General features: G+C 62.6%; 32 protein-coding genes and 1 pseudogene. 14 read left to right on the forward strand and 19 right to left on the reverse strand.

All coding sequences use genetic code 11. The features are described 5' to 3' along the window. Positions 1-149 precede the first annotated feature (149 nt). Positions 150-815: a LysR substrate-binding domain-containing protein gene (locus tag AVMA1855_RS22975; protein ID WP_284427455.1), complete on the forward strand. Its 666-nt coding sequence runs from the start codon at positions 150-152 to the stop codon at positions 813-815. A 331-nt stretch (positions 816-1,146) separates the two neighbouring features. Here AVMA1855_RS22975 and AVMA1855_RS22980 read toward each other — a convergent pair whose 3' ends face one another. Continuing rightward, positions 1,147-3,849: an excinuclease ABC subunit UvrA gene (locus tag AVMA1855_RS22980; protein ID WP_284427456.1), complete on the reverse strand. Its 2,703-nt coding sequence runs from the start codon at positions 3,847-3,849 to the stop codon at positions 1,147-1,149. A 119-nt stretch (positions 3,850-3,968) separates the two neighbouring features. Between AVMA1855_RS22980 and AVMA1855_RS22985 the strand changes: the two genes are divergently transcribed. From AVMA1855_RS22985 to AVMA1855_RS22995, 3 genes are all read left to right on the forward strand, one after another. After that, a complete protein-coding gene (locus AVMA1855_RS22985; protein WP_284402989.1) occupies positions 3,969-5,159 on the forward strand; it encodes an amylo-alpha-1,6-glucosidase in 1,191 nt (396 codons plus the stop codon). A 171-nt stretch (positions 5,160-5,330) separates the two neighbouring features. After that, positions 5,331-9,785 carry a LysM peptidoglycan-binding domain-containing protein gene (locus tag AVMA1855_RS22990; protein WP_284427457.1) on the forward strand — a complete coding sequence of 1,485 codons (4,455 nt, stop codon included), beginning with the start codon at positions 5,331-5,333 and terminating at the stop codon, positions 9,783-9,785. Positions 9,786-9,887: 102 nt separating this feature from the next. Then, entirely contained in the window at positions 9,888-10,499 is a 612-nt protein-coding gene (locus tag AVMA1855_RS22995; protein ID WP_284402987.1) for a DMP19 family protein, read from the forward strand. Positions 10,500-10,612: 113 nt separating this feature from the next. On the opposite strand, the gene AVMA1855_RS23000 is transcribed toward AVMA1855_RS22995, so the two are convergent. From AVMA1855_RS23000 to dsdA, 4 genes are all read right to left on the reverse strand, one after another. Beyond that, complete coding sequence (locus AVMA1855_RS23000) at positions 10,613-11,788, reverse strand: NAD(P)/FAD-dependent oxidoreductase (protein ID WP_284427458.1); 1,176 nt, start codon at positions 11,786-11,788, stop codon at positions 10,613-10,615. Between the two features lie 17 nt (positions 11,789-11,805). Next, entirely contained in the window at positions 11,806-13,362 is a 1,557-nt protein-coding gene (locus AVMA1855_RS23005; protein ID WP_284427459.1) for an amidase, read from the reverse strand. Positions 13,363-13,557: 195 nt separating this feature from the next. After that, positions 13,558-14,541 carry a Bug family tripartite tricarboxylate transporter substrate binding protein gene (locus AVMA1855_RS23010; protein ID WP_284427460.1) on the reverse strand — a complete coding sequence of 328 codons (984 nt, stop codon included), beginning with the start codon at positions 14,539-14,541 and terminating at the stop codon, positions 13,558-13,560. Positions 14,542-14,619: 78 nt separating this feature from the next. Continuing rightward, positions 14,620-16,005 (reverse strand): D-serine ammonia-lyase, encoded by a 1,386-nt coding sequence (dsdA, locus tag AVMA1855_RS23015; protein ID WP_284427461.1) that lies wholly within the window; start codon positions 16,003-16,005, stop codon positions 14,620-14,622. A gap of 126 nt (positions 16,006-16,131) precedes the next feature. Here dsdA and AVMA1855_RS23020 point away from each other — a divergent pair, with 126 nt between their 5' ends. Next, a complete protein-coding gene (locus tag AVMA1855_RS23020) occupies positions 16,132-17,088 on the forward strand; it encodes a LysR substrate-binding domain-containing protein (RefSeq protein ID WP_284427462.1) in 957 nt (318 codons plus the stop codon). 214 nt (positions 17,089-17,302) lie between these two features. On the opposite strand, the gene AVMA1855_RS23025 is transcribed toward AVMA1855_RS23020, so the two are convergent. Further along, positions 17,303-18,205: a LysR family transcriptional regulator gene (locus AVMA1855_RS23025; RefSeq protein ID WP_284427463.1), complete on the reverse strand. Its 903-nt coding sequence runs from the start codon at positions 18,203-18,205 to the stop codon at positions 17,303-17,305. A gap of 84 nt (positions 18,206-18,289) precedes the next feature. On the opposite strand from AVMA1855_RS23025, the gene AVMA1855_RS23030 reads away from it, so the two are divergent. The 5 genes from AVMA1855_RS23030 to AVMA1855_RS23050 all read left to right on the forward strand — a co-directional run bounded on the left by AVMA1855_RS23030 (position 18,290) and on the right by AVMA1855_RS23050 (position 23,336). Further along, entirely contained in the window at positions 18,290-19,507 is a 1,218-nt protein-coding gene (locus tag AVMA1855_RS23030) for an alpha-hydroxy acid oxidase (protein ID WP_284427464.1), read from the forward strand. Then, positions 19,504-20,181, forward strand: coding sequence for an RraA family protein (locus tag AVMA1855_RS23035; RefSeq protein ID WP_284410754.1), 678 nt, complete (start codon positions 19,504-19,506; stop codon positions 20,179-20,181). The genes AVMA1855_RS23030 and AVMA1855_RS23035 overlap by 4 nt, the downstream gene beginning before the upstream one ends. Then, positions 20,178-21,209: a hydroxyacid dehydrogenase gene (locus tag AVMA1855_RS23040; RefSeq protein ID WP_284427465.1), complete on the forward strand. Its 1,032-nt coding sequence runs from the start codon at positions 20,178-20,180 to the stop codon at positions 21,207-21,209. Before AVMA1855_RS23035 ends, AVMA1855_RS23040 begins: the two co-directional genes overlap by 4 nt. A gap of 41 nt (positions 21,210-21,250) precedes the next feature. Continuing rightward, on the forward strand, positions 21,251-22,234 hold the full coding sequence (locus tag AVMA1855_RS23045; protein ID WP_284427466.1) for a Bug family tripartite tricarboxylate transporter substrate binding protein: 984 nt from the start codon (positions 21,251-21,253) through the stop codon (positions 22,232-22,234). Positions 22,235-22,355: 121 nt separating this feature from the next. Further along, entirely contained in the window at positions 22,356-23,336 is a 981-nt protein-coding gene (locus AVMA1855_RS23050; protein ID WP_284427467.1) for a Bug family tripartite tricarboxylate transporter substrate binding protein, read from the forward strand. A 190-nt stretch (positions 23,337-23,526) separates the two neighbouring features. Here AVMA1855_RS23050 and AVMA1855_RS23055 read toward each other — a convergent pair whose 3' ends face one another. The 10 genes and pseudogenes from AVMA1855_RS23055 to AVMA1855_RS23100 form a co-directional block, all read right to left on the reverse strand. After that, entirely contained in the window at positions 23,527-24,477 is a 951-nt protein-coding gene (locus AVMA1855_RS23055; protein WP_284427482.1) for a tripartite tricarboxylate transporter substrate binding protein, read from the reverse strand. 115 nt (positions 24,478-24,592) lie between these two features. Further along, on the reverse strand, positions 24,593-25,525 hold the full coding sequence (locus AVMA1855_RS23060) for an electron transfer flavoprotein subunit alpha/FixB family protein (RefSeq protein ID WP_284427468.1): 933 nt from the start codon (positions 25,523-25,525) through the stop codon (positions 24,593-24,595). Between the two features lie 2 nt (positions 25,526-25,527). Beyond that, on the reverse strand, positions 25,528-26,277 hold the full coding sequence (locus AVMA1855_RS23065; RefSeq protein WP_284404994.1) for an electron transfer flavoprotein subunit beta/FixA family protein: 750 nt from the start codon (positions 26,275-26,277) through the stop codon (positions 25,528-25,530). Between the two features lie 123 nt (positions 26,278-26,400). Next, positions 26,401-27,414 carry a tripartite tricarboxylate transporter substrate binding protein gene (locus AVMA1855_RS23070; RefSeq protein ID WP_284427469.1) on the reverse strand — a complete coding sequence of 338 codons (1,014 nt, stop codon included), beginning with the start codon at positions 27,412-27,414 and terminating at the stop codon, positions 26,401-26,403. Between the two features lie 77 nt (positions 27,415-27,491). Then, a complete protein-coding gene (locus tag AVMA1855_RS23075; RefSeq protein WP_284427470.1) occupies positions 27,492-28,496 on the reverse strand; it encodes a Bug family tripartite tricarboxylate transporter substrate binding protein in 1,005 nt (334 codons plus the stop codon). A 108-nt stretch (positions 28,497-28,604) separates the two neighbouring features. Continuing rightward, positions 28,605-29,852 (reverse strand): CaiB/BaiF CoA transferase family protein, encoded by a 1,248-nt coding sequence (locus AVMA1855_RS23080; protein ID WP_284427471.1) that lies wholly within the window; start codon positions 29,850-29,852, stop codon positions 28,605-28,607. A 40-nt stretch (positions 29,853-29,892) separates the two neighbouring features. Beyond that, positions 29,893-30,699 carry an oxepin-CoA hydrolase, alternative type gene (locus AVMA1855_RS23085; RefSeq protein ID WP_284427472.1) on the reverse strand — a complete coding sequence of 269 codons (807 nt, stop codon included), beginning with the start codon at positions 30,697-30,699 and terminating at the stop codon, positions 29,893-29,895. Further along, positions 30,696-31,856 (reverse strand): acyl-CoA dehydrogenase family protein, encoded by a 1,161-nt coding sequence (locus AVMA1855_RS23090; RefSeq protein ID WP_284427473.1) that lies wholly within the window; start codon positions 31,854-31,856, stop codon positions 30,696-30,698. Before AVMA1855_RS23090 ends, AVMA1855_RS23085 begins: the two co-directional genes overlap by 4 nt. A 100-nt stretch (positions 31,857-31,956) precedes the next feature. Further along, positions 31,957-33,153 (reverse strand): acyl-CoA dehydrogenase family protein, encoded by a 1,197-nt coding sequence (locus tag AVMA1855_RS23095; protein ID WP_284427474.1) that lies wholly within the window; start codon positions 33,151-33,153, stop codon positions 31,957-31,959. A gap of 78 nt (positions 33,154-33,231) precedes the next feature. Next, positions 33,232-33,570 (reverse strand): annotated as a pseudogene (locus AVMA1855_RS23100) (acetyl-CoA C-acyltransferase); the annotation flags it as partial. A 188-nt stretch (positions 33,571-33,758) separates the two neighbouring features. Here AVMA1855_RS23100 and AVMA1855_RS23105 point away from each other — a divergent pair. Beyond that, entirely contained in the window at positions 33,759-35,234 is a 1,476-nt protein-coding gene (locus tag AVMA1855_RS23105; protein WP_284427475.1) for a beta-helix domain-containing protein, read from the forward strand. A gap of 739 nt (positions 35,235-35,973) precedes the next feature. On the opposite strand, the gene AVMA1855_RS23110 is transcribed toward AVMA1855_RS23105, so the two are convergent. Continuing rightward, on the reverse strand, positions 35,974-36,645 hold the full coding sequence (locus AVMA1855_RS23110) for a hypothetical protein (RefSeq protein ID WP_284427476.1): 672 nt from the start codon (positions 36,643-36,645) through the stop codon (positions 35,974-35,976). Positions 36,646-36,749: 104 nt separating this feature from the next. Between AVMA1855_RS23110 and AVMA1855_RS23115 the strand changes: the two genes are divergently transcribed. Next, positions 36,750-37,955, forward strand: a complete 1,206-nt coding sequence (locus tag AVMA1855_RS23115; RefSeq protein WP_284427477.1) for a hypothetical protein — start codon at positions 36,750-36,752, stop codon at positions 37,953-37,955. A 129-nt stretch (positions 37,956-38,084) separates the two neighbouring features. Here AVMA1855_RS23115 and AVMA1855_RS23120 read toward each other — a convergent pair whose 3' ends face one another. Continuing rightward, positions 38,085-38,225: a hypothetical protein gene (locus AVMA1855_RS23120; protein ID WP_284427478.1), complete on the reverse strand. Its 141-nt coding sequence runs from the start codon at positions 38,223-38,225 to the stop codon at positions 38,085-38,087. Positions 38,226-38,384: 159 nt separating this feature from the next. Then, a complete protein-coding gene (locus AVMA1855_RS23125) occupies positions 38,385-38,936 on the reverse strand; it encodes a hypothetical protein (protein WP_284427479.1) in 552 nt (183 codons plus the stop codon). A 76-nt stretch (positions 38,937-39,012) separates the two neighbouring features. On the opposite strand from AVMA1855_RS23125, the gene AVMA1855_RS23130 reads away from it, so the two are divergent. Further along, the gene (locus AVMA1855_RS23130) at positions 39,013-39,333 is read left to right on the forward strand and encodes a helix-turn-helix domain-containing protein (RefSeq protein ID WP_284427480.1); all 321 of its coding nucleotides are present in this window, start codon (positions 39,013-39,015) and stop codon (positions 39,331-39,333) included. A gap of 1,661 nt (positions 39,334-40,994) precedes the next feature. After that, the gene (locus AVMA1855_RS23135) at positions 40,995-41,792 is read left to right on the forward strand and encodes a hypothetical protein (protein ID WP_284427481.1); all 798 of its coding nucleotides are present in this window, start codon (positions 40,995-40,997) and stop codon (positions 41,790-41,792) included. Positions 41,793-42,075: the final 283 nt, after the last annotated feature.

Raw genomic sequence — 42,075 nt, forward strand, 5'->3', positions numbered from 1 at the left:
GGGCCTGCAAGGCCCCTCATGCACCCAGGCGCAGACCGCTGCTGGGCCTCATCACGCTCAAACGGCTGCTGGCGCCCACTCATTCCTGTTCGGATTCGTCAAACATGGGGTTGTGAGAGGCTCCCTACTACCTCGAGGAGATCACGCCATTGCTTCAGCGCCTGGAGCGGGCCACGGTCAATGTGATGGCGTTCAAAGGGCGCGGCGGCGGGTTGGCTTTGTCGGTGGGCGCTTCGATCGGTGCGTATTGGCTCATCCCCCGCCTGCCTGCATTCACCCGGGCGCATGGAGAAATTGCGCTGAGCTTGAGCACACGCGTGGGCCCCGCCGACTTCAAGGCTGGCACCATCGATGCTTCCCTGGAATTCGGCGATGGCCAGCGCGCCGGGCTATGCTGCGACTTCGTGGCGGCACTGGACCTCGCACCCTATGCTGCACCTACCTGGGTGGCGCGCCACGGCACGCAGATCGGGGCAGCAACGCCCGGTTCGGGGCTGCTGCATCACCACACACTGCCGGATGCCTGGGAGCAGTGGTTTTTGGCGGAGCAAATCGACGCCGCTCCCGGCCGCACCGGCCCCCGATTCGAGATCATGTCCATGGCACTGAATGCCGCCGTGGCGGGCCTGGGCGTGGTCCTGCTGCCGGACTACATGGCCGAAGACATGGTGCAGGCCACGCGGCTTGTGCGCCTGTCTTCGCGCACATGGCGCAGCCCCAAGGGCTACTATCTGGTTTATCCGGAAGAGTCGGTGCAATCACCGACCCTGCAGACCTTTAGGAGCTGGCTGCTGGATTCAGCGCAGCAGCGTTGATGGGAAGCCACCAGCCAGCGCGCTCACTCTGCTGCCGCGAATGGGCTCGACGAGCCCAACCCCTCTGTCACCCCTTCGGACAAGGATCAGGGCATTCCGCAGAAGACGACATGGCCTCGCCCGGACTTCCTACAAGGCGCGACTGACAACGCAAGGAAGCTCTGGACTTCATCAAACGGAGTCTTCAGATGCGAAAAATGATTCTCATGGCTGTCGCTGGCTATCTCTGGAAAAAATACCAGTCTCGCAAGACGACAGGTAGCACAACCACCCCATCACGCGGGTAAGCAGGGCGGTCCATGCTGCCGTAGCTCATGGGTTCCTGCTGGGCTTAGGCTTCAGTTGTGATGGCTCCCAACACCGCTTTCAGATAGGCGGCGGTGCGAGACCCTGCGCAGCGTGCCACCTCCGGCGGAGTCCCGCTCGCCACGATGCGCCCGCCCTGGGCCCCTGCCCCCGGACCGATGTCGATCACCCAATCGCTGGAGGCGACGAAATGCATGTCGTGCTCAACCACTACCACTGTGTTACCTGACTGCACGAGAGCATCCAACTGGGACAGCAGGCGGTCCACATCGGCAGGATGCAAACCGGTGGTCGGCTCGTCCAGCAGATACAGCGTGTGCCCACGTTGCGTGCGCTGCAATTCGGTGGCGAGCTTGATGCGTTGTGCTTCGCCACCCGACAGCTCCGTGGCGGGCTGGCCAAGGCGCAGGTAGCCGAGACCGATGTCGCGCAGGACTTGCAAAGACCGGAACACACTGGGTTCGTCCACGAAGGTTTCGCATGCTGCGTCCACGGTAAGTGCCAGCACGTCTGCAATCGACAGTCCGTTCCAGGTAATGGCCAATGTCTGGGGGTTGTAGCGTGTTCCGTGGCAAGTGGGGCAAGGCGCATAGACACTGGGCAGAAAGAGCAACTCCACGCTGACGAAACCTTCGCCCTCGCAGGTGGGGCACCGCCCTTTCGCAACATTGAAAGAAAAACGACCTGCGTCGTACCGTTTCTTTCGTGCAGCAGGTGTGGCCGCAAACAACTTTCGCACGGCATCGAAAAGGCCCGTGTAAGTGGCCAAATTGGAGCGGGGTGTGCGTCCAATGGGTTTCTGATCCACCCGCACCAGCCTGCGCACCTGATCGGTTGCACCACCCAGTCGGCCCACGGTGGGAATGGCCCCACCCAACTCAAGAGTAGCGCCCGGATCATCATCGCCGGCAGCCGCATCGGGCGGCCCCTCCGGCATGCCACCGTCCTCGGGCGCCGACATGGGCTGCCCCAGATGGGCGCTGACCAGTTCCAGAAGCGCTTGGCTGACTAGACTCGACTTGCCTGACCCTGAAACACCGGTTACGGCAGTCAGGCAGCCGATGGGGAAAGCAGCATCCACCCCCCGCAAATTGTGGCGATGCACACCCTCCAATGTCAGCCAGGCTTGCGGTGTTCGCCGGACGCGGCGATCACATGCAACGTCTGCGAAAAGATACCGGCGTGTCTGGGATTGCAGCACGCCGGCCAATCCTTGCGGCGGGCCACTGTAAAGCACTTGGCCACCTTGTTCTCCGGCGTCCGGCCCCACATCCACTAGCCAGTCGGCACGGCGCATGGTGGCGATGTCGTGTTCCACCACGAAGATGGAGTTGCCGGCGGCTTTCAGACGCTCCAGCGCCGTCAGCAACGATTCGCTGTCGGCGGGATGCAGGCCGGCAGAAGGCTCGTCCAGCACGTAAACGACTCCGAAGAGTTGCGATGCGAGCTGGGTCGCCAAGCGCAACCGCTGCAACTCGCCAGGCGACAGGGTGGGGGTGGCGCGGTCGAGCGACAGATAGCCCAGTCCGAGGTCCGTCAACGCCCGAACACGGCCCAGTAGCTCCTGCGCAATGCGCTGAGCGGCCAATTGCTTTTCCGCCGACAGGTTGGGCGTACGGCGGATGTCGGGCGCGCCCGCGTGGCCCGACGCTCCTGCCGCTTCGCGCATTGCGGCCGCACGCATGCGAGCCGCTTTCGACAAACTGGCGCCCGCACTTTCCGAGGGCCCAATGGATGGCACACCCTCGGCCATCGGGCCAAGTACATCGGCCAATGCGGACAGGGACAGGTGCGTGAGGTCGCCGATGTCCAGCCCGCAAAAAGTGACGGACAAGGCCTCCGGCTTGAGACGTTTTCCATGGCACACGGGACAGGGCGTGCCCACCATGAACTGGGCCACCTTGCGCTTCATCATGGCGCTCTGGCTGGTGGCGAAAGTCTGCATCACGTAGCGGCGAGCGCCGGTGAAGGTACCCATGTAGCTGGGCTGCTGCTTGGCGCGTCGCGCCCGGCGTACCTCTTCAGTCGTGAAGCCTGCGTACACAGGGACTGTCGGCTGCTCGTCGGTGAAGAGAATCCAGTCTCGCGTCTTGCGCGGCAGATCTCGCCAAGGCACATCAATGTCGTGCCGCAGCGTGGTCAGGATATCGCGCAGGTTCTGCCCTTGCCAGGCGCTGGGCCAAGCCGCCACAGCCCGCTCGCGCAGGGTGAGTGAATCGTCGGGCACCATCGAGGCCTCGGTCACCTCGTAGATGCGGCCCAAGCCGTGGCAGTGCGGACAAGCGCCCTGTGGGGTGTTGGGCGAAAAGTCTTCCGCGTACAGCATGGGCTGCCGGAGTGGGTAAGTTCCAGCGCGGGAGTACAGCATGCGCACCAGGCTGGAAATAGTGGTCACGCTGCCCACGGATGATCGTGCGGTGGGCGTGCCCCGTTGCTGCTGCAGGGCCACAGCGGGCGGCAAACCCTCGATGGCATCGACCTGAGGCACACCCACCTGGTCGATCAAACGACGCGCATAGGGCGCCACCGACTCAAAATACCGGCGCTGCGCCTCCGCATAGATGGTGCCGAAAGCCAGCGAAGACTTACCGGAGCCCGAGACGCCCGTGAACACCACGATGGCATTGCGGGGAATCTCGACATCCACATTCTTCAGGTTGTGCTCCCGTGCGCCGCGCACAAGAACGAATCCATCGTGGTTATTCGCCTGCTTCAATTGGTTTGGCATAGGATGGGTTGTCGTTACCGTTGATTTGCCAGCGAGGTGTTGCACAAAAGGAGAAATGGTCAGCGCTCGCCACGATCGGCAAAATCCACGCATCGTTCACTTTGGCATCTGAACTGCCCATGTCCGACCATACCCTTGATACGTCCTCGCTCGCCTTGATTGACACCTGCTCGGAAGCTGCGCTGACGCTGCTGGAGAGCAATCTCACCCAGCATGGCATTTTGGCGGCAAGCCGCACCGCAGCTGCGGAGGCGCGACGCTACACGCGCATCTTTGGGCGGGATGCGGCCATTTGCGTGATGGCCATGTGCGGCAGCGGGGTGCCGGCCCTCGAACAAGGCGCGGTGGCCAGCCTGGATGCGCTGGCGGCGAAGCAGGCTCCCAACGGGCAGATCCCAAAGTATGTGGACCCGGAAGGCCATGATGCGGACTTTTGGTACCTGGGCTGCATCGACGCCACGTTGTGGTGGCTGATCGCGGTGGACCACGTGCGACGGCACGGCGAGGTTGGGACCGACCACTGGGCCAGCGAAGTCGACCGCGCGCTCGGATGGCTGCTGGCGCAAGAGCACCAGCACTTTCGACTGTTGCAGCAGAACGAGGCAAGCGACTGGGCGGACATCATGCCGCGCTCGGGATATGTGCTCTACACCAATGCACTGTGGTTCGACGTGAAGCGCCGTTTCGCGCTGTGCCATGCGGACGAGACGCAGCACCACTTCAACCATCTCTTCAATCCGTTCCAGCGCGATCTTCACCAGTACCACCGCGCCCGCCTGCTCCAGCACTACGCGCGCCGTGGCCGGCGTGACCGTGGGCTCTACCTGAGCTTCGTGAATCTGGCGGTCGTGGGGGACGAGGGTGATGTGTTCGGCAATTTGCTGGCCATCCAATGCGGCCTGGCCGACGAGGCCATGTCGCACAGCATCACGAACGCGATCGGGGCCGCGCGGGCCAGCGATCCTTATCCGGTGCGGGTGGTGCTGCATCCCCTGTCGGAACAGCACGATCTCTGGCGAGCCTACATGGGACGGCATCGACAGAACCTTGCACACCAATACCACAACGGAGGTATCTGGCCCTTCGTCGGTGCTTTCTGGGTCATGGCACTGACGAAGGTGGGCCTGCAAGCAGAAGGCTGGGCCGAACTGGTCAAGCTGGCGCGCACGAACGAACTCGACAATTGGCGCTTCACCGAGTGGTTCCACGGCCGCACGCTGGCGCCGCTCGGTATGGCCGGGCAGAGTTGGAATGCAGCCACCTTCCTGATGGCCCGGCGTGCGCTGCAGGGTCAAGAGACGGCTTGGTGACAGGGGCTTGCTGAAGGTTGGCCGGGCAGGCATCTTGGTGCCGAGTCCCGCGCGCCACCCATGGCCAGCAGCGGCGCGGAGCTTCCAAGATATATTCCGCAGCAGCACTGCGCCCGAGGCAGTTGCACCGGCCGTCTCGGCCAGCCTGACAGCGCCAGGGGACGCGCGACCATGAGCGCCGCAGTGAACTCTCCATCCCCTCCCTCCCAAGCCAGCGCCCTATCAAGCGATGCAAAGGCCGACACCGACAACACGTCGGTCGGCTACAGCGATGCCGTGCTGGGCATCGCATCCTGGCCAGGCACCACCATGGCCTGGCGTTTTTTGCCTGCCAGTGCCGAGACCACGGGCGCCACATTGGCGGTGAACATCGCCATGCATCCCGAAGGCCTGCTGCCCGCACCCACAGCGGCGGGTGATGCGGCGGCAGCCACAGCCAGCGAAGTCGCAACCCGCTTCGAAGCCATCATGTGGCAGTTGGCACAGCTGGACATGCAACTGACCCTCGCCACCTCGCTGAACCAGCCGGCTGGCGGCACGCCGATCCAAATGCCGGTGGAAATCCCGCCGCTGCGCGCCCATGCCGCAGCGTGCCACGCATTCAGCCAAGCGGCTGCAACGCTGGGCGTGGCCATGGCCGACCCCGTCGCAGCAGCCACGCCGGCCGATGTCTCTGCGCACTACGGTGTGGATTGGCAGGCGATGGGCTTGACCGCTCGAGACCGCACGATTGGCACCCTGGTGCACCTACCACCTGAGGGCCTGTGGATGCCCAGCTATGCCGCTTTCGTGGCCGGTGGCACCGTGGCAGCGCTGGTGGCCGAGGACCTGGACCCTGCTGCCGTGATGACCGACCCGAACAACATCTCACTGCCGCTGAACCCCGGCATCGAGTTGGCGATTCCGACCACCGACCGGACACAACCCAACGGCGGCCTGCCGCTGTCGGCACTCGCCGCCACGCTGCACCTGACTCCGGCCAGCCTGGTGGCGGCCAACTGCGCCCGCCCCGCTCTGCTGGCGCCGGGTTTTGTCTTCGAAGCCGAAGGCGTGGCGGTGCAAGTTCCGGCCGAAGGCGATCCAGGCGCCGATGCCTGCTTGAACGACATCGCGCACCTCTTTTCAGACAAAGGTGTACCGATTGAAGCGGCCATGATCGCCCTGGCCAACGCAGACAAGCCAGGCATGTTCCGCCCCAGTATCACGCTGGCAGTGGACCGCAGGCTGATCGAAGCCGGCTGGACGCTGGCGGACAACCCCACCGGCATTGCCATGGGCGCGCTGGCCAGACTCAATGTCAGTACGGTGGATCTGCTCCCTGCAGGTTCAGCGCTTTTGCTCAAAACCACGCTGACCACAGGCCTGGATGCAGAGCCGCTCGGCGCCTTGGCCCACGCCCATGCCATCGGACCGGGCGATCTGCTGCGCCACAACGCGGGACTGGCGGCGCGCGACTTTCCTGTGCCCGGCTTGGCGGCATGGCCTGGCACATCCCTTTCGCTGCGCATTCCCTACCGCGTTCGCACTGGTCAAACACTGTCCGCCATTGCTGCGCTGTTTGTGTCCGCCGCCGCGCCCGCCACAGAGCAAACAGACGAACAGGCATTGTGCGAAACCAACCGTTCCATGCCCGCCACGCTGGCGCCAGGCCAGGTCATCACCGTCGCAGGCCAACCACTGACCACCCAGGCCGGCGACAGCTTCGACGCGCTGATCGCGCGCGCCAACCCAGCCGTCACCCTGGACGAATTTGCCACGGCCATCGCCACCGACCCCGAAGCACTGGCCGCTGGCGCGCTGCTACTTTGTCCACCTGCTTTTTTGGCAAGCCCTACCACGCCAAAGGATCTGGCTACCGCTTATGGCCTGACTGCGACAGCACTGCTCAGCGCCAATGCGGCCACGCCGAAGCTGATCGTGCCAGGCCTCGTGCTCAAGCCATCGCAAGTCGCCGATGGGCCTACCATTGAGACCGCGCAAGGCGACAGCATCCATGCCATCATCCGCCGCTTCGCATTGGCCGGGATGGACGTCACCATCGAGGACTTGGTCCGCGCGAATCAGAGCACCGCTTTTCTGGCAGCCCGCGCGCAATTGCTTCTGCCGCCGGTCGATACGGTACTGAACGCCGCCTTCGGCACTGGCGGCTGGCAATTGCCGGCAGCGATTTTTCCTTTGCGTACCTGGGTCACGCTGAAGCGCGACGCTGACCAGGTACTACCGGCGTTGCGTGGCACCACAGAAGCGCCCGGCGCGGCAGTGCAGGACAGCAGCGTGGTGGCGGCGGTGGGCAACGGCATTGGCGATGGCCAAGAAAGCAACGCTGTCGCGCTGGACCAGTTGGCTGTTGCCATCGAGAGCACTGTGATCGGCCTGAAGATGACCACGGAGCATGGCACTGCCCCCGCCGATGTATGGGGTGTCTCTTTCGTCGACCCTGGTGGCATCGCCGAAGTAAAGGTGTCGCCACAGGCCAGCGTGCCTGGCGTCGAAGGGCTCCAGCCTCTGAGCTTCGCGCTGCGCCCTCTGTCAAACACGTTGGAGCACGCGACTGGTGTCGAGATCCGATCCATTGACGAGACCACCGGCGGCTGGGGTGCCTCCACTGTCAACGATTACCAGGGCATTGACCTGGAGGCCTGGGTGCGCATCTGGTTGGCGGGATTGGACCAGCTTTGCACTGACCGCTATGCCGTGCCCGCTGCACAAGTGGCGCCCGAAGCGCTCGCTCGGCTGATGACCGCCAAGAAGGTTCTGGCCCGCGCCGTGGCAAACGGGCTTTCCCCCGTCCTGGTGATCCAGGAGACAAGCATTGGTGCCCTCGATTCGGAGGCATGGCAAGCGGCTCGCGAAGCACTGCAACAGCGCCTGCAGGACCAGTTGCTGAGTGGCTACGACACCGCTGCCATCCTGCAGTTCAATGCCGCTGTCACATCCCCAGCCACCGCGTCCATGGCACGGCTCTGGGGGACTGGGCACGTGGGCAATCCACAGGCTGCAGGCGCACACGACTCCGTCTCCGAAGATCCAGGCGCGTGGAAAATCTGCCAGTTGGGAAATGCCGCGACCGCCCTGGCCAACACCCGCAAAGGCACTGTCTCCTTCCCGCTGGATGTTGACCAGCCCGCCTTCCACCGAGCGGTGGCACTGCAACCAGACTATGCCATCCATGACATGGAGGTCGCCGGCGAGCTTTCGGACAACGACAGTGGCACGCCAAAGCGACTGAGCTTCTTGCGCGACTTCGAACGGTTCCCACCCGCGGCCTTCAGCGCGCCGCTGGGCACGACGGTCATACCGGTGCCGCTGCGCGCCTGCCCCAACCCGCCGCTCGCGGTCTCGCATCAGGCCGAAGGGCCGACCGACCCAGCCACGCTGGCAGAGGCTCTGCACTGGTCTTATGTGTTCATCCATGCCCATGACAACGCAGCACAAGACCAAGCCCTCATCGAGATTGAATTCAACGGTCAGCCGCCCGTTGCCACCGACCTCGGGAACCGGGGTGACAACGCGCTGTTCCAGGCCCTGGCGCAGTACACGGCCGTGCAGGAACCCCTTTGGGCCATCCTTGGGCAACTGCAAGTGCCCAGCGTTTCGCCGAAGGACCCGGTGCTCGTGACAGCACTCCATACCTACGCCGACCTGGCCGAACGTGTGGGCGCACTCTGGTCGGATTGGTGGCCCAGCCATGATTCGCAGGACTCGCCCCCTGCCACGCACCGCATGGACGGACATCGGGCGCCACACCTTTCCGGCAGCGCCGAAAGTGCCGCGCATGGCGTCTCCATGCCAGGCTCGACCGATGCGAGTGTGCCGCATGAGCGCTATCAATACCTGGCAACGCTGCACGCCACCACAGCCGCTGGCGACGGGACCAATCAACCTGCCTACTGCAAACTGACGCTGCAGCGGCTGCAAGCCGATGGACCCGCAGCATGGCCAGAGATCACCATCCTCTGCGCAGACGGCGCGAACGTCCCGCTGATCGGAGTAGAGCCGGTGGGCCAGAGTCGTGACTACAACTTTCCTGCGGGTGAAGGCGTGCCCAATGTGCCGGCTTTTACCCCTGTGTCGTGCCAATGGACGCTTTCCGGTCTGCACGTGGCTCGCTATCAACGGGCCAACGCTACCGTGGCCGTCATACGCAATGCGCAATTGCTGGGCACCGACGGTGCCCTGACCTGCCCGGCCTTTGTCTACCGAACCCCGCAGAGGGGGTTTTCAGAACCGCTGATCCCACTCATCCGCATCGATACCCCGCTGCCCATCGGCATCTGGACCAACGACGTGGCCACCAACCCACTGACGTCACTGTTCAACGCGTTGTTCGACAGCAATGAAACGGGTCGCGAGATCATGGTCCGAACCACCTATGGCTACCGTGTCGCAAGCTCCCCGCCGGCCATTGAAACCCTGACTCCGGTGATGTTCCTCTCACTCTCTGAATTCAATGCGACCAGCACGGTGCAGAGCATCATCGGCGCGTTCGAAGCCTGGAGAACCAATACGGGCACCCCAACCTATGGGGGGTTTCTGAGCTTCGAGATCAGCTTGTACGCCCATGCTGGTCTGGTGCACCGTCAGCCCTTGGTGGTACTGCAGCAAATTGTTTCAGCGCTTGCATGAAGGACGGACGGCGAGGCAAAGTCATCCACGTCAGGCGCACACGCGAATTTTTGATCGAAGCGAACGGCACAGTCGACTTGATCCACAGACAGGAATCAAACCTTGCAACGTCTTCCATGCACCAGATGCGGCGACTCCATTCACCCCGATACGGCAGCAAGCAACGATGGCCTGTGCATGCCTTGTGTGCGAGGTAATACCCGCTCCATTGAAGAGCGTCGCGAGGAACATCGGCAGCGCCGCGAGGCCGAGCGTGCCGATCGAGAATCCCCGGAACACCTGTATTGGATTGCCCTCGTCGACCGGGTGTACAAAGGCGAGGGCTTTGAATCGCTCTCGCATGGCGACCAGCTTTATTACTTGCTCAGCGTCCTTTCTGGCGAGGTCCACAACGGAGGCTTCGATCAGTTCTTCTCCAACTCCAGCGGTAACCACTACCGCGAAACCGTCGATGCGCTCAAGGAGATCGGGGATACCGTGGCCCTAGACCTTCTATTACAGGCAAAGGCTGCGGTATTCGGTGACGCACCAGTACCCGCCAACCGAGTGGCTCGCTTCGACCTCATGCGCACGGCATCGGAAGACCACCCTGAATATGAAATTGCGAACCAGGCGCTCGATGGCCTGGACCGGCGCTTTTGGCGCCATGCGGAGCAGTTCGGTGCACAGCTCGAGAATTTGGCCGAGTCCCATCAGCTGTACAAAATGACCTGACCTCTCAGGCCCAAGGTCACGATCGCCGTGGCCGCCATGGATGTCCCATGGCCGCGATGCAGACACCCATCGGTGATCGGGGAATGGTTTTTGACTTCGCGGCCAGGAAAGCGCTACGTCACCTGGCCCGGAATGCTTTGCCGTGCGGACAGCCGGGCAGGCGATAGCCCTTCCACCACCAAGCCCTCACGCACCAATTCCTCAGGCAGTGGCTCGCCGCGCAGCAATTGCCGAGCAAGCAGCGACGCGCCAGCAGCACTCTGAATGCCATACCCGCCCTGCCCTGCCAGCCAGAAAAAGCCCGGCACGTGGTTGTCCCACCCGATGACCATGTCGCCATCCGGCACAAATGAGCGCAGCCCCGCCCAGGTATGGGATGGGCGGCGGATCTGGAAAGTCGTCATTTCCTCGATGTGATAGATGCCGGTGGCCACATCCAGCTCTTCGGGCACCACGTCGTGCGGATGGGTGGGGTCGGCATTGGCAGGGGAACCCAGCAACTGGCCTGCATCGGGCTTGAAGTAAAAACTTTCGTCGATGCCCACCACGGCCGGCCAGTGCGTGGCATCCAGGCCCTCGGGCACGGCGAAGGTGAAGGCGGTGCGCCTGCGCGGCTCCAATCCGATGGGCGGCACGCCGGCGAGGCCTGCCACCACATCGGCCCAGGCGCCCGCCGCGTTGACGATGTTTCCGGCCTGCAGCTGCCGGCCATCTGCCAGTGTGACCCGCCAACCGCCGCCCTGGCGCTGCAGAGCCGTTACCTCGGCATGGGTCAGCACCTGACCACCACGCTGCCGCAGCCCACGCAGATAGCCCTGGTGAAACGCATGCACGTCGATGTCGGCTGCGTCGGGCTCGCGCATGCCTGCAGCCACGGCATCGGGCCTTAGGCATGGCAGTTGGGCCAGCAGTGCTGCCTTTTCCATCCATTCCACATTGGGCGATGCGGCCCGGGCTTCGTCATAAGTATGCTGCAGCAGGTCCAGTTGGTCAGGCCCCGCCACATAGACCACGCCACGGGGCGAGAGGATGGGGTCCGCTCCGAACTCGGGCGGCGGCGCGTCATAGAAAGCGCGGCTTGCTCGTGTGAGCGCCTGGATATTGGGGGTTCCATAGGTGGCCATGTAAAGCGCCGCGGAACGCCCTGTGGTGTGATAACCAGGCTGCGATTCACGCTCCAGCAGCAGCACGCCGGGGCGTTCGTTCTCGCCCTCCCGATTGACCAATTGCCAGGCCAGCGAGGCACCTGCAATGCCTGCGCCGATGATGATGTAGTCCACTGATTGCATGATTTCATGCTCCCCCATCACACCGCAGACACCTTCACCGCCGAGGCCGCTCGGTCATCGCGCGGCAGGCTGCGGACATCGCGTGGATCGGGTGCGCCGGTCACGATCGAGGTCAGTGCGGGCTCCATACGGGTTGCCACCAACTTGGCCAGGTCCGGCCTTGGGCGGTGAAGCCCGGCGATGCCCTTGAAGGCCTGCTCCATCGCATGGCCCACGCCCAGCGTGTGGCGGTCTGCCCGAAAGCGCCCCACGATCTGCAGGCCGAAGGGCATGCCCGCGTCGTCCAGCCCGCAAGGCAGGCTCAGCGAGGGGTGTGTGGTGAGCGTGGTCACATAGGTCAGTGCCAGCCAGCGGTAGTAATTGGCCTGTGGCTCGCCGTTGATGTGGCTGGCAAACAGCTGCGTCCATGCGAAGGGAGACACGGGCGTGGTAGGGGAAAGGATCACGTCGTATTGCTCGAACAGCGCCTGAAACCGCGCCAGAATGCGCGTTTGCTCGGCCTGTGCCCAGGCGCTGTCCAGCAGCGTCATGGCGGCACCCATTTCGTAGTTGGCACGGGTGTTGGGCCCCAGGCTGTTCGGGTCGCGCTGGTAGGCTTCGCGCATGCCGGCCACGAAGGCCTCGGCGCGCAGTACGTCGAAGCAGCGGTGCACGTCGCCCAGGTCCATGTCGATCGCGTCGCAGGTGCCGAACAAATGCTTCATGGCTTGCACCTTGGTGCGAAACACGGCGCGGATGCCGTTGTCCACCGCGCAGGCACCAAAGTCCTCCGTGATCGCCACGCGCAGGCGGCCCAGGTCCACCGTTTCGGGGAACTGAAAGCTCGTGGGGTCCAGCGGGTAGCTCAGCGGATCGCCGGCCGACATGCCCGCCGTCGCGGCCAGTTGCAGGCAAGCTTCTTCCACCGTGCGGCCCATTGGGCCCACAACGGAGATGGGCGTCCAGCCCAGCAGCTTGCGTGAACTCGGCACCACACCGGGTGAAGGCCGAAAACCCACCACGCCGCAGATGGAGGCGGGAATGCGCAGCGACCCGCCCGTGTCCGAGCCTGTGCACACGGGCAGCATGTCGCAGGCAAGCGCCGCAGCCGAGCCGCCCGATGAGCCCCCGGCATTCAGCGCAGGATTGAACGGGTTACCCGTGGCCCCCCACACGGTGTTGCGCGAGTTGGCGCCGGCACCCATTTCGGGAATGTTGGTTTTACCCGCCACGATGGCGCCTGCGGCTCGCAGGCGTGCCACCAGCACGTTGTCTTGCATAGGAATGTGGTCGCGATAGATTTCCGAGCCATAGGTGGTCAGTAGCCCAGCTGTGGCTTCCAGATCCTTTACGCCCAGCGGCAGGCCATGCAGCAGGCCTAACGGCTCGCCGCGCAGCACGGCCTCCTCGGCCACCCTGGCCTCAGCGCGGGCGCGGTCGTAGCAGGTGGCCGTGATGGCGTTGACAGACGGGTTCAACGCCTCGATGCGTTCGATGCAGGCGTCCAGCAGTTCCACCGGCGATACCTCTCGGCTGCCGATGCGGTGACGCAGTTCGTTGGCGGTCAACTCGACCAGCGTGCTGGGGGTGGTCATGGGGTACTCGTCTCCTTGTCGATTTGGCAGTGCGTATCCGGCAGTGCGTGTCCATTCGTTATCCATGATGTCTGCAAAACAGCGCCAGCCTCTGAACCTGCGGCAGTCCAAAGCAGTGGCCGCAGCGCAAAGTCTTTCTGCCGCACTGGCACCGTCCTACCCGATGGCACAGGGGAGTACAGCGCGGAGTGGCTCTCAATCGGCCGTGATGCTTGCTCGCTGGGCAATGGCGCGCATCAGGGGCAGTTCCCTGTCGATCAACTCGGCCACCGTTTTGGACGAAGCATAGGCAGGTTCGAATCCCACGGCGATCATCTTGTCGCGGGCTTCCGGGTCCGACACCACCTGGGCCAGGGTCAACTCCAGCCGCGACTTGACGGCGGGCGGCAGCCCGCGCGGCGCCACCATGGCCAGCCAAGTGTCCATCTCCAGGCCGGGGTATCCGCTTTCCACCAGCGTGGGGACCTTGGGCAGCAGGGCCGAACGTTTGCCCGCCGTGACGGCAATGGCCTTGATCTTGCCGTCCTTGAGCTGCGGCAGCGCCGCCGACACGGTATCTACCGTGAACGGAATCTGCCCACCCATCAGGTCCGTCATGGCTGGCGCACTGCCTTTGTAGGGCACGTGCTGAATCTTCAAACCCGCAGCGTGAAAGAACATCTCGCCTGCAAACTGCGACGTGGTGCCCGCGCCAAAGGAGCCATAGGAATATTTGTCGGGTGCGGCCTTCACCAAAGCCACGAACTGCTTCACGTCAGCCGCCGGCACGTCCTTGTTGGCCAAGAGGATCAGGCTGGTGCGTCCGGCAATGCCGATGGGCTCGAAGCTCTTGACCGGGTCGTAGGGCAGCTTGGGGCGCACCGCAGGGTTCACGGTAAAGGTCGTGCCTGAACTCATGAGCAACGTGTAGCCGTCGGGCGTTGCCTTGGCCGCATAAGCAGCCCCAATGGTGGTGCCCGCCCCGGCGCGGTTGTCGATGACCACGCTTTGCCCGAGCAGATCTCCCATCTTCTTGCCAATCAGCCGGCCCAGTACGTCAGTGGCGCCGCCGGGCGGAAACGGAATCACCAGCGTGATGGGCTTGGTAGGGAATGGCGCCTCCTGTGCCATGGCAGGGGCCCACGAAGCCACGCCCAGGGCACAGATCACAGCGGACAAAAGCAGCTTCTTGCGGTTCATGACATTCGCTCCAAGGGTCAAAAAAAGGGGATAGCAACAAAAAAGAGACGCCGAGAAAGGCCGCAGCCGCACCCCGCGTCAGTCACGCGCGGCAAGCAAAGCCCGCCCGCGCTCCACGAAGCCCTGGTACTGCGCATCGGGCACCAAGAGCCCACCAGTGGTCCACACGAGGTGGGTGGCCTGGGGCAGCACTTCGCCCACGCCGGTGCTGCGCAGCCAAGCCTGCCCCGCGTCGGTGCCAGTCAGCATGCCGGGGCCGCTGAAGCCTGCCGCTGCAGAGGGCTCGATGCGCTCGCCCAGCGCATCCAGCACCTGCACCAAATGGACGAACAAGGTGTCGTCCGCCACCGTGAACACCCCGGACAGCAGCGGCGCCATCAATTCAGCCGCCAGCAACGAAGCGCGCGGCACGGCCAGCCCATCGGCCTCTGTCTGGTTGGTCAGGCCCCAGTCATATACAGAAGGGTGCGCTGAACCGCTTGCCAAGCCGGCTTGCCCACCCAGCATCTGCACCAGGAAACATGGCGACTGAACCGGCTCCGCGAAGAAGCAATGCACATGGGGTCCCAGCAACTGCCGCAGGCCAAAGGTGATGCCCGCAGGTGCTCCGCCCACCCCGCAAGGCAGGTAAACGATGAGGGGGTGACCGGCATCCACCACGATGCCCTGCTCTGCCAGCTGCTTTTGCAGATGCAAGGCCGCGGTGCTGTACCCCAGCAACAGCGAGAACGACTGCTCGTCATCCACGAAGTGGCACGTGGGATCGGCTCCGGCCTGGGAGCGACCGGCGGCCACTGCGCGCTCATAGTCGCCCGCATGCTCCACCACCAGCACGCCACGCTGGCGCAGACGCTCCTTTTTCCATTCCTTGGCGTCGGCCGACATGTGTACCGCCGCCTTGAATCCCAGGGCCGAGGCCACCACGCCGATGCTCAACCCCAGATTGCCGGTAGACCCCACTGCCACTTGGTAGCGTCCCAGCACTTCGCGTGCCGCAGTGCCGGCCAACGCAAGGTAGGCATGTTCGTCACTGCCCTGCGACACCAACCCATGCTTCAGCGCCAGCTGTTCGGCGAACTCCAGCACCTCATGCATCCCACCCCGCGCCTTGATGGAGCCCGCCACGGGCAGGCGGTGATCGGCCTTGATGAACAGGTTGCCCTGCCCTGGCTGCAGGCCGAGCACAGGCTTCAACGCGGCAGCCGGCAGCAGGGGCGACTCCACGACGCCCTCCGCGTCTGCCAATTCCGTAAACACCTGTGCCAGCAATGCCTCGAAACGTTTCAGGCGAGCGGCAGCGGTTTTCGTATCATCCAGACTAATGCTGCGCCCCAATGCTTCCAACGTGGCCGGTGGATGTGCCAAGCGTTCAGGATTGATCCACACGCACGGGTGGGCCTGCCGGAGGCGGATTGCCAAGGCGGCAACTCCAGCCTGCGGGGAACGGTCGATTGGATGGGACATATCGGGTTATGGCAGCAATGGGACGCGGTCTTCGGGCCGCCTTCCAAAGGTGGCCTGCAACGCATTCTTCGCCCGTCACCCCGTTGTCACAACGCATTTATAGTGGCGAACGCATTAGCCAAAGTAATGGACATCCACCTCTCCGCCTCCTTGCTCGCCTGGCTGCGCTGTTTTGATGCAGCCGCCCGCCATGGAAGCTTCACCAAGGCCGCTGCCGAACTTTGCATCACCCAAGGCGCCGTCAGCCAGCAGGTCAAGCACCTCGAAGACTGGCTGCACCGTCCGCTGTTCCTTCGCACACCGCGCGCACTGGTGCCCACGCCCGAGGGCCAGTGGCTGGCTGTGGTACTGCGCGAGAGCTTCACCGCGATCGAAAACACGCTGGCGCAGATGCGCCGGCCGCAGGAGGCCGCTACCGCCACCCTCAGTTGCTCACCGTCGTTCGCCATGAGCTGGCTCACGCCCCGGCTGGGTGAATTTTTCCGCCAGTATCCGAGCATGGGCCTGCGGGTGTTTGGCGAGTTCCACAGACTGGACCGCACCCGCATGGTGCGGGACGGTATCGAGGCCGCAGTGCGTTTCGATTTGGGGGGCTACCGTGATCTGAACGCAACGGTGTTTCTCGATGAGTGGCTCCTGCCCGTGGCGAGCCCCGAATTTTTGGCGCGGCATCCGCCCATCACATCCCCCCAGGACCTGCAGCGTGACTGGCTATTGCACGACGGCAGCGCATGGGATGGCGCCGACACGTACGAGGAATGGCAGCACTGGTTTACCCAAGTGGGGAGCACGCCCCCGCCGTGGGCGGGCGGCCAGCAATTCAACCTGTCGCAACTGGCTCAGGGCGCCGCCCTGGCCGGCCAGGGCATCGCCATGGGCCGGGCCGCACTGGTATTGCAGGACATCAAGGCAGGGCGTTTGGTGCCGGTTCTCCAGCGCAGCGTGCTGTCGCGCGCGTCTTACTCGTTTGTGACCACCGCGCATCCCAGCCCGGCCATGGAGCAGGTCCGGGAGTGGCTGGTAGAGGAGGGACGGGGATTTTGTGAGGAGCGGCGACAGGCGCTGCCTGCGCCGGCGCCCTAAAGCAAGCCCTTCACAGCTCCCGCACTTGCAGCGAAAGGTGTGCCGGCACACATCGTGCCGACGACAACGCAATTCTCCGAACCAGCATCGCTGACCGTTTCGGGTGATGTTGCTGCGATTGGGATCTGGCATCGAAGTGTCGACGAGCACTGTTCGGAATCAAAAGCGCGCTGCGCCTGCGTATCCGAGATCACGATGGATCACTCTGCACTTTTCAGCACAAGCAGCGGGGGGCGGAAAAGTCGATGACGCTTTTGATGATTTTTCGCATTTCGGTGATGAGCGGCCTCACATCGTCGCGCCGCCACTGCACGGTATAGGTCAGGGGTGTCAACGCATTGCCTGCAGACAGAATCCTCAGCATCCCGCGAGCTTGCAGCGCTTCGGCCCACCCGTGGGGCATGTACGTGAAGCCTAGGCCTTCGGCCACCATTCCCACCACCGCACCCCAACTGTTGCAGCTGAGCCGCCGCTCGACGCTCATCGATTGGCCGCTCAGCCATTCATCCAGAATGCGGGTAGCACCTGAGCCCTCAGGCAGGGCAATCAGCATCTGCTCGCGTACCAGCCGCTGCGGCAAGTCGGTACCGGCTTTCACGAGAAATGCCTCGCTTGCAGCCCAGACGAATCGCACCTGCGCTACGCGTTCGAAAGCCAAGGTACTGCGCGATGAGGGGCCTGCGATCACCACGCAGTCGAGTTCGCCATCCACGATGCGCTGCTCCAGCACTTGGCCAATGTCGGTATGCGGCTCCAACTGCAGCGCAGGATGCAGTTCGGCCACCTTCTGCACCAGCTTCGGCAGCCAGGTCAGTCCACTTAGTTCGCCGAAGCCAAGCCGGCAACGCCCTTGCAACCCAGTACTTTGACCGATGGCCTGCTGCAACTGGGCCGCGTCATGCAGCAACGCACGAACACGCGGCAACAGCAGTTCGCCATGGGGCGTCAACTCGGCTGACCGCCCGCTCCGGTCGAACAGCAGGGTCCCCAGCGAAACCTCCAATTCAGCAATGCGCTTGGACAGGGAAGAGATGGACAGGTGCACCCGTTCAGCCGCGACCGTGAAATTGAGACAAGTGGCGGCCCAGTAGAAGGCCTCGAGTTGCTTGAGAGTCATGAATTGAGTTTACGAAAAGCGAAATCAAAAGTTCGAATTTTTTCTCTTTTCTTTCAATATCAACCGGCGCACCATTGTTGCGCCATGCCTTCGTCTCCCCCACGCCTACCCAAAGCCTGCCGACAGGTGCTGTCCCTGGACGACTTCGAGAAGTTGGCCCGCCGCCACCTGCCTCGGCCTATCTATGCCTACATCAGCGGCGCCGTAGAGGACAACCAGTCGCTGGCGGAGAACCGCCGGGCCTTCAGTGATTTGGCCTTCCGACCGCGCATGCTGGTCGGCGTCGCGCAACGCTACCTCGGATTCGAACTCTTCGGCCGCCGCTACGCCACGCCGGTGGGACTCGCACCCATGGGTATTTCCGCGCTCTCGGCCTACCGTGGCGATGTCGTGCTGGCCCAGGCAGCACAGCAAGCCAATGTGCCAGCCATCATGAGCGGCTCTTCGTTGATTCGGCTCGAAGAGGTGATGGCGGTCGCTCCGCAAACCTGGTTCCAGGCCTACCTGCCAGGCGAGCTTGCGCAGATACATGGCCTGCTCGATCGCGTGCAAGGCGCAGGCGTACAGACCCTGGTGGTCACGGTGGACACACCCGTCGCAGCGAACCGGGAGAACAATGTGCGTGCAGGCTTTTCAACGCCGCTCAAGCCCAGCCTTTCGCTGGCTTGGCAAGGCCTGAGCCATCCGCGCTGGTTGCTGGGTACGTTTCTGAAGACGCTGCTGCTGCATGGCATGCCCCACTTCGAGAACAACTACGCCATGCGCGGCGCACCCATCCTTTCTTCCGATGTGCTGCGCGATTTCTCAGACCGCGCTCACCTGGCTTGGCCGCATCTGGCAGCTATACGCAAGCGCTGGCCGAATCAACTCGTGGTCAAGGGCATCCTGACGCCAGAGGACGCTGTGCATGCACGCGACCATGGCGTCGACGGAATCATCGTCTCCAACCATGGAGGGCGTCAGCTCGACGGTGCGGTGGCACCGCTGCGCGTGTTGCCCGCCATCGCACGCGCCGTTCCCGAAATGCCGGTGATGCTCGACAGCGGCGTTCGCCGCGGTACCGACGTCGTCAAAGCGCTGGCCCTCGGGGCGCGCTGCGTATTCGTGGGCCGGCCCTTCAACTATGCCGCCTCGGTCGCGGGACAAGGCGGCGTGGCCCATGCCATCGCCCTGCTGCACGAAGAAATTTCTCGCGATATGGCCATGCTGGGGCTCACGCGCATTGCCGACATCACATCCCGCTGCATCCGTCCAGTTGCCAGTCCGACCGACTATTTCCCCATCACTTCGAACCAACCATGAGCAAAATCCAGGGCTTCCACATCCATGCGCGCCCCTCGACCGTCGTGAGTGACGCACTCTTGGAGCGTTACCGTGGATTTCAGGTCGCCAACATCAGCGACGCCATGAGCCGCACCACCGGAACCTCGTCGCTGAAACCGTTCCACAAACGCGAGGGTGGACTCGCAGGCCGTGCGCTGACGGTGCGCACCAGGCCTGGTGACAACCTCATGGTGCACCACGCCATCGACACCTGCGCACCGGGTGACGTCATCGTGGTGGATGCCGGCGGAGTGGGTCCGAACGCCATCATTGGCGAAATCATGCTCGCGCTCCTGATCGCGCGCGGCGCGGCAGGCATCGTCATCGACGGGCTGATTCGTGACAGCGACACCATCGGTCAACATAGTCTGGCGGTGTATGCACGCGGCGTTGCACACCGTGGCCCATACAAGGATGGTCCAGGCGAGTTGCATGTGCCAGTCACCATTGACGGGATGGTGGTGCATCCCGGGGACATTGTGGTTGGCGATGGCGATGGCCTGCTGGCGGTGCCGCCCGAAGAGGCCGAAGACATTGCGGCACGTGTTGAAGCCATTGAACGCATCGAAGCCGATGCGCTGCAGGCCATCGCTGAAGGCCGCGCCGACCGAAGCTGGGTTGAACGCACGCTGCGCGAGAAGGGGGTTCTGTGAGCCAGGTCGTCCGCTTCGACTATTGGCTGGACCCGGCCTTCAATCGCATCATCTCCGCAGCCCCTGGCGTGACATTGCAGACCTGCGCACGGGAAGGCGCTGACAGTGCAGCATGGGAGGCGCTGGCCCAAGCACAGGTGCTGCAGATTACTGCGGCCAAGGATGAGTTGCCGCGACGCTGGTTCGTCAGCGCTGAGTTGCTGGCACGCTGCCCCAGGCTGCTGGCGGTTTCGTCGAGTGGTTCAGGCTGCGACACCATCGACATCGAAGCGTGTACGCGCGCTGGCGTGGTGGTCATGAACCAGGCCGGCGGCAACGCCGATTCGGTGGCCGAATTAGCACTCGGCCTGATGCTGGCGGTGCTGCGCCGCATTCCGGAATCGGATGCGTTGCTGCGCTCGGACCAACGCAGCTTCAGTCGCGAAGACCTGATGGGCCACGAACTGCGCGGACGCACACTGGGCATTGTGGGTGTCGGCGAAACCGGCCGACGCACCGCAGCGCTGGGTCGGGCCTTCGGCATGCAAGTGCTGGGCGTTGATCCCGCCCTGGACGACGCCGAGCTGAGTGCACGAGGTGCGCAATCCGTGCCACTGGATGAATTGCTGCGTCGTTCCGACATTGTCTCGCTGCACTGCCCGCGCAATGCCAGCACCCTCGGGCTGATGAAGGCAGCCGCATTCGCAGCCATGAAGCCGGGCAGCATCTTCGTCAGCACCGCACGCGGCGGCATTCACGATGAGAACGCCCTGCATGCCGCAATCGCCAACGGCCATCTCGCGGGTGCAGGTCTCGATGTTTGGGACCAGGAGCCTCCACCCGCCAACCATGCCCTGTTGCGCCTCCCGAATGTCGTGGCCACGTTCCACACGGCCGGTGTCACACATGAAGCCCGGCGCAACAACGCCACGCTGGCCGCCACACAGATCTTGCAATTGCTCTCGGATGGCGAGCGACCTGAGCGACTGGTCAACCCTGACGTCTGGCCACGGGCCAGGGAGCGCATTGCCGCCGCGCTCGGCCACTGATTTCCATAAGCCCGAAACGGGCAAACATCACGGAGACAAGCATGAACAAACAATGGACCCGTCGCACGCTGTGCGCCGGCCTGGCAGCGACTGCATTTTCGCTTCCCTCAGCAGCGCAGCCCACCGCGCCGTACCCGTCCAAACCCATCGAGCTGATTGTGGCCTACGGTCCTGGTGGAGGTACCGACCTTGTCGCCCGGCTGCTGGCACGGCATTTGGAAAAGCAACTCGAAGGCAGTGTCGTGGTGCTCAACCGTCCTGGCGCAGGAGGCGGCATCGGCTTCGGTGAGCTGGTACGCGCGAAGCCTGATGGTTACACCATCGGCTTCATCAACACGCCCAACGTGTTGACCATCCCGATTGAACGCAAGAGTAGCTTCCACTGGAGCCAGTACGACCTGCTCGGCAATCTGGTGGACGACCCGGGCGGCTTCGCCATACACAACACAAACAACATCACCACGCTGGCGGGCCTGGCGGCCTATTCCAAGGCGCACCCTGGCGCCGTGACCGTTGGCACGACAGGCACTGGATCGGATGACCACCTGGCGATGCTGCTGTTCGAACGCGCTACGGGAACCAAGCTCATGCATGTGCCTTACAAAGGCGCTGGCGAGGTGCGTGCCGCGGCCACGGGCCAGCAGATTGTGATTGGCGCCATCAACGTCGGGGAGGTACTGGCATATCAGAAGGGTGGCACCCCGATCCGACTGCTGGGTCAAATGTCAGCTGAGCGTTCATCCCTGGCGCCACAGGTGCCGACCTTCAAAGAGCAAGGCATTGCCATTGAGTTGGCCTCGCTGCGTGGCCTGGCGGCGCCCAAGGGCTTACCGGAGGCGATCCGCAAGAAACTGGTCGATGCGATTGCCACCATCGCCGCGGACCCTGCGTTCAAGCAGCAGGCCGAAGCCATGTACGCACCTTTGCGATACCTGGCGCCAGCGGCTTATGCGGCCGAACTCGAAGCCACTGAAGCCAACTTCCGCAAACTCTGGGCAGAAATGCCCTGGCAGGACAGACCGTGAAGCGCGGTCCGTCTGCCTGCCGACGCACACGCGCCGCTCCTTCCGTTCCGGAACACCCTTGAAGACCTCGCCACTCAATGGGTTCCCCGCTGACCTGCAGGCTCCTCGATGAACGCACACCATGAACATACTGAATCGCCGTACCTTCTCCACACTTGCCTTGGCTGTTGCGCTACTACCTCACATCCACGCCATGGCCCAGGGCTCTCTACCAGCCGGCCCCATCACCATGATCGTGGGCTGGCCTGCCGGAGGCCCCTCCGACAACGTGGCACGGCTCACGGCCGTCCGCATGTCCGAGGCACTGGGCCAATCCATCGTCATCGACAACAAGGGGGGCGCTGGGGGCAACATCGGCAGCGATGCGGCTGCACGCGCGAAGCCGGATGGCAGCACCATCATGCTGGCGACGGTGGCATCGCACGGTCTGAATTCTTCGCTGTACCCGAAGCTCAACCATGACCCGATGAAAGACTTCGCACCCATCGGCATGATTACGACATCTCCCAGCGTGCTGCTGGTACAGACCGATTCGCCGTTTCTCTCGGTTGCGGACTTGCTCAAGGCCGCTCAAGCCCGACCAGGCAAACTCAATTACGGATCAGGCGGCGTCGGCTCCAGTCAGCATCTGGCTGGCGCCAACTTCAAGAAGATCACTGGCGCCGACGTGACCCACATCCCTTACAAGGGAACGGCCCCGGCGATGACCGACCTGATGGCTGGCCGCGTGGATTTCGTTTTGACGACGGGCGCAATGTCTTTCATCCGCTCGGGCAAGCTGCGCCCGCTCGCGGTGGCCGCTCGACAGCGCCTGCCAGCGCTACCCGACGTACCGACGTTCAAGGAAGCCGGGGTGAAGGGTTTCTATACCGACTCCTGGTACGGACTGGTCGCGCCGGCAGGCACGCCGCGTGCAGCGTTGGACAAACTCAATGCTGCGCTCGCTACCGCCCTGCGCAATCCCGAGGTGCAAAAGCAGTTCCTGGACCAGGGTTCGCTGCCCGTCAAGCCGATGGGCATCGATGAATTCTGGAGCTTCGTGCAGCAGCAGATGCCATTGGCTGCCGAGCAGGTGCGGGTGTCCGGTGCGAAAGCCGAGTAACTGGTACCAAGGACCGCCTTCACTCTCGTACTTTGGCGCCCATCCGTTTGCTGGAGCAGATCACTCGTCAGATGCCCACCCGGTCATGGCGCAGATCCAGTGGCTGATCAACGGAGTGCGAAGTTTCATGAAGAGCGGCGGCAGGTGCCGCCTGCGCCGACGGGGTGGAAACCCCGCCCTCGCCCCCGCGTCAATCCAGCGTGACACGCGCCTCCTGAATCACTTTGGCCCATTTGACCGTTTCCGACGCGATGAAGGCATCGCATTCCTGAGGGGTTGAGCCTTCAGCGAACGTCCCCATGGTCTGCTCCAGCCGCTGCGTCACTTCGGGGCTCCGGATGATGCGCGCCACCTCTTCGGACATGCGCTGCACGATTTCGCGGGGCACGCCGGAAGGCGCGAGCATCGCGGCCCAGGTACTGCCCACCAGGCCAGGGTAGCCCTGCTCGGCAAAGGTCGGGACATCGGGCAAGGCAGGAAGGCGCTTTTCGCTGGCCACCCCGATGAGTCGGATCTTTCCGGCCCTGGCTGGCTGGATCAGATTGGGCGGTGGATCCAGGAACAGCGGTACCTGCCCACCCATGAGGTCTGCCAGCGCAGGTGAAGCGCCTTTGTACGGGATGTGCACCATCTCGGTCTTGGTGATCAGGCGCATCAGCTCGGAGGTGAGGTGGGCGGCAGATCCGTTGCCAGACGACGCGAAGCTCAGTTCGCCTGGGTTGGAACGCGCATAGGCCACCAGTTCGGCCGTCGTCTTGAACGGCGCATTCATCGCTACGGCGGCCACCAGGGGCGACACCCCCATCAGCGACACGCCCACCAAATCCTTCTTCGGGTCATACGGCAGCTTGGGATACAGCGTGGTGTTGGCGGCATAGGCGGCGATGAACACGCCGAAGGTGTAGCCGTCCGGCGCGGCCTTGGCCACGGCGTCCACGCCGATGATGCTGTTGGCGCCCGGCTTGTTGTCCACGATCACCGGCTGGCCCAAGCGCTGTTGCAAGCCCACCTGCAGCAAGCGTGCCATCTGATCGGTGAAACCGCCCGTGGTGTAAGGAACCACGATCCGGATCGGCTTGCTCGGCCAGGGGGTGCTGGCCAAGGCAGGCGCGCTGACAGCCGCTCCGGCGAAACCCGCCATGGCGGCGAGCAATAGTTGGCGGCGGCGAAGGAATGTGTGCATGTGTCTCTCCTATCTCCAGGAATCAGGGGAAATGACCGGCACACGGGCATGGCGTGTGGCTCTGGTCCATGGGTCAGAGCCGGTCCACCAGTTCCGGCACGGCCGTGAACAGGTCGGCCTCCAGGCCGTAGTCGGCCACGCTGAAGATCGGTGCCTCCGGGTCCTTGTTGATCGCCACGATCACCTTGGAGTCCTTCATGCCCGCCAGATGCTGGATCGCGCCCGAGATGCCCGCCGCGATGTACAGCTGCGGCGCCACGATCTTGCCCGTCTGCCCCACCTGCAGGTCGTTGGGCGCGTAGCCCGCATCCACCGCCGCGCGGCTCGCGCCGATCGCCGCACCCAGCTTGTCCGCCAGGGGCGTCATCACTTCGTTGAACTTCTCGCTGCTGCCCAGCGCCCGTCCGCCCGAGACGATGATTTTGGCGGCGGTGAGCTCGGGGCGGTCGCTCTTGGTCACTTCGCGGCCCACGAAGCTGCTCTTGCCCGAATCGGCGGCGGCCTCCTGCTTATCGACAGCGGCCGAGCCCCCCGTGGCGGCCGCGGCATCGAAGCCGGTGGTGCGCACGGTGATGACCTTGGTCGCATCGCTGCTCTGCACGGTGGCGATGGCGTTGCCGGCGTAGATGGGGCGCTCGAAGGTGTCGGGGCTGTCGACCTTGGTGATGTCGCTGATCTGCGCGACATCGAGCTTGGCGGCTACGCGCGGGGCCACGTTCTTGCCGCCTGCGGTGGCGGGGAACAGGATGTGGCTGTATTGGCTGGCAATGGCCAACACCTGGGCGGCGACGTTCTCGGCCAGCCCGTCCTTGAGGCTCGCGCCATCGGCCAGGATGACCTTGCTGACGCCGGCGATCTGCGCGGCGGCCTGGGCGGCGGCATCGGCGCCGTTGCCCGCCACCAGCACGTGCACGTCGCCACCGCAGGCCACGGCGGCCGTCACGGTGTTCAGGGTGGAGGGCTTGATGCTGGCGTTGTCGTGTTCGGCAATTACGAGGGCTGTCATGTTCAGATCACCTTTGCTTCGTTCTTGAGCTTGTCCACCAGGGCGGCCACGTCGGGCACCTTGATGCCGGCGCCGCGCTTCGGCGGTTCGGAGACCTTCAGGGTCTTCAGGCGGGGCTTGACATCGACGCCCAGGTCTTCGGGCTTGACGGTGTCGAGCTGCTTTTTCTTGGCCTTCATGATGTTGGGCAAGGTGACGTAGCGCGGCTCGTTCAGGCGCAGGTCGGTGGTGACCACGGCCGGCAGCGTGAGGGAGATGGTCTCCAGCCCGCCATCGACTTCACGCGTGACGTTGACCTTGTCGCCGCTCACTTCCACCTTGGAGGCGAAGGTGGCCTGCGGCAGGTCGGCCAGGGCTGCGAGCATCTGCCCGGTCTGGTTGGCATCGTCGTCGATGGCCTGCTTGCCCAGGATGATGAGCTGGGGCTGCTCCTTGTCCACCAGCGCCTTCAGGATCTTGGCCACGGCCAGGGGCTGCAGTTCTTCGGTGGTCTCCACCAGGATGGCACGGTCGGCACCGATGGCCATGGCGGTGCGCAGCGTTTCCTGGCACTGCGCCACGCCGCAGGAGACGGCGATGACTTCGGTCACCACGCCCTTTTCCTTCAGGCGCACGGCCTCCTCGACGGCGATCTCGTCAAATGGGTTCATGCTCATCTTCACGTTCGCGATGTCCACACCCGTGTTGTCCGACTTCACTCGGACCTTCACGTTGTAGTCCACCACGCGCTTGACGGGAACCAGAATTTTCATGGCAGTGTTCTTTCCTGTGCAAAGGATGGGTTGATGAAGCGCTCGGCAGGCAGGCACAGCCAGGCGCTCGCAGACGGGCATGGGCTTCACGCATGAAGCGGCCGATGGATTACTGAACGGGGGTCACTCCGAGGCAATGCCCTTGTCCCGGATCAGCTGGCCCCATTTGGCATAGTCTTGCTGAACATGCTTGCCCATTTGCGCGGGGTCTTCGAAATGCGCGATGGCGCCAGCGTGCAGCAGCTTCTCCTGCGTTTCTTTTTCGGCCAGGATCTGCTTGACCTCGTTCGCCACCCGGTCCACCACCAGTTTCGGCGTACCGGGTGGTGCAAGCAGTCCGCCCCAGGACACGGCGTCGTAGCCCTTAAAGCCTTGCTCGGCAATGGTTGCCACATCCGGCAGCATGATTACCCGCTGGGGCGAGCCCACGGCGATCGCCCGCAGCTTGCCGGCCTGGATATGCGGAAGTGCAGCGACCAGGTCGGCATACATGATGGGCACCTGCCCGCCAATAGTGTCGGTGATGGCAGGAACGCCGCCCTTGTAGGGCACATGCTGCATGTCGAAATGGCCCATCTGCTTGAGCAACTCCATGCTGAGGTGGCCAAAGCTGCCGGTCCCGGAACTGGTGTAGTTGAGCGGCGTCTTCTGCGCCTTGGTATGGGCGATGAGCGTGCGCAGGTCGGTCACGTCCGGCAACTGCGCCGGGTTGACCACCACCACGATGGGCAGGTCATAGACCGTGGCGACGGGGGTGAAATCTTTCACCGTGTCGTAACTCAGCTTCTTGTAGAGATGCGGGGCCAGCAAGGTCGGAGTGGCCAGCATCATGAAGGTGTAGCCATCCGGGTCGGCCTTGGCCACCTGCGAGGCGGCGATGGAGCCCGAGGCACCCGGACGGTTGTCCACCACCACGGACTGCTTCAACCGATCGGCCAGCTTCTGCCCGACGATGCGCGAAGCCGTGTCCGTGGGCCCCCCTGCCGGAAAAGGCACCACCAGCTTGATCATCTTGGTGGGCCAGATGGCCGCCGCTTGCTGCGCGCTGGCGCTCCCGAAAAGCCAGGGGGCGGCGGCCAGCGCCAGAAGGGTGTTCCGGCGCGTGCAGGCAAAGAACGTTTTGTGAGGCATAGGCATGTTGTTTCCCGTCAATCCATCGGTCAGTCATTGCAGGGGCAGCCACTGACTCGTTGCTGAGCTGCGGCCGCCAGGTTTCAGTCGAGCTTGGCGCCAGCTTCGTCGACCAAAGCCTTCCAGACAGGCATGTCGCGCTGGTAGTTCTCGCGAAAGGCTTCCGGGCTGTTCATCAGGGGCATGAAGCCGGCCCCCACGGTGCGTTCCAGCACCTTCGGGTCCTTGGCGATCTCGCGCAGATGGCCGTAGAGCTGGTCCACGATCTCCTTGGGCAGTCCGGCAGGGGCACCCACGGCCACCCAGCCGAAGATGGCATACGCATCGTCCGGCACCCCCTGCTCGTAGATGGAGGGCAGCGTGGGCAGGATGTCCATGCGCTGCTTGCCCGTCACGCCGATGGCGTTCAGGCGGCCCGCATCGATGAAGGGCTTGGTGTTCAGCGCACTGGAGAAGCACAGCTGCAGCTGGCCTCCGATCAGCTCCTGGATCATGGGCGCCTCGCCCTTGTAAGCCACGTGGGTCATGTCGGCGTCCATCGTCTTGCTCATGTAGGCCCCGGCCAGGTGCGCGTAGGAACCCACGCCCCAGGAACCGTACGAGAGCTTGCCCTTGTGGGCCTTCACGTAGGCCAGCAACTCTTTCATATTGCTCGCGGGCACCGACGGGTGCACCACCAGCGTGACGGGCGCTGCCGCGATCTGGGTGATGGGCGTGATGTCCTTCTGCGGGTCGTAGGGCAGCTTGGTGTACAGAAACTGGTTGATCAGCATCGATGTGCTGAGCGATACCAACAGGGTGTGCCCGTCCGGTGCGGCCTTGGTCACTGCGTCGGTACCCAGGATGCCGGCGGCACCGCCCCGGTTGTCCACTACCACGGGCTGGCCCACGCGTTTTGCCAGCGCTTCGCCCACCGTGCGGGCGATGATGTCCGTCGCCCCCCCGGCGTTGAACGGCACGATCAGCCGGATGGGCTTGGTCGGCCAGGCTGCTTTGCCGGTTTGCGCTGCGGCCTGGCCGAGCAGGCTGGTGCCCCCCAGCGCGGCCAGCTCTTGCAGCAGGTTGCGGCGGTTGTATTGGATTCCCATAGCGTTGTCTCCTGGATCAGTGCGATCGTCGTCAAGGGATGAAAACGGCCCCATGCACCGTATGATGCGGTGTTTTCGCAAGGGACCGGGCGGTGAAATGGACGGCCTTCAGGCCGGTGGCGAATCGTCCGGCAGGGTCAGCACGCCGCGCTGCTGCAGTTGCTGCAGTTCGGCGTCGCTCATCGACAGCAGGCGGTGCAGCACCTCGCGTGTGCCCTCGCCCAGCGTTGGCGGCGCGCTGCGAATGGGCAGGCGCTGGCCGTCCATGCGGTAAGGAGGTGCAAAGACGGGCGTGGTTCCGACCACGGGGTGCGGCATGTCGCGCAGCAGGCCGCTGCGGCGCGTTCTCTCGCTGGTCAGCGCCTCATGCAGCCCCGCCACACGGCCGCAGGGAATACCGGCGGCCGTGAGGCGCTCCAGCAGCAGATCGCGCGGGAAGGCATGGATCAGCGCCTTCAGCAAGGGGCCCAGTTCCACGCGGTTCCTGGCCCGGTTCACGTTGGTGGAAAAGCGCGGGTCTTCCACGATGTCGGGCCGCTCGATGACCTGGCGGCAGAACTTGTCGAACTGCGCGTTGTTGCCTACGGCGATGATCAACGGACCATCGGCCGCGTCGTACATGCCGTAGGGAACGATGGACGGGTGCGCATTGCCGTAGCGCTCCGGATCGCGGCCCAGCTGCATGGCGTCGAGGCCGTAGTAGCCTGTGACCATGATCCCGCAGTCGTACAAAGCCATTTCGATGAGCCGGCCGTGCCCAGTGCGCTCCCGGCGAAACAGCGCCGCCAGCACGGCCTGCGCGGCGTACATGCCGGTCATCAGGTCCACCACAGCCACGCCGAATTTCAGCGGTGGCTGCGTGGCCTCGCCGTTGAGCGCCATCAGGCCCGCCTCGCCCTGGATCACCAAGTCGTAGCCAGGGCGTTTGGCCTCCGGGCCGCTGCTGTCGTAGCCAGCCACCGCGCAATAGATCAGGCCGGGCCGCAGCGCCTTCAACTGCTCGTAGCCCAGGCCCAGCTTCTCGGCCCCACCGGTTTTGAAATTGTGGATGACGACGTCGAACTGCGGCAGCAGGTCATGGATGATCTGCAGGCCCTCGGGGCTTTGCAGATCCAGCGTAATGGACCGCTTGTTGCGGTTCATGCTGTTGTAGTAAGTGGTCTCGGTCTTGCCGATGCGCAAGCCCCAGTCGCGTGTGTCATCGCCGCGGCCCGGGTGCTCGACCTTAATGACCTCGGCGCCGAAATCGGCCAGCACCTGGCCGCACAGCGGCCCGGCGAACACGCGCGACAGATCGAGCACGCGCACGCCTTCCAGCGGAAAATCGATGTCCTGCGAAGGTTCTGGGGCGGTCATGGTGTTGTCTCCTGTGTTGGTCGTAGTGGGCATGCGTGCGTCAGTCCGCACCGCGCAGCGGTGCGAAGTCCGGCGTGCGCTTTTCCAGGAAAGCGCCGATGCCTTCGCGCGACTCTTCGGTCGCTTGCGACATCACCATGAAGCGGGCTTCACTTTCCAGTTGCTCCTCCAGCGACGCATGGGGCGCAGTACGGCACAAGGCCTTGATGCGTGCCATCGCCCGGTGCGGACCGTCCGCCACGCTAGCGGCCATTGCCACAGCACCCGCCAGAGCCTTGCCCGGTTCGGCCAGGCGGTTGACGGCACCCAGGGCATGCAGGCGTTCGCCCGACAGGCGCTCACCCGTCAGGCACAACTCGGTCAGCACCTGGCGTGAAACGAACTCGGCCAGGAACGCCGTCGCACCGCAGTCGGGAGTGAGGCCGACCTTCACATAGGCCACGGAGAACACGGCATCGCGCGCCGCCACCAGTATGTCGCACGCCAGGGCCAGGGACAGGCCAGCACCCGCGGCGGCGCCCTCCACTGCAGCGATCACGGGCTTCTCGCAGTCGCGCACGGCGCGGATGAGGTCGTGCAGGCCTTCGAGCTTCTCGCGTCGCTGTTCGACGCTCAACTCACGCCGTTTGGCCAACTGCCTCAGGTCGCCACCCGCGCAGAAATGGCCGCCCTCTCCGGTCAGCACGACAGCGCCCACCGAAGGATCGGCCTGCGCCTCGACCAAGGCCTGCGTCAGTGCGGCGTAGAACGCGGGGGACAGCGCATTGCGCGCAGCCGTGTTGTTGTTGCTCAGCACCAGCACGGCGCCATCGCGCCGCTGCAGCAAAGGCGGGGTGGTCTCTGTCATGGCCGTCCTTTCGGGGAATCAGCGGATGCCGCGCCCAGAGCGATGAACCGGGCAAGGTGGTGGTCTTCGTCGCCGAACTGATGGTCGATCAGCACCAGGCGCTTGGCGTAGTGCGACAGGGGCAACTCCCAGGTCATGCCGATACCGCCGTGCAGCTGGATGCTTTCCTCCGCGACCAGCGCGCCCACATAGCCTGCGGTGTACTTGGCAGCCGACAAAGTGCGTTCGCGTGCCCCGCCCCGCGCATTGTCGATGGCGTCGGCCGCGTTGATGACAGCCGAACGCATCTGTTCCACCTCCAGCAACAGGTCGGCCATGCGGTGCTGCAGGGCCTGGAAGGCGCCGATGGCCACGCCGAACTGCTTGCGCGTCTGCAGGTACTCCAGAGTGCTCTGCTTGGCCACATCCATGACACCCAGGGCTTCGGCCGCCAGTGCCAGCAGCGCATAGCCCTGCACGAGCTCTAGCAGCGCGTAGCCCTCCCCTTCCTGGCCCACTAGCGCTTCGGAGCCAAGCTGCACATCGGTGAACGTCAGTTCAGCTGCACGGCCGCCGTCGATACGGCTGTAGCTGCGCTTGGCAATGCCGACCGCGCTGCCGTCCACCAGGAACAGGCTGATGCCGGCGGTGTCGAACGGGCGGCCCGCCGTGCGCGTGGAAACCAGCAGCAGATCGGCCTTTCCACCAAATGCCACCACCGACTTGGCACCGTTCAGCACCCAGCCCTGGGCGGTCTTGGTAGCTGTCGCCGAGACATTGGAAAGCTCGTAGTGGCTGCCGGGTTCGTCGTGGGCCAAGGCAGCGACCACACCACCGGCGGCAATGTCTTGCACCCTGGCTTTCTGCGCCTCGGTGCCCGCTGCGATCAGCGCCTGGCCCACGACCAGGGCCCCCAGCAGCGGCTCAGCCACCAAGCCTCTGCCCAGGGCTTCGAACACCACGCTGATGTCGAAACCTCCGCCGCCAAAGCCTCCTGCGGCTTCGGGGAACAAAGCGCCGATGGCGCCCAGCTCTGCGAACTGGGCATACAGGGCGGGGCTGTGGCCCTCGTCGCCATAGGCGAACTGGTTGCGGCGCTCCATGCCGTACTGCTCGGCGATGAAGCGGTTCAGGCTGTCCGCCAGCATGCGGCGGTCTTCGGTGTGTACGAAGTTCATAGGAAACTCTTTCTCAATCCATGGGGCCAGAAAGCGGCCACCGCGCAGGCCATCTCCTCGCAAGGGGCAGGCGCCAAACGACTCAAGGGGTCTTGCATGGCTACAGGCCGAGAATCATCTTGGAGATGATGTTCTTCTGGATTTCATTGGAGCCGCCGAAGATCGACAGCTTGCGGTAGTTGAAGTAGTTGGCGGCGGCCGTTGCAGCCTCCTGCGGGCCCACCGGCGCTTGCGTGTAGCCCTCGTACTGCGCTTCCTCGATGAAAGGGGCAGCATAAGGGCCCATGGCGCGGCGGATCAGCGAGAGGATCTCCTGGCGGATCTCGGTGCCGCGAATCTTGAGCATGGAGCTTTCCGCGCCCGGCACCCCGCCGCCGGCCACGGCGGCAATCACACGCAGGTTGGTGGTCTTCATGTTCTCCAGGTCGATCTCGACGCGGGCCATGCGCGCGGCGAACAGCGGGTCCTGGTCGATGGGCCTGCCGTTCTTTTGCACCTTGGCAGCGATGGTCTTGAGCTTGGCCAGGGCCGAGATGCAAAAGCCCACGCCCGCGATGCCTGTGCGCTCATAGGTCAACAAGTACTTGGCATAGGTCCAGCCCTTGTTCTCCTCGCCCACCAAGTTGTCCACGGGCACTTTCACGTCGGTGAAGAAGACTTCGTTGACCTCGTGATCGCCGTCCAGCGTGCGGATGGGGCGCAACTCCACGCCGGGACTGTTCATGTCCACCAGCAGGAAACTGATGCCGGCTTGGGCCTTGGCTTCGCGTTGGGTGCGCACCAGGCAGAAGATCATGTTGGCGTGCTGGCCCTGGGTGGTCCATGTCTTCTGGCCGTTGACGACGTAATGGTCGCCCTGCCGCACCGCCGTGGTCTTGACCGAGGCCAGGTCCGAGCCCGCGCCGGGCTCGGAATAGCCCTGGCACCACCAGTCGGCGCCGCTCAGGATGCGCGGCAGCCAGTAACGCTTCTGCGCTTCGTTGCCGTACTTGATGAGCACCGGGCCCAGCATGCTCACGCCGAACGGCACGATGCGCGGGCCGCCAGCCAGCGCGCATTCGGTATCGAAAATGAACTTCTCGACCGCGCTCCAGCCCGGGCCGCCGTGCTCCTGGGGCCAGTGGTTGGCCAGCCAGCCGCGCGCGTTCAGGATGGCGTGCCACTCCTCTTGATCGGCCTTGGTCAGTCGTTGGCCGGCCTTGACCTTGCCAGCGATGCGCACGGGCAGTTCAGCCTTCAGGAAGGCCTGCACTTCGGTGCGGAAGGCTTCTTCCTGCGGTGTGAATTGGAGATCCATTTGCTATTTCCTCAGTCGTCCCTGGAACCAAGCGCCTTTCGCCCCTGCCGGGGAGACGGCGCACAGCGATTCAGGGCATCAATACATCTCGAACAGGCCAGCCGCTCCCATGCCGCCAGCGATGCACATGGTCACCACGCCGTACTTCGCCTTGCGGCGCCGGCCTTCGAGCAGGATGTGGCCAGCCAAGCGCGCGCCCGTCATGCCGAAAGGATGGCCGATGGAGATGGCTCCCCCGTTGACGTTCAGGCGTTCCATGGGAATGCCCAGTTGCCGCTGGCAGTACAGGGCCTGCGAGGCGAAGGCTTCGTTCAGCTCCCACAGCCCGATGTCATCCACCGTGAGCCCATGGCGCTTCAGGAGCTTCGGCACTGCGAACACCGGGCCGATGCCCATCTCGTCCGGTTCGCAGGACTCTCTGGCACCGGCCCGGCCATCTATTGGCTACAGGGTGGTTGGCAGGCCTACGAGCAGCAGGTCGCACAGACTGCCGCAGTTCAACAGACCGCCAGCCACAAGCTGCAAGCGCCTTGCGGACGAATCTAAAAATGACAAAGACGACAGAGGGATGTATGTTGCTCCGACAACAATTTGGCCGAGCCCTGATGCAACTGTGGCTTGTTGTGGCCTGCCTTTGGGTGATGGGCACGGGGCATGCGGTGGCGCAAAGTACGGTCACCGGCACTATCACTGGCAACACCACGTTGCGCGCAGCCCAGTCGCCTTATACCTTCCAGGGCGATGTGGTTCTGGACAACAACGCCACCTTGAGCATCGAGCCAGGCGTGACGGTACAAATGGCGCCTGCGGCCAGTTTCACCCTAAAAAAGGGTGCGCTGCAAGCAGTAGGCACTCCCGGCAGTCCCATCAGAATCACGTCTGCAGTTTCAACACCCGCTGCGGGTGACTGGCGCCAATGGCGTTTCACGCCGGGCACCAACAATGCCTTGACCCAACTTGGCTACCTATCCATCGAGTACGGCAGTGGCGTTGCCATCGAAGGCGCCTCTCCGGTCATCAACAACACCGCCATCAACCACCACAGTGGCCCGGCTGTGACTATGGATCTGGCCTCCTCGCCAGTAGGTACGGGAAACACCGCCAGTGGCAATTCGGTAAATGCCATTGCCGTTCCCGCAGGCACCATCCGATCCCAAGTGGTGTGGGGTGTCGTAGGCATCCCTTACCTTGTTCGACAGGGACTGGTGCAAGTGGGGCAAGCGCCTTTGTCGTTAGAGCCCGGGATGCTCAAGCTGAGCCCTGGGGTTGTGGCGATGTTGCGCGTGTCGCTTAATACGCCCGCACCCTCTGGAGGAGTCGTGATCGACGTGACAAGCAGTGTGCCTTCCGTCGCATCGGCGGTGTCGCGCGTCACCATCGCAGCGGGGGAGGTCGGTGCCGATCTGGAGATCCAGGCCAGCACCATCGGCTCAACACGCGTTACTGCCAGCAATGGCGCCTTGGGCTTTGCGGAGACGCAGGTGGAAGTCGTGAACTTGCCGTCCCTGGGCCTGTCGCCGAGCAGTCCGACGGTGGGGCTCAACAGGGCTTATCCCATGACGGTGTCTTTGCCTAGCGCTGCTGGGGCTGCGGGTGTGGCGATTCAACTGGGCAACTCAAACCCCAGTGTTCTGTCTACGCCAACGTCTCTTCTTGTGCCTGCTGGGCAGCAAGGTATCAGCTTCGAGGTGACGGGTTTGATGGACGGAACGGCCCGTATCACCGCCCAGGCCGAGGGCTATGCGAGTGCGCTGGCCACAGTGGTCGTGCGGAGCAAGGCACTCGTTCTTCCTTACAGCGTGATTGTTGCACCCAATGGGCAGACCACCGTCACCCTTGAAGCTACAGAGCCCGCACCGGCATCAGGACTTGCGGTGGCCCTGGCGCTGGAACAGGCCGGTTTAGCCCAGATCCCGGCTTCCGTGCAGATACCTGCAGGGCAAAGCAAGGCAACCTTCGTTATCCAAGGCCAGAGCCTGGGGACCACAAATCTCACGGCGACGGCAGCGGGTTACCAACCTGCCGCAACGGTGTTGCGCGTCGATGCCATCAGCCTTCCAGTCTCTCGCGAACCTCATTGACCAAAAAGTTCGCGCTTCGCGGGCCACGCTTGTTTGTCTGCATCACGAGAGCAGTCGGTCAGCAGTTCGTGCTCGAATGACTGCAACCAGCCTAAAGCTGACTTTTCAACGATTGCATTCGGCAGTGTGATGCATCTGATAGACGGAAGGCGGCTACTGGTTCAGTTTAGACAGAGCCAAACGACGCCTACCAAACTCGAAACGAATGCACGATCGGCATTCATGGTCAGCACTTGAGCCAATAAAACTCTTGCCGGGCCTTATATAGCTCTGCCTCAGCGCGGGATCTTGTCTCTCGATTGGCCGCAGCAACGCGACTTTCTAACTCAGGCAGTTGGAGATCTAAAGACCTGCACCGTAACTTATCTCCGGATGAAAGCCTGGACCTTCGGCGTTCCACATCCATTTGTTCGTGCGACATGCCAGTCAGAGGGCGGAAGCCATCGTCGAGCAGCTTGCTGTGCTCCTCACGCTGAACCTCGGCGCCTTTTCGAGTGACGCCAGTCATTTTGTTCACACCTTGGGTTTGGGGTGGCATCGATCACTCTTGCTCCCACGCAAGGCTCATGCGAGTACCCCACCTTCCCGTTTTGCTCACAGCGATAAACCGCCTGCTGCCCCTGTGCGGCCAGGGGCAACAGGGCGAGCCATAGAAGTCTTTGCACTTTTGTTCCCTCCCCCGGCCATTGTGCAGAAGATCTTCACGATGCTTGCAAGGCTGGTCGGGTTGCAAGCCCAGTCACTTCAAACGGTAGTGCCCACGCGTGCCTTCCTTCAAACGGCCTGTTTGCTTCAGCCGACTGATCGCGACAGCGATTGAGCCTTTCGGAATGCCCGCCCCTTCTGCGATCGAGGCTTGCGTCATCTGCGACCAGGCGCTGCGAGTCAGTTCCCGCTCGAGGTACGTTAAGACCTTCTCGTCGTTGGAACTGAGCGATTGGGCCTTGGGCACTCCAGATGATTGGGTCTTGGTTTTGGAACTGGCCCGGACGCCTTTGACTGGAGTTGGCTTGACGACTGCATCCTCTGCCTGGGCCTGCTGAGCAGGCGAAATCTGAGGTGATCTCCGCAGCGGCAAAGCCTGCAGCAATTGCAAGTCATTCTGAGCCAAAGAGGCGGCAGTTTGATAAGCCGTGCGAAGTTGTTCTTCGATGGCTTGGAGTTCGTGGGACAGGCGGGCCACGGTTCGAAGTTGGGCATAGGCGCGGTCAGCCTCAGCACTGAATGGCAGGCTTGCTACGGTATCTACCACGCTCTGGGCACCGGACTGAACCTCCTGAGCCATGGCTTGCTGGGCTGCGTAGAGTAATTCACCGGCCTGTTGCAAAAGTGAAAGCGTGGAACGGCTAAGCATGAAGGGCCTCTCAAAAAGCAAAGCACTCACCAGGAGCACACCCTTGGATGGTGCCATAGGGCTTACGGAGCACTGACGCCCGCGCGTCGACTTCTGCGACCACGTCCAAGCGATATGTTGCAGAATGTTCTTCCTAAGCACACAGAGGCAGGGAGGGGGAAATGATCACATCACGTCGCCAGCGCGCAACCAGTCTGTTCAGACTTTGCTCGGAGAAAAGCACTTCGGGGCAGGTCTTAAGACAGATGCTGGCAGTGCTGTCAGCGTGCCTTCTTTCCAGTGCGGCGCTTGCATTCCAGATCGCCCCGATGGGCTCCGAGTTCGAGGCGCGGTTGACCAACGAATCCGAAGCATCGCTGGCGCGAACCGCGGACAGCCTGGGCATCATGATCAAAGGCCGGGTTCACGAAGAGATCACTCAGATTGGGATGGGCTGTCCAGTCGATCCATCCAGCTTGGCTTCCGATAAGACCTGTGGTTTGCGAGATCGCCCCTTTGCCTCTGCGTATGTCATCTACGGCGTTCGATGGAACGACCTGCCGCCCTTTCGGCTGTCGCCGGATGAAGGGAATTGCACTTACCTTGGGAAGTCGTGCAATGTGGCGCAGACCATCCGATTCTCTACACAGCCATTGTGCTGGTACTGCCTTTTCAAGGATGCGGAGAAGAAGGCGCAAAGCCGCGCCATTGTGGGATGCAGCAAAGAGAAAGGCGCGCTTCAGGGCAATGTGATGACGCGTTCGCATTTTGGGGATCTGCAATTTCTGCATGCGATGGCAAGCCAGGAAGGCGTGCACCCTGGAGCGACCCGCGCCAAGGTACTCGATTGGCTGGAATTCGCCTGGAAGGTTTCGTCGCGAGAGATTAAGTCCGACACCTTCCTGCGAGACGTTCAGATCCCGACCGTACAAGAACACTTTGGATGCACAGAATGGCGCGTTGTCGACCTCTACATCCTGGGTCAACAAGACAAGCTGGGGCGGTATTTGCACCAAGTGGCTTTTGGTTCGGTGCTCCACACCGTGCAGGATTCGTTTGCTAGAGCCCATGTCTCTCGTGAAGCGCTACTGCCTGGTGGCATGTGCGCAGATACGGCCTATGAGGCCCCGCGCCGGATCGTGGAGTTTCACACCTACGGAGCGCAAGATGGTGGACTGCATGACGAGCAAGACAGTCGCGAGGCGATGACCAAAGTCAGCGCGGCCGATCGCTGGCCGGATGCCATCGAGGCAACGCGCAATTTGGTGCAGTTCTATGAAGAGCGCGCGGGTTGGACCGATGTCCAGCCCTACATGCAGTGCCTGTTCGAGCTGGCCGATGATCGAAGAGATTCGTCGCCAGGAGCGCCGTACAAGCGATCACCCTGAACTGCGGCGCTCTCACTGAGCGTTGTTGGCCCGTTGATGTGCAACGACACCCGTTTCATCGGGAATGAACGTTCCGTCTTCGAGCAACCGTCCGTGGACCACTGAACCATCGGGAGACGTCGTCCACGCTCAGTCCGGGTGATCGCCATCAAAGTTGACGAGATGCTGCCCCTGATGGTGTTTCTTCCGGATCTCCTTACTTTCTGGGCCCACCAGCCAGATCAGGGCTTCGATCAAATCCTTCGGTTTCTCTTGCGCCTTGCTGTTCATCACGCTTTCCTCCAGTCGAGAGCCATTGACCCATCAACACAAAACGCCTGAGTGAAAAGCCGCGTTTGCTGAGCTTGCACCGTCCAGCTCGTTCATTGATGAAAGCGTAGCGAGCAGACCCGGCAGTGTCCAGAGGGGGGTCAACCGACAACGTACGTCTCAAACTAACCGAACTCCGGGAATGCGCTTCAGCGTGGCGGAGCATTGCTCCAACATGTCCAGTTGGTACTGCATGCCTCTGACCATGTTCTTGCCAGTGCGTCGCAATATGACGCCACCGCCGATGATGAGGATGCCCACAAAAACAGGGATGAGCGGAATCCCGATGATGATCATGGCGATGCCGCCCCAATGCATCAGCTTGCCCATCTTGCGGGCCTTCTCGATGTGAGCGACGGTGTCCTGCGACCCGCGCGCCTTCATATCAATTCCAAACGTCGGCTCATTCGGTCTGCCGACCGCGACCAGCACGGTCGCCACATCACCGCGCTGAACATGCTGACCGGATACCAGATGGAAGGAGCAGCATTCCACACCCTGGGCTGCCCGCAGCTTGGTCAGTAAATCCGCAAACACCGTGACGTTGCGAACACGCCCAGCATCGCGGAATTCAAGGTAATTGAACTTGGTTGCATCCACATCGCTTTTGGATGTGCCAACTTCCAAGAGCTGGTCGTGTACCACCTGTGGTTGCCAAGGCTTGAGGCTCATTCTTACTCCCGTTCAGATCTCAAATGTACGAATCAGTGTGTGTATCAATGAGTATACATAGCAGAGAGTTCCGGACGTGCCAACGCAGAGCCCGTCCACCCCAGCTAAGAAGAGTCGCGTTGAATTCGATCCGCGCAAAAGCCTGGGCCTGCGTATCAAGGAACTGCGTGTGGAGCACGGCCTCACGCAAGAAGAACTGTCAGATCGCAGTGGACTTTTCCGCACCTACATGAGTCGCATTGAGTCGGGTCAGGCGAATCCAACGCTCACCATGCTTTATCAGATCGCTGGAGCGTTTGCGATTGACGTCAGGGATCTGCTGACCCTTCCCCAAAACCAAAGGCCTACACGTGTTCGGGCGACTGCGACTGTCTCGCGTGGCCGTGTGAACAAGTAGCTCTCGTGTGCTGGCCGAAAAGCTTGACAGTACTGTTATCTGAGATGGAGCAGCTGTATGGTTAGAACCGACCGTTGGCGGTCGACCTTGAGGTGCTTTCGTCGGCTTGAAAGCTTGCCCCGCTTGCGTCCTCGGGTATCCACGTTGAATCAGTGGTCATGACATACCGCCCTATGGTCCCATCTGCGTTGCGTTTTATCGCATCCGGGCTTCTGGGTGAGCTTTCAAAAGACGAGCGCTTGTCAGCGACGGAGGGGTTTACTGTCTTGGTGCAGGGTGAACAATTGTCTGTTCCATATCGCGTCTACTACGAACCGACAAACCTCCAATCCGTCATCTCTTGCTCGGGAAGCGACGTTCGATTGCTAGCGCTCTGCCTGGGAACCAGGCACTGGAATGGTTACGTGCGTGAGCACTGCCTGAGACAGATTGTCAGCATTGATCGACCATGGGCTGTACCGTTCGTAGTTCAGCTTTTGGGCGACTATGTGATCGAGATCGTTGAAGTGGCTACAGCGACCCTCTCCCTTGCAGCACCTGAACTGCTGTTTGCGTTCGCTCTGGAAAATCCGCAGTTCATGGCCACGACCGAAAGGCGGGCTGTTAGCTACTGGAACTGCTACCACCGTGGGCACTTTCGAGCTTTGCAGTCCTACCCCGCCCTACAGGTAATCGATGCAATCCGGTACCCAGCAAGAGGGAGTATCTTCCTAACTCCTGAATAGACGACGCGAGACAAGGCTGCGGAACGCCTGTGAAGCAAGGCCCGTGATGCTTGTGTTTCATCCGTCTGGCCATCCCATCTTGCAAACATCGTTGGGCTCGTGAATCGTCCCAATGATGAAGGAACTTTGGACTCAATAGATCGAGTGTGGACAGACGAGTGTCCACGCCGACACGAGTACAGCGTGCAGGGTAAAGAGCTGTGCTGGAGCAACCCCGTGTCTGCCGGGTGCCGGTGCCCGCCGTGCAGTTAAGTCATGGCAAGGCAGTGCGCGTCAAGGCGCATTTCGTTGTCTGCCCCACCCGCGAGGCAAGCCAACCTGCACGGCAAGCCCGAAGTAACCGCTTTCCTGACCTCGCGGCAAGGGGAGGCCGCTCGCTCAACTTGATGGACCTAGCTCACGCGACTGCGAGTGTGTTCCATCGCGCCACCTCTGCAACGAGCTCGGTTGTCTCTGCAGGCGGGATATGTCCGAGGATCCGAATGTTTGATATTGGATGAACCAGTACCGCCCATTCGTGCATTCCGAACTCCACGGAGTCCAGGGCGCCCGGCAACGGACTGACACCATCCAATTAAAGCCCATTAATGGTCTCGGGGGAAACGTATTTGTGGTTGCAACGGCAATGCCCAAAAATGGCTTTCTAGGGGCAGATGCAACGCATTTGCTCAAGGCGTTCCCGATGCCTGGGCTTCTCCATCTCTAACAGCTTGGTCACCTGAAGAACGGACAGGCGCACTTCGTGAGCGGTCTGTACTCTTCCGGCAAATGTAGTGACCGATTGCGAAGTCCAGACGGCATACCTTTGAATTTTGGGTGATGCCTTACAAGGCTAAATAATTATGTCTATGTCCACACGACATGCCTTGACGAAGCCGGATATATGCAGCGTCGCTGTACAGAACGAAAAACAATTAGTAATAAATAATCGAGAGGATGGTTCCGGAGCATGAGCGCATCTACAACCTCATCGTTGAAGTGGAACAACCTGGCATTGAGAATGAGGCGACCAAAGCCATTGAGCAGAGGTTGAATGCATTCCTTGCCGAGCACAACTGCCTTCCGATCCAGACGGTCTCTGACACCATTTTCCCGGCGGCAGAGTACAAATCAGGTGGGTTGGAGAGGGTTTATGATTATCCGACCGCTGTGTATCCGCATATCAAGGCAGTTCGTGCGAACCAATGGGGAACCTACGCACTTCGGCTTACCGAACGCAAATGCGCTGATGGCACAACGCTCAACCCGCTGAAGCTGGTTATCGATAAGATGAAGACGGCGATCGAGACGTCGGAGCGAGTCAAAAAAGGTGGGCCTCCGCGGGCGACGTACGAACTCGACCTTACGCTTTCTCCGTTGGAGTTGAAGCTCTACGACGCAGAGAACGACTACGACAACGGGCGTGGTGGGCAATGTCTTAGCCATGTCAGCCTGAAGCTAGGTCCGAACAAAGAGCTTTACCTCACGGCGATTTATCGTTACCAGTACTTCGTACAGAAGGCGCTTGGAAACTTCAAGGGTCTCGCGCGATTGCAGTCTTGCATCGCTCGTGAAGTCGGCATTTCGACAGGCCCGCTTGTCTGCCACGCCACGCTTGCAATCCTCGAAGAGGGCGATGGCAAGAGTGGTCAAAAACCTTGGCGGCAAGCAGCGCTTAAAACACTGGTCACTGAGTGTGAGGCAATTCTTGCGCAGTCGCAGCTAAAGGCGGCAGCATGTAGTGGGGCATCGTGACTTCAACTGTTGTTCGAAGGCAGCACTTAACAAGTGCACTACAGTCCGGTAACGGATGCAGCGGTCGCTCGGAGCTTCTGCCGCGAATGACTCTGTCCAGCCTCTTGCAGTCATCGGAGCGTTAGGGGCTGCTCGGACCACAAGAACTTCTAGAAAAGTGACCCGTCCTGGAATAGGTTGACACCTATGCGGGACTGAACCCTAGCCGTAATTGGCTTGCAAGAGACGCCCGGTGCACCGCATCGGGCGTTTTGTATTCTAGGGACAGGTGGGGCCGCTGCTC

The organism is Acidovorax sp. SUPP1855 (assembly GCF_030158955.1).
Taxonomy (GTDB): Bacteria; Pseudomonadota; Gammaproteobacteria; order Burkholderiales; family Burkholderiaceae_C; genus Paracidovorax.

Bases quoted from the DNA above. Each gene is read 5' to 3' on its own strand.
- AVMA1855_RS23020 (WP_284427462.1), top strand. From the start codon at position 16,132: ATGGACATCCACCTCTCCGCCTCCTTGCTCGCCTGGCTGCGCTGTTTT.
- AVMA1855_RS23035 (WP_284410754.1), top strand. From the start codon at position 19,504: ATGAGCAAAATCCAGGGCTTCCACATCCATGCGCGCCCCTCGACCGTC.
- AVMA1855_RS22990 (WP_284427457.1), top strand. From the start codon at position 5,331: ATGAGCGCCGCAGTGAACTCTCCATCCCCTCCCTCCCAAGCCAGCGCC.
- AVMA1855_RS23135 (WP_284427481.1), top strand. From the start codon at position 40,995: ATGGTTCCGGAGCATGAGCGCATCTACAACCTCATCGTTGAAGTGGAA.
- AVMA1855_RS22985 (WP_284402989.1), top strand. From the start codon at position 3,969: ATGTCCGACCATACCCTTGATACGTCCTCGCTCGCCTTGATTGACACC.
- AVMA1855_RS23070 (WP_284427469.1), bottom strand. From the start codon at position 27,414: ATGCCTATGCCTCACAAAACGTTCTTTGCCTGCACGCGCCGGAACACC.
- AVMA1855_RS23085 (WP_284427472.1), bottom strand. From the start codon at position 30,699: ATGACAGAGACCACCCCGCCTTTGCTGCAGCGGCGCGATGGCGCCGTG.
- AVMA1855_RS23055 (WP_284427482.1), bottom strand. From the start codon at position 24,477: ATGGCGGGTTTCGCCGGAGCGGCTGTCAGCGCGCCTGCCTTGGCCAGC.
- AVMA1855_RS23010 (WP_284427460.1), bottom strand. From the start codon at position 14,541: ATGAACCGCAAGAAGCTGCTTTTGTCCGCTGTGATCTGTGCCCTGGGC.
- AVMA1855_RS22980 (WP_284427456.1), bottom strand. From the start codon at position 3,849: ATGCCAAACCAATTGAAGCAGGCGAATAACCACGATGGATTCGTTCTT.
- AVMA1855_RS23065 (WP_284404994.1), bottom strand. From the start codon at position 26,277: ATGAAAATTCTGGTTCCCGTCAAGCGCGTGGTGGACTACAACGTGAAG.
- AVMA1855_RS23115 (WP_284427477.1), top strand. From the start codon at position 36,750: ATGATCACATCACGTCGCCAGCGCGCAACCAGTCTGTTCAGACTTTGC.
- AVMA1855_RS23060 (WP_284427468.1), bottom strand. From the start codon at position 25,525: ATGACAGCCCTCGTAATTGCCGAACACGACAACGCCAGCATCAAGCCC.
- AVMA1855_RS23105 (WP_284427475.1), top strand. From the start codon at position 33,759: ATGCAACTGTGGCTTGTTGTGGCCTGCCTTTGGGTGATGGGCACGGGG.
- AVMA1855_RS23025 (WP_284427463.1), bottom strand. From the start codon at position 18,205: ATGACTCTCAAGCAACTCGAGGCCTTCTACTGGGCCGCCACTTGTCTC.
- AVMA1855_RS23125 (WP_284427479.1), bottom strand. From the start codon at position 38,936: ATGAGCCTCAAGCCTTGGCAACCACAGGTGGTACACGACCAGCTCTTG.
- AVMA1855_RS23030 (WP_284427464.1), top strand. From the start codon at position 18,290: ATGCCTTCGTCTCCCCCACGCCTACCCAAAGCCTGCCGACAGGTGCTG.
- AVMA1855_RS23000 (WP_284427458.1), bottom strand. From the start codon at position 11,788: ATGCAATCAGTGGACTACATCATCATCGGCGCAGGCATTGCAGGTGCC.
- dsdA (WP_284427461.1), bottom strand. From the start codon at position 16,005: ATGTCCCATCCAATCGACCGTTCCCCGCAGGCTGGAGTTGCCGCCTTG.
- AVMA1855_RS23120 (WP_284427478.1), bottom strand. From the start codon at position 38,225: ATGAACAGCAAGGCGCAAGAGAAACCGAAGGATTTGATCGAAGCCCTG.
- AVMA1855_RS23045 (WP_284427466.1), top strand. From the start codon at position 21,251: ATGAACAAACAATGGACCCGTCGCACGCTGTGCGCCGGCCTGGCAGCG.
- AVMA1855_RS23110 (WP_284427476.1), bottom strand. From the start codon at position 36,645: ATGGCACCATCCAAGGGTGTGCTCCTGGTGAGTGCTTTGCTTTTTGAG.
- AVMA1855_RS23050 (WP_284427467.1), top strand. From the start codon at position 22,356: ATGAACATACTGAATCGCCGTACCTTCTCCACACTTGCCTTGGCTGTT.
- AVMA1855_RS23075 (WP_284427470.1), bottom strand. From the start codon at position 28,496: ATGGGAATCCAATACAACCGCCGCAACCTGCTGCAAGAGCTGGCCGCG.
- AVMA1855_RS23095 (WP_284427474.1), bottom strand. From the start codon at position 33,153: ATGGATCTCCAATTCACACCGCAGGAAGAAGCCTTCCGCACCGAAGTG.
- AVMA1855_RS23090 (WP_284427473.1), bottom strand. From the start codon at position 31,856: ATGAACTTCGTACACACCGAAGACCGCCGCATGCTGGCGGACAGCCTG.
- AVMA1855_RS23080 (WP_284427471.1), bottom strand. From the start codon at position 29,852: ATGACCGCCCCAGAACCTTCGCAGGACATCGATTTTCCGCTGGAAGGC.
- AVMA1855_RS23005 (WP_284427459.1), bottom strand. From the start codon at position 13,362: ATGACCACCCCCAGCACGCTGGTCGAGTTGACCGCCAACGAACTGCGT.